The 57,671-nt window shown below is 38.6% G+C and carries 64 protein-coding genes (2 of these 64 cut by a window edge); 48 read left to right on the top strand and 16 right to left on the bottom strand.

From position 1 onward, the window contains the following. From ACFSX4_RS13195 to ACFSX4_RS13185, 3 genes are all read left to right on the top strand, one after another. On the top strand, positions 1-131 hold the final stretch of the coding sequence (locus ACFSX4_RS13195) for a UvrD-helicase domain-containing protein (protein ID WP_377775674.1). It extends 349 nt beyond the left edge of the window; only the last 131 of its 480 coding nucleotides appear in the window; its start codon lies off the left edge, out of view; its stop codon occupies positions 129-131. An 8-nt stretch (positions 132-139) separates the two neighbouring features. Continuing rightward, complete coding sequence (locus tag ACFSX4_RS13190) at positions 140-1,564, top strand: UvrD-helicase domain-containing protein (protein ID WP_377775672.1); 1,425 nt, start codon at positions 140-142, stop codon at positions 1,562-1,564. Positions 1,565-1,734: 170 nt separating this feature from the next. Next, the gene (locus ACFSX4_RS13185; RefSeq protein WP_377775670.1) at positions 1,735-2,574 is read left to right on the top strand and encodes a TIR domain-containing protein; all 840 of its coding nucleotides are present in this window, start codon (positions 1,735-1,737) and stop codon (positions 2,572-2,574) included. Between the two features lie 398 nt (positions 2,575-2,972). Here ACFSX4_RS13185 and ACFSX4_RS13180 read toward each other — a convergent pair whose 3' ends face one another. Beyond that, positions 2,973-3,260, bottom strand: a complete 288-nt coding sequence (locus ACFSX4_RS13180) for a hypothetical protein (RefSeq protein ID WP_377775668.1) — start codon at positions 3,258-3,260, stop codon at positions 2,973-2,975. A gap of 378 nt (positions 3,261-3,638) precedes the next feature. Between ACFSX4_RS13180 and ACFSX4_RS13175 the strand changes: the two genes are divergently transcribed. The 7 genes from ACFSX4_RS13175 to ACFSX4_RS13145 all read left to right on the top strand — a co-directional run bounded on the left by ACFSX4_RS13175 (position 3,639) and on the right by ACFSX4_RS13145 (position 8,871). Then, positions 3,639-4,883 carry an amidohydrolase gene (locus tag ACFSX4_RS13175; protein ID WP_377775666.1) on the top strand — a complete coding sequence of 415 codons (1,245 nt, stop codon included), beginning with the start codon at positions 3,639-3,641 and terminating at the stop codon, positions 4,881-4,883. Continuing rightward, the gene (locus ACFSX4_RS13170) at positions 4,880-6,097 is read left to right on the top strand and encodes an amidohydrolase (protein WP_377775664.1); all 1,218 of its coding nucleotides are present in this window, start codon (positions 4,880-4,882) and stop codon (positions 6,095-6,097) included. Before ACFSX4_RS13175 ends, ACFSX4_RS13170 begins: the two co-directional genes overlap by 4 nt. A gap of 22 nt (positions 6,098-6,119) precedes the next feature. After that, positions 6,120-6,635 carry a cupin domain-containing protein gene (locus ACFSX4_RS13165; RefSeq protein ID WP_377775662.1) on the top strand — a complete coding sequence of 172 codons (516 nt, stop codon included), beginning with the start codon at positions 6,120-6,122 and terminating at the stop codon, positions 6,633-6,635. A gap of 72 nt (positions 6,636-6,707) precedes the next feature. Next, on the top strand, positions 6,708-7,538 hold the full coding sequence (locus ACFSX4_RS13160) for an exodeoxyribonuclease III (RefSeq protein WP_377775659.1): 831 nt from the start codon (positions 6,708-6,710) through the stop codon (positions 7,536-7,538). Between the two features lie 3 nt (positions 7,539-7,541). Beyond that, positions 7,542-7,997 (top strand): VOC family protein, encoded by a 456-nt coding sequence (locus tag ACFSX4_RS13155; RefSeq protein ID WP_377775657.1) that lies wholly within the window; start codon positions 7,542-7,544, stop codon positions 7,995-7,997. After that, the gene (locus ACFSX4_RS13150) at positions 7,998-8,285 is read left to right on the top strand and encodes a DUF1905 domain-containing protein (protein WP_377775655.1); all 288 of its coding nucleotides are present in this window, start codon (positions 7,998-8,000) and stop codon (positions 8,283-8,285) included. 4 nt (positions 8,286-8,289) lie between these two features. Further along, positions 8,290-8,871, top strand: coding sequence for a sugar O-acetyltransferase (locus tag ACFSX4_RS13145; protein ID WP_377775653.1), 582 nt, complete (start codon positions 8,290-8,292; stop codon positions 8,869-8,871). A 45-nt stretch (positions 8,872-8,916) separates the two neighbouring features. Here the strand turns inward: ACFSX4_RS13145 and ACFSX4_RS13140 are convergent, their stop codons facing one another. The 6 genes from ACFSX4_RS13140 to ACFSX4_RS13115 form a co-directional block, all read right to left on the bottom strand. After that, positions 8,917-9,339, bottom strand: a complete 423-nt coding sequence (locus ACFSX4_RS13140) for a hypothetical protein (protein WP_377775651.1) — start codon at positions 9,337-9,339, stop codon at positions 8,917-8,919. Between the two features lie 37 nt (positions 9,340-9,376). Beyond that, complete coding sequence (locus ACFSX4_RS13135) at positions 9,377-9,784, bottom strand: hypothetical protein (protein WP_377775649.1); 408 nt, start codon at positions 9,782-9,784, stop codon at positions 9,377-9,379. A gap of 32 nt (positions 9,785-9,816) precedes the next feature. Beyond that, positions 9,817-10,239: a hypothetical protein gene (locus tag ACFSX4_RS13130; protein ID WP_377775647.1), complete on the bottom strand. Its 423-nt coding sequence runs from the start codon at positions 10,237-10,239 to the stop codon at positions 9,817-9,819. A 12-nt stretch (positions 10,240-10,251) separates the two neighbouring features. Then, positions 10,252-10,692 (bottom strand): hypothetical protein, encoded by a 441-nt coding sequence (locus tag ACFSX4_RS13125; protein WP_377775645.1) that lies wholly within the window; start codon positions 10,690-10,692, stop codon positions 10,252-10,254. Between the two features lie 52 nt (positions 10,693-10,744). Beyond that, complete coding sequence (locus tag ACFSX4_RS13120; RefSeq protein ID WP_377775643.1) at positions 10,745-11,176, bottom strand: hypothetical protein; 432 nt, start codon at positions 11,174-11,176, stop codon at positions 10,745-10,747. Between the two features lie 93 nt (positions 11,177-11,269). Beyond that, positions 11,270-12,199: a zinc-dependent alcohol dehydrogenase gene (locus ACFSX4_RS13115; protein WP_377775641.1), complete on the bottom strand. Its 930-nt coding sequence runs from the start codon at positions 12,197-12,199 to the stop codon at positions 11,270-11,272. Between the two features lie 180 nt (positions 12,200-12,379). On the opposite strand from ACFSX4_RS13115, the gene ACFSX4_RS13110 reads away from it, so the two are divergent. The 4 genes from ACFSX4_RS13110 to ACFSX4_RS13095 all read left to right on the top strand — a co-directional run bounded on the left by ACFSX4_RS13110 (position 12,380) and on the right by ACFSX4_RS13095 (position 15,885). Beyond that, positions 12,380-13,039, top strand: a complete 660-nt coding sequence (locus tag ACFSX4_RS13110) for an SDR family oxidoreductase (RefSeq protein ID WP_377775639.1) — start codon at positions 12,380-12,382, stop codon at positions 13,037-13,039. 109 nt (positions 13,040-13,148) lie between these two features. Continuing rightward, positions 13,149-13,958, top strand: coding sequence for a hypothetical protein (locus ACFSX4_RS13105; RefSeq protein WP_377775637.1), 810 nt, complete (start codon positions 13,149-13,151; stop codon positions 13,956-13,958). A 27-nt stretch (positions 13,959-13,985) separates the two neighbouring features. Continuing rightward, positions 13,986-14,540, top strand: coding sequence for a DinB family protein (locus ACFSX4_RS13100; protein ID WP_377775635.1), 555 nt, complete (start codon positions 13,986-13,988; stop codon positions 14,538-14,540). Continuing rightward, positions 14,524-15,885, top strand: a complete 1,362-nt coding sequence (locus ACFSX4_RS13095) for a D-serine ammonia-lyase (RefSeq protein ID WP_377775633.1) — start codon at positions 14,524-14,526, stop codon at positions 15,883-15,885. Before ACFSX4_RS13100 ends, ACFSX4_RS13095 begins: the two co-directional genes overlap by 17 nt. A gap of 69 nt (positions 15,886-15,954) precedes the next feature. Here the strand turns inward: ACFSX4_RS13095 and ACFSX4_RS13090 are convergent, their stop codons facing one another. After that, positions 15,955-16,746 (bottom strand): MurR/RpiR family transcriptional regulator, encoded by a 792-nt coding sequence (locus tag ACFSX4_RS13090; RefSeq protein ID WP_377775631.1) that lies wholly within the window; start codon positions 16,744-16,746, stop codon positions 15,955-15,957. 121 nt (positions 16,747-16,867) lie between these two features. On the opposite strand from ACFSX4_RS13090, the gene pfkB reads away from it, so the two are divergent. Genes pfkB through ACFSX4_RS13075 form a run of 3 tightly spaced genes read left to right on the top strand, consistent with a single transcriptional unit; the run spans position 16,868 to position 20,618 of the window. Then, entirely contained in the window at positions 16,868-17,800 is a 933-nt protein-coding gene (gene pfkB / locus ACFSX4_RS13085; protein ID WP_377775629.1) for a 1-phosphofructokinase, read from the top strand. 2 nt (positions 17,801-17,802) lie between these two features. After that, on the top strand, positions 17,803-19,692 hold the full coding sequence (locus ACFSX4_RS13080) for a fructose-specific PTS transporter subunit EIIC (protein ID WP_377775627.1): 1,890 nt from the start codon (positions 17,803-17,805) through the stop codon (positions 19,690-19,692). Next, positions 19,689-20,618: a tagatose 1,6-diphosphate aldolase gene (locus ACFSX4_RS13075; protein ID WP_377775625.1), complete on the top strand. Its 930-nt coding sequence runs from the start codon at positions 19,689-19,691 to the stop codon at positions 20,616-20,618. The genes ACFSX4_RS13080 and ACFSX4_RS13075 overlap by 4 nt, the downstream gene beginning before the upstream one ends. Before the next feature lie 27 nt (positions 20,619-20,645). Here ACFSX4_RS13075 and ACFSX4_RS13070 read toward each other — a convergent pair whose 3' ends face one another. Beyond that, entirely contained in the window at positions 20,646-21,704 is a 1,059-nt protein-coding gene (locus ACFSX4_RS13070) for a nitric oxide synthase oxygenase (protein WP_377775623.1), read from the bottom strand. A 240-nt stretch (positions 21,705-21,944) separates the two neighbouring features. Between ACFSX4_RS13070 and ACFSX4_RS13065 the strand changes: the two genes are divergently transcribed. The 10 genes from ACFSX4_RS13065 to ACFSX4_RS13020 are packed head-to-tail and all read left to right on the top strand — an operon-like array spanning position 21,945 to position 30,670. Beyond that, entirely contained in the window at positions 21,945-23,924 is a 1,980-nt protein-coding gene (locus tag ACFSX4_RS13065; RefSeq protein ID WP_377775621.1) for a PRD domain-containing protein, read from the top strand. Continuing rightward, positions 23,914-24,375: a PTS sugar transporter subunit IIA gene (locus ACFSX4_RS13060; RefSeq protein WP_377775619.1), complete on the top strand. Its 462-nt coding sequence runs from the start codon at positions 23,914-23,916 to the stop codon at positions 24,373-24,375. The genes ACFSX4_RS13065 and ACFSX4_RS13060 overlap by 11 nt, the downstream gene beginning before the upstream one ends. Before the next feature lie 11 nt (positions 24,376-24,386). After that, a complete protein-coding gene (locus ACFSX4_RS13055) occupies positions 24,387-24,662 on the top strand; it encodes a PTS sugar transporter subunit IIB (RefSeq protein WP_377775617.1) in 276 nt (91 codons plus the stop codon). A 16-nt stretch (positions 24,663-24,678) separates the two neighbouring features. Beyond that, positions 24,679-26,037, top strand: coding sequence for a PTS galactitol transporter subunit IIC (locus ACFSX4_RS13050; protein ID WP_377775615.1), 1,359 nt, complete (start codon positions 24,679-24,681; stop codon positions 26,035-26,037). Between the two features lie 11 nt (positions 26,038-26,048). Continuing rightward, positions 26,049-26,267 carry a hypothetical protein gene (locus ACFSX4_RS13045; protein WP_377775613.1) on the top strand — a complete coding sequence of 73 codons (219 nt, stop codon included), beginning with the start codon at positions 26,049-26,051 and terminating at the stop codon, positions 26,265-26,267. A gap of 4 nt (positions 26,268-26,271) precedes the next feature. Beyond that, entirely contained in the window at positions 26,272-27,192 is a 921-nt protein-coding gene (locus tag ACFSX4_RS13040; protein ID WP_377775611.1) for a 1-phosphofructokinase family hexose kinase, read from the top strand. Next, complete coding sequence (locus ACFSX4_RS13035; RefSeq protein WP_377775609.1) at positions 27,192-27,836, top strand: class II aldolase/adducin family protein; 645 nt, start codon at positions 27,192-27,194, stop codon at positions 27,834-27,836. Before ACFSX4_RS13040 ends, ACFSX4_RS13035 begins: the two co-directional genes overlap by 1 nt. A gap of 42 nt (positions 27,837-27,878) precedes the next feature. Further along, positions 27,879-28,679, top strand: a complete 801-nt coding sequence (locus ACFSX4_RS13030) for a Cof-type HAD-IIB family hydrolase (RefSeq protein ID WP_377775607.1) — start codon at positions 27,879-27,881, stop codon at positions 28,677-28,679. Further along, on the top strand, positions 28,676-29,287 hold the full coding sequence (locus tag ACFSX4_RS13025; RefSeq protein ID WP_377775605.1) for a histidine phosphatase family protein: 612 nt from the start codon (positions 28,676-28,678) through the stop codon (positions 29,285-29,287). The genes ACFSX4_RS13030 and ACFSX4_RS13025 overlap by 4 nt, the downstream gene beginning before the upstream one ends. Beyond that, the gene (locus ACFSX4_RS13020) at positions 29,288-30,670 is read left to right on the top strand and encodes an FGGY-family carbohydrate kinase (RefSeq protein WP_377775603.1); all 1,383 of its coding nucleotides are present in this window, start codon (positions 29,288-29,290) and stop codon (positions 30,668-30,670) included. A gap of 45 nt (positions 30,671-30,715) precedes the next feature. On the opposite strand, the gene ACFSX4_RS13015 is transcribed toward ACFSX4_RS13020, so the two are convergent. Continuing rightward, the gene (locus ACFSX4_RS13015; RefSeq protein WP_377775924.1) at positions 30,716-31,381 is read right to left on the bottom strand and encodes an N-acetylmannosamine-6-phosphate 2-epimerase; all 666 of its coding nucleotides are present in this window, start codon (positions 31,379-31,381) and stop codon (positions 30,716-30,718) included. After that, positions 31,377-32,933, bottom strand: a complete 1,557-nt coding sequence (locus tag ACFSX4_RS13010; protein WP_377775601.1) for a PTS transporter subunit EIIC — start codon at positions 32,931-32,933, stop codon at positions 31,377-31,379. Before ACFSX4_RS13010 ends, ACFSX4_RS13015 begins: the two co-directional genes overlap by 5 nt. Positions 32,934-33,014: 81 nt before the next feature. Here ACFSX4_RS13010 and ACFSX4_RS13005 point away from each other — a divergent pair, with 81 nt between their 5' ends. Beyond that, entirely contained in the window at positions 33,015-33,803 is a 789-nt protein-coding gene (locus ACFSX4_RS13005; RefSeq protein WP_377775599.1) for a MurR/RpiR family transcriptional regulator, read from the top strand. 70 nt (positions 33,804-33,873) lie between these two features. Further along, positions 33,874-34,383, top strand: a complete 510-nt coding sequence (locus ACFSX4_RS13000; protein WP_377775597.1) for a DUF402 domain-containing protein — start codon at positions 33,874-33,876, stop codon at positions 34,381-34,383. Positions 34,384-34,438: 55 nt separating this feature from the next. On the opposite strand, the gene ACFSX4_RS12995 is transcribed toward ACFSX4_RS13000, so the two are convergent. After that, positions 34,439-35,941: an SLC13 family permease gene (locus ACFSX4_RS12995; RefSeq protein ID WP_377775595.1), complete on the bottom strand. Its 1,503-nt coding sequence runs from the start codon at positions 35,939-35,941 to the stop codon at positions 34,439-34,441. Between the two features lie 204 nt (positions 35,942-36,145). Between ACFSX4_RS12995 and ACFSX4_RS12990 the strand changes: the two genes are divergently transcribed. The 6 genes from ACFSX4_RS12990 (at position 36,146) to ACFSX4_RS12965 (ending at position 41,899) form a co-directional block, all read left to right on the top strand. Then, positions 36,146-36,469 (top strand): ArsR/SmtB family transcription factor, encoded by a 324-nt coding sequence (locus ACFSX4_RS12990; RefSeq protein ID WP_377775593.1) that lies wholly within the window; start codon positions 36,146-36,148, stop codon positions 36,467-36,469. A 21-nt stretch (positions 36,470-36,490) separates the two neighbouring features. Beyond that, positions 36,491-37,417 carry a cation diffusion facilitator family transporter gene (locus ACFSX4_RS12985; protein ID WP_377775591.1) on the top strand — a complete coding sequence of 309 codons (927 nt, stop codon included), beginning with the start codon at positions 36,491-36,493 and terminating at the stop codon, positions 37,415-37,417. A 197-nt stretch (positions 37,418-37,614) separates the two neighbouring features. Further along, a complete protein-coding gene (gene copZ / locus ACFSX4_RS12980; RefSeq protein WP_377775589.1) occupies positions 37,615-37,821 on the top strand; it encodes a copper chaperone CopZ in 207 nt (68 codons plus the stop codon). An 80-nt stretch (positions 37,822-37,901) separates the two neighbouring features. Then, positions 37,902-40,328 carry a heavy metal translocating P-type ATPase gene (locus ACFSX4_RS12975; protein WP_377775587.1) on the top strand — a complete coding sequence of 809 codons (2,427 nt, stop codon included), beginning with the start codon at positions 37,902-37,904 and terminating at the stop codon, positions 40,326-40,328. A 1-nt stretch (position 40,329) separates the two neighbouring features. Next, positions 40,330-40,941, top strand: a complete 612-nt coding sequence (locus tag ACFSX4_RS12970) for a YdhK family protein (protein ID WP_377775585.1) — start codon at positions 40,330-40,332, stop codon at positions 40,939-40,941. Between the two features lie 190 nt (positions 40,942-41,131). Next, positions 41,132-41,899, top strand: coding sequence for a MerR family transcriptional regulator (locus tag ACFSX4_RS12965; protein ID WP_377775583.1), 768 nt, complete (start codon positions 41,132-41,134; stop codon positions 41,897-41,899). Positions 41,900-41,939: 40 nt separating this feature from the next. Here ACFSX4_RS12965 and ACFSX4_RS12960 read toward each other — a convergent pair whose 3' ends face one another. Beyond that, on the bottom strand, positions 41,940-42,779 hold the full coding sequence (locus tag ACFSX4_RS12960) for an AraC family transcriptional regulator (protein ID WP_377775581.1): 840 nt from the start codon (positions 42,777-42,779) through the stop codon (positions 41,940-41,942). 201 nt (positions 42,780-42,980) lie between these two features. Between ACFSX4_RS12960 and ACFSX4_RS12955 the strand changes: the two genes are divergently transcribed. From ACFSX4_RS12955 to ACFSX4_RS12935, 5 genes are all read left to right on the top strand, one after another. After that, positions 42,981-43,358: a VOC family protein gene (locus tag ACFSX4_RS12955; RefSeq protein WP_377775579.1), complete on the top strand. Its 378-nt coding sequence runs from the start codon at positions 42,981-42,983 to the stop codon at positions 43,356-43,358. A 47-nt stretch (positions 43,359-43,405) separates the two neighbouring features. Beyond that, on the top strand, positions 43,406-44,191 hold the full coding sequence (locus tag ACFSX4_RS12950) for an SDR family NAD(P)-dependent oxidoreductase (protein WP_377775577.1): 786 nt from the start codon (positions 43,406-43,408) through the stop codon (positions 44,189-44,191). A gap of 89 nt (positions 44,192-44,280) precedes the next feature. Beyond that, positions 44,281-45,129, top strand: a complete 849-nt coding sequence (purU, locus tag ACFSX4_RS12945) for a formyltetrahydrofolate deformylase (protein ID WP_377775575.1) — start codon at positions 44,281-44,283, stop codon at positions 45,127-45,129. 141 nt (positions 45,130-45,270) lie between these two features. Continuing rightward, positions 45,271-46,656: an alanine/glycine:cation symporter family protein gene (locus tag ACFSX4_RS12940; protein WP_377775573.1), complete on the top strand. Its 1,386-nt coding sequence runs from the start codon at positions 45,271-45,273 to the stop codon at positions 46,654-46,656. Positions 46,657-46,800: 144 nt separating this feature from the next. After that, a complete protein-coding gene (locus ACFSX4_RS12935) occupies positions 46,801-47,328 on the top strand; it encodes an HdeD family acid-resistance protein (RefSeq protein WP_377775571.1) in 528 nt (175 codons plus the stop codon). A gap of 49 nt (positions 47,329-47,377) precedes the next feature. On the opposite strand, the gene ACFSX4_RS12930 is transcribed toward ACFSX4_RS12935, so the two are convergent. Continuing rightward, complete coding sequence (locus ACFSX4_RS12930) at positions 47,378-48,673, bottom strand: aspartate aminotransferase family protein (protein WP_377775569.1); 1,296 nt, start codon at positions 48,671-48,673, stop codon at positions 47,378-47,380. Between the two features lie 30 nt (positions 48,674-48,703). Beyond that, positions 48,704-50,083, bottom strand: coding sequence for a YjiH family protein (locus ACFSX4_RS12925; RefSeq protein ID WP_377775567.1), 1,380 nt, complete (start codon positions 50,081-50,083; stop codon positions 48,704-48,706). Positions 50,084-50,285: 202 nt separating this feature from the next. On the opposite strand from ACFSX4_RS12925, the gene ACFSX4_RS12920 reads away from it, so the two are divergent. Next, positions 50,286-50,840, top strand: coding sequence for a maltose acetyltransferase domain-containing protein (locus ACFSX4_RS12920; protein ID WP_377775565.1), 555 nt, complete (start codon positions 50,286-50,288; stop codon positions 50,838-50,840). 54 nt (positions 50,841-50,894) lie between these two features. Here ACFSX4_RS12920 and ACFSX4_RS12915 read toward each other — a convergent pair whose 3' ends face one another. After that, the gene (locus ACFSX4_RS12915) at positions 50,895-51,911 is read right to left on the bottom strand and encodes a YkvI family membrane protein (protein ID WP_377775563.1); all 1,017 of its coding nucleotides are present in this window, start codon (positions 51,909-51,911) and stop codon (positions 50,895-50,897) included. Between the two features lie 316 nt (positions 51,912-52,227). On the opposite strand from ACFSX4_RS12915, the gene dapA reads away from it, so the two are divergent. The 7 genes from dapA to ACFSX4_RS12880 all read left to right on the top strand — a co-directional run. After that, positions 52,228-53,109 carry a 4-hydroxy-tetrahydrodipicolinate synthase gene (dapA, locus tag ACFSX4_RS12910; RefSeq protein WP_377775561.1) on the top strand — a complete coding sequence of 294 codons (882 nt, stop codon included), beginning with the start codon at positions 52,228-52,230 and terminating at the stop codon, positions 53,107-53,109. Between the two features lie 24 nt (positions 53,110-53,133). Then, the gene (locus tag ACFSX4_RS12905; RefSeq protein ID WP_377775559.1) at positions 53,134-54,477 is read left to right on the top strand and encodes an NAD(P)/FAD-dependent oxidoreductase; all 1,344 of its coding nucleotides are present in this window, start codon (positions 53,134-53,136) and stop codon (positions 54,475-54,477) included. Between the two features lie 92 nt (positions 54,478-54,569). After that, positions 54,570-55,433, top strand: coding sequence for a MurR/RpiR family transcriptional regulator (locus ACFSX4_RS12900; RefSeq protein WP_377775557.1), 864 nt, complete (start codon positions 54,570-54,572; stop codon positions 55,431-55,433). A gap of 74 nt (positions 55,434-55,507) precedes the next feature. After that, positions 55,508-56,017, top strand: a complete 510-nt coding sequence (locus tag ACFSX4_RS12895; protein WP_377775555.1) for a GNAT family N-acetyltransferase — start codon at positions 55,508-55,510, stop codon at positions 56,015-56,017. Between the two features lie 42 nt (positions 56,018-56,059). Then, positions 56,060-56,710, top strand: coding sequence for a pyridoxine/pyridoxamine 5'-phosphate oxidase (locus ACFSX4_RS12890; protein ID WP_377775553.1), 651 nt, complete (start codon positions 56,060-56,062; stop codon positions 56,708-56,710). Between the two features lie 12 nt (positions 56,711-56,722). Beyond that, positions 56,723-57,208, top strand: coding sequence for an SRPBCC family protein (locus ACFSX4_RS12885; RefSeq protein ID WP_377775551.1), 486 nt, complete (start codon positions 56,723-56,725; stop codon positions 57,206-57,208). 110 nt (positions 57,209-57,318) lie between these two features. Continuing rightward, positions 57,319-57,671: the 5' portion of a hypothetical protein gene (locus tag ACFSX4_RS12880; protein WP_377775549.1), read on the top strand. It continues 25 nt past the right edge of the window; the window shows 353 of its 378 coding nt (coding positions 1-353); its start codon is at positions 57,319-57,321; its stop codon lies off the right edge, out of view.

Below are 57,671 nucleotides of genomic sequence, written 5' to 3'. Positions count from 1 at the left end.
ATATAAATATACTCGGGAAAAGACCGAACAGAATTGATGATGAAATTTATAATGAAACTATTCGAAAAGAATATTATCAAATGGTACCCCAAAGATACCGTTATGGAATAGAAAAAAAGATTCAAACTTAATTTATAAAATGAGATTTACCTATGATAATGAAGAGATTAATATAACTAACGGAATGTATGGTAATCTGATTTATAAAGATAAAGATACGGCTTCTTATCGATATCTAAAAAAATTAAAGTTGAAAATGTTGAAACTTGGAATTTTATGCTACGATGATGCTTATTTTTTAGCAAATTATTATGTTACAAAATATCCGCAAATAAAAGGAGTTTTTTCGAGAAGGTTTTCATATGTTTTTATAGATGAAATGCAAGATACTATGAAACATCAAAATAATCTTTTTAATAGTTTATTTGATAACTCAGTTATATTGCAAAGGATAGGGGATCAGAATCAATCAATTTATGATCTTGATCAAGCTATAGGGAATTGGAATGTATTAGAACCGTCTTTATCAATATCAGATAGTAAACGTTTTTCACCGGCGATAGCCAATGTTGTAAAGAATATTTGTGTTAGTCCACAAAATTTGACAGGGAATTTGAGTATTCCTGATATTTCACCTACTATTATTGTATTTAATAAAGAAACGATAGATAAAGTACTTCCTCATTTTGGCGATATGATATTAAAATATGAATTAAATAAAGTGCAAAATACTACTTTTAAAGCAATCGCATGGGTAGCAGGGGAAAATACGAAACAAGATACTCTTTTAGATTATTGGAAGAGATTTAGTAAAGAACTTAAACAAAGAAATGACTTTGATTATTTATATTCATATGTAACACAATTTCCTAACGAGAAAACGAATGATATAAGTGTTCCTCTATATAGGAAATCAATCTTGTGTGGGATATTAAAATCTTTAAAAATAATGAATGAAAAAGATGAGAATAATAATTTTTTTACGGAAAAATCTTTATTAAATTTTCTAAAAGAGAAAGACGAGGAAACTTATCAAGGTTTGTTGTTAAATCTGGCAGATTGGTGCTTGTCCATCTCAAACGACAAAAATATATATGAGGATGTAAAAGAGTTTATTAAAATTAGACTTAAAGATCTCTTTAACTGGCAAGATATTGACCAATTATCTACTTTTTTTATAGAAGAAAAAGAGGAGAGAGAAATAACCACGCCCTTAAAGTCTAATATTTTCACACACGAAAAATCGGAAAATGATATTGAAATTGAATTTGATACTATACATGGAGTTAAAGGAGAAACGCATACCGCAACACTTTATCTTGAAACATTTTATTATGAATACGATGTTCATAGAATCTTAGATTATTTTAAAGGGAAACATAAACCTACGAAGAAGAAACGTACATTACAAAATCTAAAAATGACTTATGTTGGGCTTACAAGACCTTCCCATTTGCTCTGTGTTGCAGTACATGAAGAAACAATTGTGGATCATGAAGAAGATTTAAAGGACGCTGGATGGAATATTGAATATGTAACTATGGCCGATGAAAAACATGATTAAAATAATACCCTTATAAAATTTTAGTTTCTAATTCTGATATGTAGCATTTTGTACTACAAGAAATAATAATAAATTTACATCCGCATAGAAATTTTTATTTGAAAGCTTTTTTTAAATTTAGGTGTATAGTACGAAGGAATATCTGCTATTTTTTCGAAGGAGGATATAAATTGTATTATCAAATTTTAATAGAAACTAAAGAAAAAATAGGAAAGTCTAAGACAAATAAGGTTGTGGCAAATATTGATGAAACGGATAAAGATGAAATAATAAAAGATGTTTTAATACCTTATCAAAATAGTGAGGAATTTATTGTTAATGGATATGTATTAAGAAAAGAAGAAATTAACAGGTTAAAAATTGTTACAACTGAAAAGTCTGCCCGGGAATTATCTGAATATGAAAATGATAATATGCCTACAGGTTTGATAATGTATATATCTCCAGAAGATATATTGCACTATGATAAATATACAACTGATATAACTAAGCAATTAATGGCTGAAGCAAAAGAAATCAAAGAAAATGTGGAGGTTATTGAAAGAAAGAAAAAAGTAGTTATTGATAAAGCGAAAGTTTTTATTGTTCATGGACAAGATAATGAGCTTAAACTTGAAATAGCTCGTTTTATTGAAAGAATGGGATTTGAGCCAATTATTTTACATGAGCAAGCTAGCAACGGAATGACAATAATTGAAAAAATTGAACAATATTCTAATGTGAGTTTTGGTATTATTTTATATACTCCATGTGACATTGGATATCAGAAGAATAATGAAGATAAAAAGTTATACAGAGCTAGACAAAATGTAGTGTTTGAGCATGGATATTTAATAGCAAAGCTTGGAAGAAATAACGTGTGTGCTTTAGTAAAACAAGAAGTTGAAACACCTAATGATATTTCAGGTGTAGTCTACATTCCTTTTGATAAAAATGGTGGGTGGCAGATCCCCTTAGCAAAAGAAATGAAAGGTTCAGGATATAATATAGACTTCAATCTAATTATGTAATTTAATGTAATATTGGATATTTTAATCAAATTAACAATTATATAACTCTAATTATTTTCAGAAATATAAAACGTATATCTCTATATTTATTATGCATAATTAGACTCAGAAATTAATAATAAGATATGGAGGAACTGTATTACTCAGTATCAGCTATTACTATTAAAGCTTTTGCATCGATGTCATTGGATGGGTATACATCGACAAATGACATTTTAATATCATCTAAAATGTGAAGTAATCAAAACGAAATATAATATTATTTTTGTATATCCACCTTGACGATATAAACAAAGTAAAAGATAAAGTGTTGCAGATAACCATTATTGAATCAGGAATTTAAATGGTATGTGCAACTTACCTATTAACACTATCTCAAACAAAGATAGTGTTTTATTTTAGTGGCCATTTTTCCCATTATTGTAAAGAAGCTTTAGAAATTTTAGATGTTTGGGATAGGCGCTTAAAATCGGACATGTCTCTAAAATATGTTTAAGCATTTCTTTCGATAAGAAATCATTGGAAATTAGATAGCCAAAAGTTGAATAAATAAGATCATCCCTCAATTCGCTGTCTATATCTCCAATGTTTTCCTGCATTTGTTTTATGAGATGCTCAATATTTATGTCTTCAGATAATTTATAATCATTTTCTCTTAAGTTTTTAAGTTCTTCTTTTAATAACAATTTTCCACCTAATTTCTAAAATGTTTGTTTATCAAAAATATCATGCTAAAAACCACCCTGCATATTAATTTATGAAGGCGGTTTTTACTTATAACAATGTTCATTGCTAATTATAGAATATATGACACAATCAGCGTAATTAATTGCAAAATATTATTTACAAATTATACATTATAAGTGATTAAGTGTATACGAGGCTTTCAGTAGTGATGATGTAGTTAAAAAAGAAACGGCAGATATAAGTTACCGTTACCTCTAAAATTGATATCAGACGTCCAAGCGGGCGTCTTTTGTATTTACTGATATTTCATACTTCATGATAAAATGGAATCAGCAGTCTATTTAAAGTAAATGACATAAACTAAGGGGCGGTTCTTTTTGAAAACTTTGTTAAAGAATGTGCGTTTGGAAACGGGTTACCGTTATGATGGATCATTTGTCACAGCGGCAGAAACAGAGATTTTTGATGTTTTAATGGAAGACGGTGTATTTAAAAAGATTGCACCTGAAATAACTGAGGATATAGAGACGATAGATGCAGAGGAACAGCTGATGGTTCCATCGTTCAGAGAAATGCATGCGCATATCGATAAAACTTATTTCGGCGGGGAATGGAAAGCACCTTCACCGGCATCAGAAGGAATATTTACACGTTTTAAAGAAGAGGAGGTGTTACTGCCGGTACAGTTGAAAACAGCGGAAGAACGGGCGCATAAAGTCATCAAACATTATATCCGGCACGGACACACCCATATCCGGACGCATGTGAATGTGGATCCACACATAAAAACAAAACATATGGAGATAGTGAGGCGTGTTCTCGAGAGCTACAAGGGGCAGATTACATACGAAATTGTAGCATTCCCTCAGCACGGACTGCTGCGTAACGGTGAAGCATTTATGAGTATATTTGAAGATGCTTTACAGATGGGTGCCACACATGTCGGCGGGGTGGACCCTGCAGCGGTGGATAGAAGAAGCAGTGAGGTGATTCAAACGACTTTTAATCTGGCTGAAAAATATCATCTCGGTATCGACTTTCATCTGCATGAACCGAATACGCTCGGGGCATTTGATATTCAGCAGATTTTAAAAGAAATAGAAGTGCGGTCTTTTCAGAATGAAGTAACGTTGAGCCATGCATTTGCACTGGCTGATTTAGATGAGCAGCTGCTCGATGAATTAACCCGAAAGATGTCACAGCACAACGTCAATATTACGACATCTGTACCGATCGGTGCCGGTCCTGTTACGATTCCTGTAAAGTATTTATTTGATAACGGAGTGGGTGTTTCAACCGGACATGACAGTCTGGTCGATCACTGGTCGCCGTTTGGCAGCGGCAATACGGTTCGAAAGTTAAATCAGTTGGTACAGCGTTTCAGCTATATTGATGAATTAAACATCGGTCAGTCATTGAAATATGCGACAGGCGGTATTACGGCACTCGATGAGTCCGGAAATATGAAGTGGCCGAAAGTCGGAGATCCTGCGGACGTGCTGCTTGCAGATGCAGTGAGTTCCGCGCATTTAATCGCCAGACAGTGCCCGGTCACTGCCGTTATTTCTAAAGGCAGTGTGATTCACAGGGAAGCGTATGATTTAAAGGGGGAATTGCGATGAGCCGCTGGCTGAAAAATGTGCGTCTCGAAACCGGTGAATCGAGACATTCAGACGGTACTGTTAAAACAGAAACAGAGTTGTTTAATATAGAGATTTCAGAGGATGGTGTAATTCAGACACTCGTTCCGTCACTTGAGCACACAGAAACAGACGGAATGGATATGGGTGGAAGACTCGCACTGCCGCCGTTTAAAGAGATGCATAATCATCTTGATAAAACATATTTGTCACTCGGTTTTAGGGCATGCCGGCCGGTGAAAAATTTATCCGAGAGATTAAAACTTGAAGCAGCGGAACTGGAAACACTCGCAGAGACGGTTGAACAAAGAGCATCCGCAATGATTGAGCTGCATTTAAAAAATGGTGTCAATCATATTCGGACGCATGTAAATATCGATCCTTTTATTAAATTAAAAAATTTAGAAGGGGTGAAGCGGGCTCTGGAATCTTATAAAGAGTATTTAACATATGAAATTGTAGCTTTCCCTCAGCACGGACTGCTTCTTCATGAAGAAATGCCCGATCTTCTTAGAGAAGCACTTCAGTCCGGAGCAGGGATTTTAGGAGGTCTTGATCCCGCGGGAATAGACGGAAATGTTGAGAAATCACTTGAAATGACGATGGAAATCGCAAAAGAATACGGTGTGGATGTGGACATGCATTTTCATGACAGAGGCCATATCGGATACTATACAATGGATCGATGGCTCGACATGGTGAGTGCGGAAGATTATCAGGGGAAAACGACATTCAGTCATGCATTCGGTCTGAGTCAACTACAGCCCGGCGTGCAGCAGAATTTTGCACGGAAATTAAAGCAATATGATGTATCGATTATGTCCACCATACCGATTTCTGTGAATCATAAAGTGATACCGATTGATATTTTAAAAGAGAATGGTGTCGCTGTCGGTCTGGGATGTGACGGTTTTTATGATTCCTGGAGTCCGTTTGTTTCAGGAGATATTATGGAGAAGGTGAATCACTTTTGTGATTATACGGGAAAATCAACTGAACGTGTATTACGGAACAGCCTGGGACTGATTACTGGCGGGATTACACCATTAGATGATAAAGGGAATCAGCAGTGGCCGAAACCTGGTGATGAAGCGAGCTTTGTATTTACAGATGTGAGCTGCAGCGCAGAAGCGGTGGCAAGACTGCCGGAAGACAGACAGTTAATGCATAGAGGGATTTTATTTAATAAGGATTAATTTCGTGAACGGGGGTGTTTCTATGAGAAAAATGGACAATGTAGAAATCAAGACACTGAAATGTAAAGATGACGGATCCATACCCAATCATCCTGAGCTTGAATTGTTGATATACAAACATGCTGTGGATCCTGAAGATGATATAAAAAGTATTTTGAGTGAAAACCGCTGGCTCGGTATTTGGGAGAATGGTATTGCACCGTTTCATCACTATCACAGTAATTCTCATGAAGTTCTGATTGTCACCGGAGGGAGTGCAGAGGTCCAGTTCGGCGGTGAACACGGCGAGAAAATCCAGCTTGAAAAAGGGGATGTAGCGATACTGCCGGCGGGATTCGGACATAAGAAACTGAATGCGGATGATGACTTTACTGTAATCGGTGCATATCCGGAGGGTAAAGAATATGATTTTTGTTATGGAAGACCGGCGGAGCGTCCTGAAAATCTCAAAAATATTAAAAATGTGCCGCTCCCTGAGAATGACCCATTATACGGCAGGGAAGGACTATTGTTTTTATACTGGAAGTATAATCGGTGACAGGCGGGAAAGAATATTATAGACTTAAATTCACTATAGTATTTAAATTAACGACAGATGAGGAGAATAACATTGAAACTAATCTCATGGAATATAGACTCACTGAATGCAGCATTAACAAGTGATTCTGCAAGGGCGGAATTATCAAGAGATGCATTAAACACTGTGGCAGGGGAAAATCCTGATATCATTGCGATTCAGGAAACAAAACTGTCTGCAAAAGGTCCGACAAAGAAACATGTAGAAATACTCGCGGCACAGTTCCCCGACTATGAAATTGTGTGGAGAAGCTCCAATGAACCTGCAAGAAAAGGCTATGCAGGGACAATGTTTCTGTATAAAAACCATTTGACACCTAAAGCATCATTTCCTGAAATCGGCGGTCCGGCAACGATGGATTTTGAGGGCAGAATGATTACACTTGAGTTCGATGATTTTTATTTGACGCAGGTTTATACACCGAATTCCGGATCGGAACTCGTCCGTCTTTCAGAAAGACAGATTTGGGATGAAAAATATAAAGAATATTTAGCTTCGCTGGACCAGGAGAAAGTAGTGCTTGCGACAGGTGATTTTAATGTTGCACACAAGGAGATTGATATTGCCCATCCGGACAGAAACCGGCGTTCTGCAGGCTTCACTGATGAAGAGAGGAAAGGATTTACAAATCTGCTGTCAGCAGGTTTTACAGATACATTCCGTCATGTAAATGGTGATGTTACTGGTGTGTATTCATGGTGGAACCAGCGTGCCAAGACAAGTAAGATCAATAATTCCGGTTGGAGAATTGATTACTGGCTCATCAGCGACCGTGCCAAAGATAAAGTTGTGAAATCCGAAATGCTTTCTTCAGGTACAAGACAGGATCACACGCCGATTTTGCTTGAAGTGGATTTTAATTAAAATATGAAGTCTGGAGATGATGCGATGATTAAGGGTGTTGAATTTGATTTTGTAGTTAAAGATGTAAAAGCAGCTTTGGAGCAGTACAGAGCAATATTTGATGTTGAAGTCATTGAAGAAACGAATTTTAAAAGAGGCAATAATGAAATAGTATTTTCTACAGGCGGTACACGTTTTCACATGCTGGATGAAAATCCGCCGTATCAGTTGTTTGCGCCTAAAGAAGGAGATAACCAGTCATTTTGGTTTAATGTGCTTGTTTCAGATATCCAAAACACGTTCGACAAAGCGATAGCTTCAGGTGCAAAGGAGGTTCAGCCGGTGACATATATGGAAGCAATGGGTGTGACAAACGCAATGTTTTCCGATAATAACGGTTATGTATGGATGCTCCATGAAATCCACCGTGAAGTTTCATTTGAAGAACGTATAGATTTTTTAAGTAAGGAATTCGAATAAATGACAGCTAAAGTGTTTGAATATGAAGCTGAAATACAAAAAGTTCCGGATATTGATGGTGCATATGTTGAGTTCCCTTATGATATAAAAGAAGAGTTTGGAAAGGGACGGGTTAAAGTCAGCGCAACATTTGATGAAGTCCCGTATGACGGCAGTATTGTTAATATGGGTGTTAAACGTCATGACGGTTCAATATGTTATATTATCGGTGTCCGGAAAGATATACGGGAAACAATCGGTAAAAGACCTGGAGATGTGATTAGGGTTACTGTTGTTGAGAGGAGTTAATAGTATGGAGCTTACAGAATTGTTATCAAGAATGAACGATGAGAAACTGCTGCCTGCCGGTTCAGAAATCAATCAGGAGATGAATAAGGTCTCGATGCAGACCAGGCAGTTATGTGCCGCGATGAACAACGGTGTATTCACTGACGAAGAGGTTAGAGTGGAGATGTCGAAAATCATCGGGCAGGTACTTGATGAAGGGTTTAAGATGTTCTTACCATTCACCTCTGACTTCGGAAAAAATACATCTATAGGAAAGAATGTATTCATCAACTCAGGATGCAGATTTCAGGATCAAGGCAGAATTTCGATTGGTGACGGCAGTTTAATTGGTCATAATGTTGTGATTGCAACTATCAATCATGATTTTGCACCGGATAACAGGGGCACGATGTATTTAAAGCCTGTGACCCTCGAAAGGAATTCCTGGATTGGTTCAAATGCAACCATTCTGCCGGGAGTGACAATCGGAGAAAATTCCGTCGTTGCTGCAGGGGCAGTGGTGACAAAAGATGTGCCTGAAAATACCATAGTCGGCGGTAATCCGGCAAAAATTTTATCCAGTCTTGAAGATAAGATTAACAGATAAAACAGCGTGATATAAAATGAGCAGCCTTTTGAGGACTGCTCATTTTTATTGTGATCCGGAATCATCAGACTGACCGCTGCGCCATACTCTGTAAGACATCATTATACTTAATATAATGAAAGGTATCCAGAAGTCCATACTTCCGGTATCATAGACTGAACTTACAGGAGGACCGAATATGAGCTTCAATATTGAAGCGAGGAGAATAACATAAATCAGGAAAAGAGATGTTTTTACGACATAACCAAAGTCTGCAGGCGGCTCTTCAGTTGTTTCATCCTCGGAATCTTTGTCATCTTTCTGAAAAAAATGTTCGTATCCAGCCATAATAATAACAACCACGATAAAAGTTATCATTGGACCATACTGCAGGTAGCCATTCATAAATGCGTAATCATATAAAAATGAGCCCGTTATTATTGCTGTTAAACCTATAGTTAGACCGATTCTGATTATTAAATCTTTCATGTATTATTACCACGTAAAATGTTTAGAGTTCAAAATTCTATCCGGAAAATTCCTGTGTATCTTTAGCTGAAACTTCCAGCTTCAGCATACAAATTCCTACAAAAAACACTGCTAGAAGAAAAGGCAGCATAATCAATAGACGCGTCACTCCCTCAATTGAAAATAAGAGTGGTATCAGTATCATCATTACCATGAGGACAGGCCCGATAATCATATTAAACTTCCTGAAGCTGATTTGTACATGATCACCGTCCGAGACAGTGACTTTATTACTGATTATAAGAAATTGACTGACACTGAGTTCTGCTTCACGTTCAGGCAGGTCAACATCCATTTCTTCTTCATACGAAAGTGCACCGATCTTTTCACCGTTCAGCTTTACTTTTATATTTGAGGCGATTCCGTTTAAGGATGAATCGGGTATTCTTTTAATTTTTACCGGCATATCTATTCTCCTTATCTCAAAGTATCAGTTAATCATGAGTCATTATTTTCAGGGACTTCTTCACGTTTTATTTCAAATTTGTACATTCTCCTCGCCGACAGAAAGCCGATAATTATAAAAGGCAGCATATAGACCAGTCCATTGGGGAAAACGACTGGCTGCCCGGACAAAGAACTGAAAAGTGTCGGCGATAACCCAATCATCAAGAGTGAGATCCAGCATAATATTATATTCACTCGTTTATTCTTCAAAATGATAAAGTCACCGTCAGATACGGTCTTTCTATCACTTGTAATTCCTGATTGCGATGCCCTGATTTCCATTGAAGGTTCAGAAAGGCTGATCTTTTTTTCTTCGCCAAGTGAAATCTTTCCGGCTGTTTCTCCGTTCAATTGAATTTTGGTTTTTATCATGGCCCCAATAAACCCTGTTTCTCTCTTAATTGTAATATGCATCTTACCTCCACCTTACTTAGTACTGTCGTACGTGGATTTTGATACGACTTCTACTTTATTGGGCTTCATGCCAACTATCAACGTAAACAATATCAATGGAATTAAAATGAGATAGGGAATAAAGAAATTTTCCTGCCCTAACATATATGAACGATGATAATTCGTCATGTACAGAAATATCGAGGAGGCAATCATAAGGATGGAGAGCCCCAGTAAGTGTGCGAATGTCATGATTCTTCTACTGGTAATCAGTACGTGGTCACCGTCAGACACACTTATTTTATTACTTAAAGTCGCAAATTGATCGGTTTCCAATTCCATATTGTCTTCCGGCATATTAATTTCTACTTCTTTGTGGTCTTCAAGCTCTGAGACTTTTTCACCATTGAGCTTTATTTTTATATTATAAAAAACATTGTACCACCGGGTTCTTCTTTTAATTTTAAGTGTCATAATCAATCCTCCTGATTGAATTTTCTGGAGCAGATCATAGTTACAACAAGAATTACGAAACGTTACGGCCGGATGTGACAATATCAAGTCTGTACATATGGATACCTGAAAGTGATAATGTAATCAAAAATACTGCTACAGCTGAAATATAAGTGTTGAAAGGAACGACATCATATAACAAGGCTTGATTCAGTTGTGAAACACCAAATAATACAGGCGTGACAATGAGCATAAAAATAGATAAGAAGTAGATTAATTTATTTATTTTCCGGCTGGTCAACTTTACTTCATCCCCGTCTGAAACAGAGATTTTATTACTGTTTGATGCAAAGTGTGAAGCGCTGACTGCAGCCTTTTCCTTCACCGAACTCATTTCCAGCACCTGATGGTTTTCAATTTCTGAGATCTTTTTATTATCGATTTGTATATTCATCTTCTTCTGAGGAGAGGGGAATCTGCTGTCCCTTCTAATCATTACTTTCATTAAAATCACCACAATATACTTTTACCATATATTTCTATAGTTAAACATTCATTGGTTTTTTAGAATATTATTCATTAAGATAATTTTTATCATTTATTCCGAATAGTGAACAAGAACTTTAATCGGCTGTACGGTCTGATTGTCGAGATGCTCAAACAGAGTGATTAAATCTGTTTGATGTACTTCCATATCAAAAATATTATTAAGTTGTTTTAATTTATTTTGTTCAATTGAAAATAACCAATCGGCATGGGCATGATAATTATATCCGTCATTTGATTTTACGATGCTCAGCTCCTTATCAAAGAAGTCTTGAGATAAGTTGAATGAACCATTGTTTCCGTCTGATAAGACACAGATTGCAGCGTTAGGTTTTACTAATTTTTGAAGATGTCTAAAAGCTGAATCATTATCAGAGCACTCAAATCCTGTATCATATGTGTTTTCCAATCCATTGGGGCTGTATGTATAAACTTCATCAGCATCTAATAATTCTGCAGCGGTTAGTCTTTTTACATCCGGATCAATTATATCCACTCTTTTTATGTGATATTTATTTTTTAAATAGAATAAAGTAAGCAGTCCCATCGTTCCAGCTCCGGTAATGATCACATGGTCATCTGTTTGAGGATTTATTTTTACGGCACCTTTTGCTGAATCGCAGGAAAGAATGGCAAGGAGGGCAGTTTTAGTTGAAATATCATCCGGAATTTTAATGATTTGATTTTCATTTAAAACTGAAAATGTCTGGTGTCCATAGAATGAAAGTACACGGTCGCCAATCTTAAATAAGCTGATATCAGTTCCAACATCTACAATGATTCCAACACTCTCATAGCCGGATTGAACAGGTATTGATGTATTATGATTGTTGTAAACAGCGAGTTCCGAAGCAGTACTTACAGCAGTGGCGGTGGTTTTTATCAGTATCTCATCAGCCTTTAAAGGCGGTATGTTTTCTTTTTGCCAGGCCATCTCCTTTTTATTTATTACTTTAAGACTTTCATTTATGTATGAAATCATAGTCAGAGCTCCTTTATCATTTTAAATTTATTAATCAGAGTATGAGTAGTGTGCAGGCATAATCCATGAGAAACATTACCATGAATGATAGCATAGTATTTAAATTCATTGGAAGCGGTTAGAAATAAGAATGATTTATTTCCAATTGAAGTTATCGAAGACATTATGGAGGTATGGGAAATGAAAGTATTGGTCATAGGTGCAAACGGTCAGATTGGAAGTCATCTGGTTAAGAAATTGAGCGATTCCAATCAACATACACCAATCGCAATGGTCAGAGAAGACAGTCAAAAGGAGACATTCGAATCAGAGGGTGTTGAATCAGTAAAAGCTGATTTGGAAGATTCCATTGAAACACTTGCTGAAGTGTTTCAAGGAGTGGATGCTGTTGTTTTTGCAGCAGGTTCCGGCGGACACACAGGTGCAGATAAAACAATGCTGATTGATCTTGACGGGGCAATTAAGTCAATGGAAGCTGCGAAGAAAAAAGATGTCAAACGTTATATTATGGTGAGTGCACTGGGCGCACATAAATGGCACAAAGATCCTGATGCATTAAAAAGTAAAGGGTATTACAGGGCTGCTAAATTTTATGCAGATGACTGGCTTGAAAAGAGCGGGCTCGAGCTGGACTACACAATCGTCCGTCCGGGCAGACTCTTGAATGATGCGGGGACAGGGCAGGTAACAATATCCGAAAACCTGGAACATGACACGATTCCAAGAGAAGATGTTGCATCAGTCATTGTGTCAGCTCTCAATAACACAAACACAATCGGCAAATCATTTGATGTGCTGTCAGGCAGTACATATATTGATGAGGCAGTAAAACAAGTGTAATTAAAGAGACGGACTGAGGGTCCGTTTTTTTAATGGAATAAATTACGGCTAATATATATTAAAAGAGGGTATGTATGAAAGAAATCAATATAGTCAGGCGGGATTTCTATTGTATGAGAATACACACCAAACATTTTTTAAGGAAGAGCTTGAGAAGATATACAGAACAAAGTTTTTATATTTTATGATTCCTTTAATTCTATTGTCGATTGCGGGTGTTATAGACAGCTTTTATGATACTGCGGGCAGTCGTATACTGGGAGCTCTGCCGATACTGATACCTGCTTTTTTATCTTTATGTTATACTGCGTCCATCATGTGGGATAAGGATCTTAATTTTCCGCATATTATACAGCGTATATTTTTCGGCGGGTTTTTAATTGCACTGCCTTTGATTACACTAAACTTAATGGTTATTCTTGGGACCTGGCTGTTTCCGGGGCCGCGTGCAGCAGTGACAGATACATTGAACCACTATTGGTGGCAGGAAACACTGCTGTCACATTTCTTGTTAACCGGCCTGGTCAGCTTTTTTGCCCAGGCAGTTACGGCAGTGATTTGTTTCTTTATTATTGTGCTGCCTGTACTGGCAGTCAGACGGTTTCATGTTTCATCAAATAATCACTATTTACGGAAAGTGAATCGGCTGGCACCAGTACTGTTTTTCTTAGGCCTCAGTTGTTTTCTGACAGGACAGGCTGTAAATACGTACGTATTCAGAACGTTGGAGACAGGTCATCTGTTTGACATTGTCAGAGGGACACTTTCGAATATTGTATCCGGGAATATATCACAGCTGCCGGAATTAACAGGTTCTGTACTTTTTTCAGCAGGAATTATTTTATTTATTATATCGTTGATACAGGTGGTTACGCCGAAAGTTCAGGAAATTAGAAATTCCCGCAGTGAACAGCCGTGACTGTAATGCCTTAGAGGAGATGATGATGTGAATAAAGATATTGATGAGATGTTCAAAGAGCTGGATGCGGTAAGGAATCAATACTTCAGCTCTGAAATATTCAACGGAGATATTTATAAAAGAGCAGAAGCGGATAAGTGGAGTGTTGGTGAAGTGGTGTACCACTGTTATCTTCTGTTAAAATTAACGCGGATCGTCTCTGAAATCTATCTGCCGGTTTCGAAAATGATTAGGAGGATTGGCGGGTTTAAGGTTAAAGCAATTCATGATACCATGGATAATATTTATGCGGGGCAAACGATGAACGCACCACGAATACTTAATCCTTCGATGAAAAGAGAATACTCAAAAGGCGAGCTGCGTCTGATGCTCGAATCGGAAACAGAAAAAATACTTAATATTATCAGGCGTTTAGATAATGATGACAGACTCTGGATCCGGTATCCTGACCCCGTACCTGGATATCCGAATGTGATTCAGACCATCATGTTATTGAAAATACATGAAATGCATCATTACAGGATAGTTACAGAAAGAGAAAAAAGTCAGGAAAGGAAGCGTAATAATGGAACCGTCAAGTAACAACTTTGAAATTAAAGAATTGAAAGTGAAATACCCTCTGTTAAATGATATTTCACTTCTGCAGGAAGTATTTTGGATTAATCCAAATATTAAACCGATGGAAGAGGCCCTCAGGAATCTATATTTCGGTAAAGCTGAAATTGCTGACGCAGAGAGAAGACTCGAACGTTTTTCACCTTATGTCATGAAGGTATTTCCAGAAACACAGGAGAATAACGGAATCATTGAATCTCCTTTAGTGGAGATTAAAGACATGAAAAAACGTCTCAATCAATCATTTAAACATCCGGTGCAGGGCAGACTGCTTTTAAAAGAAGACAACTTACTCCCTGTTTCAGGATCAATCAAGGCACGCGGCGGTATATATGAAGTGTTTTATATTGCCGAAGAAATTGCTGTAAATGAAGGACTTTTATCCTTGGATGATGATTATGCAAAGCTTCAGGATGAAAGATTTAAGCAGTTGTTTTCACAATATACAATTGTTGTCGGATCAACAGGAAATCTCGGCTTGAGTATTGGGATTATCAGTTCTGAACTTGGATTTAACGTTACTGTACATATGTCTGAAGATGCGAAAGCATGGAAGAAAGACCTTCTTAAAGAAAAAGGCGTAAAAGTCGTTCAGCATGAGAGTGATTACAGTGAAGCGGTTTCCGGCGGCAGGGAGGCAGCACTCGATGATGAGTATACGTATTTCATTGATGATGAAAATTCCAAAAATCTGTTTCTTGGTTATGCAGTGGCAGCATCAAGACTGAAACAGCAGCTTAAAGATATGAAAGTGAAAGTAGACAGCAGTCATCCGCTGTTTGTTTATCTGCCCTGCGGAGTCGGCGGTGGCCCGGGTGGTGTGGCATTTGGTCTCAAAATGGCGTTTGGTGATAATGTACACTGCTTTTTTGCAGAACCGACACACTCCCCATGCATGCTTACAGGACTGTTAACAGGACTGCATGATGGAGTATCAGTGCAGGATTTCGGAATTGATAATAAGACAGAGGCAGACGGCCTTGCTGTCGGCAGACCGTCAAGATTTGTCGGTAAAGTCATGGAGAATATGATCAGCGGATCATACACAGTCACAGATGAAAATATGTTTAAACTATTGGCACAATTAGCAGACACCGAAGGTGTGTATATGGAACCATCTGCTTTGGCAGCACTTAAAGGTCCTTCTGCCTTGTTCAATTCGAAAGCAGGGAAGCGGTATTTAGAAAGTAATGACATTACGTTTGAAAAATTAAAAGGTGCAGCACATATTTCATGGGGAACAGGCGGAAGTATGGTACCTGATGATTTGATGAACGAGTATTATGAAAGAGGAAAAGGATATATTGAATAGTAATCAAATAATATCATTATAAGAAGTGTAAAAACGGGGCTGTTTTCAGTCCCGTTTTTTAATGGCGAATTAAATATGCTGATTCTTTTTATAACGTATTACATATGAATCAAGGAGTATTCTGCTCAATACTTGAAGCGGCAGACGTGAGCGTACTTCATATTCCGGAAAATAGCTCTGCTCTGATTTATAGCCGAGAAGAATAATATCTGTCAGAGAATACAGATGCCCGTTTTTGTTTGTAGTCAACAGTATTGTTTTAATATTGTGTCTGTGGCATATTTCTGCTGACTCGACAAGTTCTCCGGTGTTGCCACTGAGAGATATAAAAATCACCAGGTCATCTTTTCCAAAATAATTAGATTTCAAACGAATAATATTCGGGTCACTGTGCATTTCACAGTGTTTATCCAACAGCTGTAATTTTGTTGTCATCTCTTCTGCAATCATTTCTGAGAAGCCCCGTGCAAAAATAGTAATTTTCCTGCTGTAGTTAATCGCTTCAAGCGCATCCTCAATAATCACCGGACTGATGAAACTCAGTGTATTTTCTACTTCCTCCTTATTCTTTAATATTGCGGTCTCTATCTGTTTATCAATATTTTTAAAATTTAATATGTCATCTTTTCCTGCATCGGAATTCTCTAAAGTAATTTTAAATTTAAAATCCGTGAATCCTTTGTACCCCAGCTTTTTCATGCATCTGACAATTGTAGATGTTGAAACATTGGACTGTTCACTCAGTTTTACAATGGAAAGACTGTTTATACTGCGTATATTCTTCTCAATAAAATCCACTAAAAATTTTTCGCTGTCGCTTAGATAATCATGTTTTTGGAGTACTCTTTGATTAAAGTTCATATATTCCTCCTGATATTGTAAAAGTTTTTCATGTTTTTAAGGTAATTCTATAGATTATTGAAAACATTTTCATAGTTCTCTGACTCATAATATAAGTATAGAGGATATGAGGTGAATAATCATGATATATACGTGTACGATGAATCCTGCGATTGATCTTTTTGTTGAAATGGATACATTTGTCGCAGATGAAGTGAATAGAAGTAAATACGAAGAATACCAGCCGAACGGCAAGGGTGTGAATGTATCCCTGATTTTAAAGCAGTTGAACATTGAATCCACGGCACTCGGATTTTTAGGCGGTTTCTCGGGTGATTTTATAAAGAATGAACTTGATAAAATCGGTGTGAATAATGCGTTTGTCGAGGTGGACGGTATTACACGTATTAATACATTTGTTCAGTCTGAAAATGGAGAATTTAAAATTGTAAATCAGGGTCCGGTGATTGATGGAGATGCACAGGATATGTTAATCAGCACGCTCCAAACACTCACTGATGAAGATGTCCTGTTTGTCAGCGGCAGTCTGCCGCGCGGAGTGGACCATTCGATATTAATTCAGATTGCCCAATTATCGAAAGCACAGGGATTTAAACTGATATGGGATATCAGCGATCCGGTTTTAAAAGACCTGGTGAAGTATCGGCCGTATTTGATTAAACCGAATATCGATGAGTTCCGGGAGATTTTCTTGGAAGGCAGAAAAACCGGTGAAGGTGAAATGGTTGAAGCGGCTGAATCGCTGATAGATGAGGGTGTCGAAAATATTATTATTTCAAACGGCGGCAGCGGTGCATGGCTGATTAATGAAAATATAGTGATTGAAGCAGATGCGCCGGAAGGGACAGTCGTCAATACAGCCTGCTCAGGAGATACTTTACTCGCAACATATTATGCAGTGTTTAAGCGGACCGGTGATGAGAAAGCTGCTTTGAAAGAAGCGGTCGCAGCGGGTTCATCTACAGCATTCAGGTCAGGTCTCACTGATTTTTCAGATGTCAAAGCGTTAATGTCAGAGATTAATGTAATAGATCATAAAAGAACAGAGGTGTAGATATGAAGTATAAAATATTAGGGGTTACCGGCTGTCCTACGGGTATTGCACACACGTTTATGGCTGAAGAAGCATTAAAGAAATCTGCAGAAAAATACGGAGTGTCGATAAAAGTAGAAACACACGGTCAGCAGGGTGTACAAAATAGTTTTACACGCCAGGAAATAGAAGATGCGGAAGTCATTATTGTCGCAGCAGATAAAAATGTAAATATTGAAAGATTTAACGGTAAAAAAGTGATTAATGTACCGGTCGCAAGAGGAATGAAAAAATCAGATGAGCTCATCGAGCAGGCATTAAACGGTGATGTTTCTGTATATCGTACAGATAAATCAAGTGTGGATGAGGAAACTTCTTATGGTTTAAAACAAAGCATCTGGCGGCAGATATATGTTCATTTAATGAATGGTGTATCCCATATGATACCGTTTGTTGTTGCGGGCGGTGTCATGATTGCAGTGTCATTAATGTTTGGTATTTACTCTGCAGATCCAAGTTCGGATCAATATAATGCATTCGCTGCACAGCTGAATACAATCGGTGGTGTCGCGATGGGACTGATGGTACCGATACTGAGTGCCTATATTGCACAGTCGATGGCAAACCGGCCGGGTCTTATAATTGGTTTTATTACAGGTATGATTGCATTCCAGAATGAAACAGGATTTTTAGGCGGGATTGTCAGTGGTTTCCTATCCGGACTAGTACTGATTGCCCTCGGTAGAGTATTTCAAAAACTGCCGAAGCAGCTGGACGGCTTAAAATCTATTTTCTTGTTTCCTGTACTGGGGATTTTTATTGCGGGACTGATTATCTGGTGGCTGTCTGTACCGATGGAAGCAATCAACCAGACAATGATGGACTTTATCGCTGGTTTCCAAGGATCGAATCCGATTATTCTCGGTCTTTTAATCGGTTCAATGAGTGCGTTTGATATGGGCGGCCCTGTCAATAAGGCGGCTTATGTTACAGGTACGGTTCTTCTCGCACAGGGAAATTACGCGTTCATGGCCGGAGTATCAGCGGCATGTATTGCACCACCCCTTGCGACAGGTTTCGCAGTATTATTCGGCAGAAAGTATTATCCGCAGAATGAAAGAAGTGCAGGGCTTGTGAACTTCCTTCTCGGGTCCACACATATTACAGAAGGTGCTATTCCATTCGCAGCGAAAAGACCGTTGACCATCATTCCAATTCTGATGCTCGGTTCATCTATTGCGGCGATATTAACTTATTTATTCGGTGTTGAAGTACCGGCACCGCACGGCGGATTTATTGTACTGCCGGTTGTTACTGGTGCATTGCAGTGGATTCTTGCTATTCTAATCGGTTCGGTAGTTGCGGGTTATTTGATGAGTCTTGATCAGAGACGTTCTGTAAGAAAGATGGAGAATAGTGATTTAAAAACTGATTCCGAAAACGTACCGGAAGGTCACGTGAATAATGATTCTCTCATTACACCGTCCCGGATTTTCCTGGATCAAAATTTAGAAGATAAAGAAGCTGTACTAACTTTTATATCAGATATGGCTGTAGAACAAGGCATTGCTGCTGACAGCAGGGCTGTACTTGACGGCTTTAATCAAAGAGAGGAACAGGGCAGTACCGGCATGGAGAACGGAATAGCTATCCCGCATGTTTCAAATGAATCAATCAACAAACCGGCAGTGATTGTAGCACGTTTAAATAATGGTGTAGAGTGGCCTGCAATGGACGGTAATGCAACGACATTTGTTATTTCAATACTTGTTCCTGAAAACAGTGGCAGTGAGCACCTTAATATTCTTGCGGATATCTCAAGAAAACTAATGGATGAATCACTCGTTGAAAGATTAAAACAATCGAATTCTGAAGAAGAAATTAAAAATATTTTACTTGGAGTGGAATCATGAAAAATTTAGACAGATTAACTGATAATCATATTATTTCAGCATTGGCAATTGATCAGAGAGGTGCGTTAAAACGTATGCTCGGAGATGTTAGCGAAACTGACATCAGCCGGTTCAAAGTTTTAATTTCAAAATATTTAACACCTTATGCAAGCTCAATATTACTTGATCCGGAGTACGGACAGGATGCTGCCGGTGACAGAGATTCTGAATGCGGCTTATTAATGGCATATGAAAAAACAGGATATGATAAAACGGAGCCGGGCAGACTGCCTGATTTACTGGACGAATGGTCTGTCCGTGAATTAAAGGATAAAGGCACTGAAGCAATCAAACTTCTTGTGTATATTGATCCGGATGAAGAAAGAGAAATTAATATACAGAAAGAGAGTTTTATTCAGAGAGTAGGTTCTGAGTGCCGGGGTGAAGATATACCGTTTTTCCTTGAAATCATCACATACGACAAAGATATTGAAGATGCGAAATCCAGAGAATTTGCAGAGAAGAAGCCTGGAAAGATACTGAAAGTGATTGAAGAGTACGGCAAAGAGAAATACGGAGTGGACGTGTTTAAAGTTGAAGTCCCTGTGAATATGAATTATGTTGAGGGGTACTGTGAAGACCCGGTATATACAAAAATAGAGGCTCTTGCACACTTTAAAGAACAGTCGGATGCTTCAGGCGTTCCATTCATATTCCTGAGTGCCGGCGTGACTTCGGAAATGTTCAATGAGACATTAAGATTTGCGAAAGAAGCAGGCTCTCAGTTTAACGGTGTACTCTGCGGCAGAGCTACATGGGCAGGCGCGGCAGATGCCTATCATGAAGGCGGATTTGAAGCGGTTGAGGAATGGATGAAAACGACAGGTACAAAAAATATTCAGACATTAAGAGAAGTAGTGCAGGAATGTGCGTCACCTATTAAATAGAAAAAATCCCGGATTTCCGGGATTTTTTTAATGGAACGGACATTTATTTTCGTTTTTTCTGTATAAAAAGTTTGGTGAACGCATTGTATTATCGTAGCCCTGATGGTAGTTGTGAACTAAAGAGGGTGACAGAGGCGGTGCGAGCCAGCTCCACTTGCCGGTTACTTTCCGGTCTTCACGTAATTCCTGCCGCTCAAACTGTTTAAATTGTTTGGATGCCGTAATATGGTCAACGATTGAAACACCTTCATTTTTGAATGAGTGATATACGGCATAGTTAAACTCCACCAGTGCCCGGTCCCGCCAGTAAGTGGTTGTGGAAGAGGTATCAAGATTAAAAGATTCAGCAATCTCACGAAGCTTGTTGTAGCGGTACTCATCCGTGAAATTCCGTACACCGATTTCAGTCTCCATATACCACCCATTGAAGGGGGAAGTATGATAATACAAACCACCGATTTCTAAATCCATATTGGAAATAATCGGTACAGCATACCATTTTAAATTCAGTGATTCCAAACACGGATAATCATCGTGTCTGATAGGTACTTCTTTAATGATATTTTTGTTCAGTTCATGATAAGTTACAGGTGAATGAGGAAACTTATAAATTAACGGAAGTATATTAAAATCATCCGGTGAACTCTGCCAGCCGATATGACGGGCAAGGTTGGTTGTTTCTACAGACTGCGGATCACCCGCTTCACTGTATCCTGCGTAGCGGATCAGCTGTTCGTTGTATATTTTAATATCATTTGAAAAAATTGAAATCATCGGCTTAATCTTACCGTTGTTTGTAGTATCATCTATATGTTTTTCAATTGATTGAATAAATGACGCTTCATCATCAATATGTCTAAGGTCTCTGACCTCTAAGTTATTCCAGAATAATCTCCCGATGCACCGGTTGGAATGCCGCCAGGCAGTTTTCGCACCGAAAATCAGTTCTTCTGTTGTGTGAGTGTAAGTTCCGTTTTCTCTAATTTCATCTTTAATCTCTTTTATCCTCTCATGTGCAGCTGAGGGATCAAATTCAAGCTCCTGATGCATGTGATTAATAAAACTTTCCGCTTTTTCAAATAGCATAAATACACCTCTTTAATATAAGTATAAATCCCCTGTATATGATAACAATATGATATTCGAAAAAATTTATGAACTTTATCGGTATATAGAATCTAGTTACCTCTCTAAATTTTTAGATTACATTAATAAGGTACGTCCATCACAATATAAAAAGTATCATAATATGAGTTGTGATGAATGGTAAGTTTGGTCGGAATATTCTGATTTATAATATAAGTGTGCACAAATGGGGGGAGCGGAATGAATAAAAAATTGGAAAAAATAATTGGGAATCTTATTATGGAAGATTATATGATTATTGGCGACTTATCAGAAAAATTTAATTTGGATACCACCAGTATGATTCACTCCATTGATGAGGTGAACAGTAATTTCAAATCGGAAAAAGTGATTATTTCCAATAAAATAATATACATTCCGTATGAGTATAAAGTAGATGTAGCGCAGTTATTTCATATTCCCATTTATGAAGTGACGCCTATATACAAGCCGCAGGTCAGAAGGGATATTTGTTATTTAAAGATAGCTTTGTCAAATGATTATTTGTCTCTGGATGAGCTGGCTGAACACTGTTTAGCAAGTAAGAATACATTGACAAATGATATTAAAGAAATTAATAAAAGCTTAAAATTTAAAAATGTTTCAGTTGAATACTCCAGAAAAAACGGATTTGTGATTGATGGTGAAGAATTAAGTATACGTGCAGAAATAATCAACATCGTTGACCGTATGTTTATTTATCAGAACGGGCGTAATTTACTCGAAGAAAAAGCCATAAAAGTTAAAGATGACTATTTTCTTCTTACAGAAAGAATTAGAAGTATGGAAGAAAAGACGAACATTACTTTTAGTGATGAGTACCTTTCGAAACTGCCGTATTTAATTTTAATAATGATTAAGCGTTCTGAAGTCATCAGCAGTACTTGGGATTTATCTATAAAATATCAGGATCTAAGTAATACAACTGAATTTAAAGAGATTGAGAATATTCTCTGGGGATACCCGGATTTATCCAGACAGGACATCACTTATCTGGTCATGGTTTTCCTGGGAGCAAATCAGCTGAATTTGAAATCAGAACTTTTTCCTGAAAGTGAAGTCAAAAATTTCGTAGATTTTATCATTCTCAAACTGGAAGATAAGCTGGTATTGAATTTTAAAAATAGTGAATTTGAAAGAAAACTGCTGGCACATTTAAATCCGGCACTCATCCGAAAAAGGCTGGGGCTGACATTAGAAAATCCTTTAAAAACAGATTTTATTAACAGATATTATCCGGTCTATGAAATCGTGAGAGAAATTGTCTGTCAATATGAAAAGAACAGTTTGAGTGAAGATGAAATTGTCTATCTTTCAATGATTGTTCTTGGACATATGTACTATGTAAACAATGATGAGTATCGTAATAATGCTGAAGTCAGTGCAGCAGTAGTTTGTCACAGTGGAACTTCAATTTCAGAACTGATGAATGTCCAGCTCAAAGGTATGTTTCCAACGATTAAATTTCTCGGAACATACAGTGAGAGAAGATTTTACAGTGAGGTACCCAATGCAGATATTATTTTTAGTACAAAACCATTAAAAACAACAAAGCCGATATTTATACTGAAAAATTTGTTCGATGAAAATTCCCGGGATGTATTTAAAAAGAGAGTACAGAAATTTATATTATCTGATCCTCAAATTAAAACAAATCAGCTTATGAATTTTTTATATGATGTGATTCCAAAAGAAAAGTTTGAACAGATTAAAGAAAAAACACATATTTTCTTCGAAGAAAATGAAGAAAAATCTGATCAGCTTGAAAAACTAATCCAGGATTATCAAGTGAATTACACAGAGTCTTTAAATATATTTCAAATGACGGAACAAGGTCTCAATCAGCTGATAGAAAGGAAGTCAGCAACGGAGAACTATAAACAGGAAACGATGTCAGTATTCAGAGAACGGTATGAAGTGATGGTCATAGGTCCAAATGTATATCTGCCTCATGCACATTATGATGACGGGGTATTAAAGGAAGATTTTCAATTATTAATTGATAAGACAGAGGCATTGTGTGTGCTTGTGCTTTCTCCTTCAAAGGACAACAAACATGTAAAAAAACTACTTCATTTAAATTCTTTATTTACAAATGAAAATTTTATGAAAAAACTTTTCAACTCAAATATAGAGAATGTAGTAGAACTTATTGAAGGGAGTTATAGAAATGACTCATGAAAAGTTATTTGATAAAGAATTGATGATGCTGGATGCAAATTTTGAAAATCAACGTATCTTATTCAAAGAGGTGTCTAAAGATTTACTGAAAAAAGGGTTTGTAACAGAAACTTATGCAGATGCATTAAATTTAAGAGAAAAAGAATTTCCAACCGGATTAGAGACAGCACATTGTAAAATTGCAATTCCACATACTGATGTTAAACATGTAAAAAAACCGTTTATCTATCTGGTAAAGCTGGACGAAGAAATTGTATTTAACAATATGGGGGATATGAGTCAAAGCTTTGGGGTTAAGGCTGTACTCTTTTTAGGTATTAAAGAACCGGCAGAACAGATTAAACTGCTTTCAAAACTAATGGAAAATTTCATTGAGAAAAGTTTTTCAGACTTAATATTTGAAGAAAAAAACAAGAATGAATTGGAAATAAAACTAAATAATTTTATCTAGGGGTGTAGATTATGAAAAATGTAATAGTAGCATGCGGCAGTGGAGTCGCAACAAGCCAGACGGTAGCTTCGAAGATTCAGAGAATACTTGAAGAAAATAATGTAAGAGCAAATGTTGAAGCGGTGGACATCAAATCAATTGAAAGCTATGTGAAGACTGCGGATGTATATGTATCAATCACAAAAAGTAAAAAAGATTACGGTATCCCGACTATTGACGGTATTCCATTCTTAACAGGTATGAAACTGGAAGAAGAGAAAGAAAAATTGATTAATATATTGAAATAATAAAGTGGGTGAAACGATGGAGTTTTTACAAAATTCTGTTCAATTTATATTGGATATGGGTGCACCGGTATTTGTGCCTTTGATTATGTTGGTAATTGGTTTAATAGCAAGAATGAGATTTAAAAATGCATTAAGTGCAGCAATTATTTTTGGTGTCGCATTCTCAGGAATGAGTTTAGTTGTTGATTTCATGCTTTCATCAATCAGTCCGGCAGCCCAGTCATTCTCGGAGAATACGGGAATTAATCTTAATGCGGTCGATGGGGGATGGACATCAGCTGCGGCAATTACCTGGTCATGGGCCTGGGCGTTTCTGATGTTTCCAATAACGGTATTGATTAACCTCGTTATGCTGGCATTCAAATGGACCAAAACATTGAATGTTGATATGTGGAACGTATGGGGGAAGGTTTTTACTGCTATTTTAGTAACATTCATTTCAGGGAATTTGGTTCTTGGATTTATAGTGGCGAGTATACAAGTCATTATTGAACTGAAAATTGGAGATATATGGGGAGAAGAAATTGAAGATCTAACGGGTATCCCGGGAGTTACTGTTCCCCATCATATGACGATTATTGCTTCGCTGCTCTATCCAATAGATAAATTAATGGATAAAGTACCTTTCTTGAACAAAAAAATGGATGCCGAGGCACTGAGAGATAAAATCGGTGTATTTGCAGAAAATCACATCATGGGTGCAATTATTGGTTTTCTTCTGGGCCTTGCGGCGGGTTATGGTGTACAGGATGCTTTAGTTCTCGCTATACAGGCAGCAACAGCGCTAACTTTGTTTCCAATGGTGTCAAAACTATTTATGCAGGCATTATCACCAATTTCAGATGCAATATCAGAGTTTATGAAGAAACGTTTTGAAGACAGAGAAATATTTATTGGTTTGGATTGGCCGATACTCGCCGGAAGAAATGAAATATGGGTATCAGCAATTATATTGATCCCAGTATTACTGGTATTTGCTATTGTACTTCCTGGTAATCAGGTTCTGCCTTTTGGGGGAATCATTAACCTTTCAATAGTAGTCGGTGCCTTACTTCTAACACGCGGCAACCTGGTCAGAATGGTCATCTATGGAATTATTACAGCACCGGTATTCCTGTATATATCGACATATTTTGCGCCGCATATTACAAGACTCGCGGATAGTACAGGAGCAGTAAATATTGAAGAAGGCAGTCTTTTGACATGGAGTACGATAGAGAACGGTGAATTTAAACTTGTATTTGCTAATGCTATGGCTGGTGAATGGTGGGGTATAGCAGGTGCTGTAGTGTGGATCGGTTTATTCGTAATATTCTATTTCGGCAGAAAGCGGGATAATGTGCGTTATTTTAAAGAGAAGGCAGAAAATAATTAAGGAGTGGAAAAATGGATAACATTTTAAAATCAAAGACTCTTTGGATATTCATGGTAGTACTTGCAGCATTACTAATGATTATTGGATTTTTCACTAGAGATTTAACTATGTGGGGAATTGCTTTCATCATCAGCATAATGATTCGGTTATATGCCTATGATCTTTTATTCGGGAATTATAAAAATCGCCTTGAGAGTCTCAGAGGCAGGCATGGATCAGTAAAGGGGTGATGATGTGATATATACCATTACATTAAATCCTGCAATTGATCGAATTATTCGTTTGAAAGAAAATCTGCAGCTTGAACACAATAATAAAACGAAACAGAAGTATATTGATCTTGGTGGCAAGGCAACACATGTATCAGCAATATTAACACAGCTCGGAACTGATAATTTAGCCATGGGTTTTTACGGACAAAATAATAGAGATGAACTTGAAGTGATATTTGATCAGTATAATATGGACCATGATTTTCACGAGATTTCAGATCAATCTACCAGAGAGTCGACAGTTGTTATAAATAACAGCGGAGGCAGTTATATGATTACAGAAGAAGGACTGAATGTCAGTGAAAATGATATTGAAAAACTGTACAGTAAAATTCGGGAGAAAGTTAAAGCAGATGACATTGTAGTAATAGCAGGAACACCTCCGAAAGGTTTTTCGCCCCGAAATTTGGTGGAGCTGATTCAAATTTTGAAGTCCAGACAAGCATATATTGCTGTTGATTTATCAAAAGAATATCTAGAAGAGGCAATTAAAGCAAAAGTGAATTTTATTAAACCGAATGAACATGAATTAAATGAAGTCTACACAGGCAGCTCATCGGTTGTAAATAAATTCAAAAATATTTCTAATGAAATCGAGGATGTGCTCTGCACACTCGGTGAAAAAGGTGTTCTTTTCGAAGAAGGCGGGAAAGTTTATCAAGCAATCCCGCCAAGTGTTGAATTGAAGAGTGATACAGGTGCAGGTGACGCTTTTGTTGCCGGTTATATTGATGCCCTCAGCCGGGGGCTTGATAAATTTGAAAGAATCAGGTTTGGTATACAGGTTTCTGCCAGCAAAGTACAGCAGTACAGCAGTTGTTTGATTAACATAGAAGATTTTGAAGAGATTAATAAAAATATTCAAATCATAGAGGTGAGTTAATGTTATATCTTGAAGAAAGAAGAAAAATGTGTGAAACAGTAAAGACGATGTTCGACCGGTTTGAGACTAACGCGGCTGGAGGGAATCTAAGCTTAAAAGTGAATGATGAGCATTTTATTATGACACCTACATTGATGTCTCAAAACTATTTATGTGATTTAAGCCCATTTCAAATTCTTGTCGTTGATTCAGATTTGAACATTATAGAAGGTGAAGGCAGACTGACGAGAGAAATTAATATGCATATGGCTGTTTACAAACAAAATCCTGAGATTAAAAGTGTCATACATGCTCATGCTAAAGAGTCGATGTTTTGGGCATCATTAGGAAGGGATATGCCTAATATTACTGAGGCGACTCAGAAACTCGGTGAGATTAAATGCCTGGATTATGAGCCTGCTACAACTCCGGAACTTGCTGAATCCGTCAGAAAATATGTAGAGCACAGAAAAGGAGATATTCCACTCGCTGTTCTTCTTGAAAGGCACGGTTTAATCGTGGCTGATAAATCATTGGAAAAGGCATATGACATGGTTGAAAGGCTCGAGTATAATGCTGATGTTGCATATAAAATGTGGGTTCTTTCAAAATTAGGGGAAGAAGTTGGCTTTACTAAAGATTACGCTTATAATACGGAGGAGTAAATAAAGAAGCGGTGGAACTGCTGATTAATATTGGAGGACACAATGAAAGAATGGTTAATTGCTTTTGACATTGATGATACGTTAATAACAGATGAGGGTAAAACTAGTACCCGGTTAAATAAACTGCTTTTGGAGCTTCAGGAAAATAATACGTTATTATTTTCTTCCGGCAGACCATATGAATCGATAAAATCTATTGTTGAAACCATTGGACTGGACTTTGAAAAAGTTTATATTTGTGCTTTTAATGGATCATTATTGATGAAAGGGAACGATGAAATTTATTCTCACAGTATAGACGGGGATGATATTAATAAAATTGCCTGTTTTTACCGTGATAATCATTTGTACGTGCAGAGCTATGATGACGGCTTAATACTGTTTGAAGAACCGAATGAGTATACAGAGCTTGAAAAAGAAATTACTCAGCAGGATACAAAACGTGTGGAGGATATTCCTTCATATAAAACAACAGTCCCTAAAATGATGGGGGTGGGCCATGAAACGAAGGTCAAAAAAGCATTTGAAATCATACCTGCAGATTTAAGGAGTACATTTCATTTTACAATTACTAAGCCCTTCTTTCTGGAAACGATGGCCAAAGGTATATCAAAGGGCGAAGCGATTGAGTATTTTATAAAAAATGAGTTAGTGGGTTATGAAAGGACAATGGCATTCGGCGACAGTTACAATGATATTGAAATGCTTCAGCAGGTTAAATATTCAGTGTCAGTTGATAATGCAGTGGATAAAGTAAAGGAAGTCGCAGAGCATACAACGAAATCCAACAACGATGACGGTGTGTACTGCTATTTAAATCATTTTATAAGGGGGATGTCATGACGTTATTTTATTTTGTGAGACACGGAGAGACTGATTTTAATGCGAATGATAACGCGTACTGCGGCAGGAGTGATGTGTCTCTGAACGACCTCGGTATTAAACAGAGCAGGGCGATGGCAGCACAGTTAGAAGATATCCGTTTTGACCATGTATATGTCTCACCACTTGAGCGCGCAGTCCAGACAGCATCTTTTGTATCCGATGATTTTGAAGTGGATGAAAGGCTGCTGGAAATTGATTTCGGTAATTGGGAAGGTCTGAACAAGCAGCAGATATCAAAAAAATACAGTGAAAACTGGAATGACTGGCAGACAACAACGACAGGTGATGTGGCTGCGGGTGAGACCGGTGAGACAATGATTGAGACTTTTGAAAGAATTAATGACTTGATTAAAGCGTTAAATAACCAGCATCCTGACGGTAAAATACTTGTGGTTGCACATAATACTATTATCCGTCTCCTGTTTACAGGACTGATTCAGGGCAGATGGTCGTCATACAGAAGTTTTAAATGCGGCAACACTTCAATTTCAGTATTGAAATATACTAAAGATGATTTCGAATTTATTACTTTAAATGATAATCATCATTTGAAAGGGGTCCTGTAGTTGCCTGTTTTTATTGGACTCGATTTAGGAACACAGGGAGTAAGAGCGACTGCAGTTGATGAGAACGGTGCACTGGTATTTGAAAGTGATATGAAGTTTGATTCGGACATGATTCAAAATGAAATCCAGGATATAAAAATCTGGGAAGAATATATTATAGTATGTTTAAAACGTTTGAGTGATGGAATTGGCAGAAGGAATGATGAAATTCTTTCGATCAGTGTGACTTCAACCTCCGGGACCGTTTTTGCGGTGGATTATCAGTTTAATCCGGTATTTAATGCAGTCATGTATCATGACCGTAATCATAGAATACAAAAAAACAGCTTATTGAATGAAAACTATCCTGCACTTGAAAAGATGCTTTGGATTAAAGAGAATAATGAATCCGGAAGCATATATAAATTTTTGCATGCGAATGATTTTTTAATTCATATATTAACCGGCGAATATGTGACGGATTATTCGAGTGCTTTAAAAAGCGGCTATGATGCAATCAATGAAAAGTGGGCTGGTGCAGTGACGGATCATCTTTCTTTGAGTGAACTGCCTGAAGTTAAGTCTCCCGGTGAAATCGTGGGCATAATTTCTAAAGACATGTCGAGCGTGACCGGGTTACCGGGGAATATCAAAGTGGTGCTCGGCATGACAGACGGATGTACAGGACTTTTGTCCACAGGCTGCAGTTCCCCGGGAGAATGGTGTACCACCATTGGTTCTACATTGGTAATCAAAGGAATTTCCGAGTCGCATATCAGTGATGATATATTTTACAGCCACAAACACCCGGAAGGATACTGGATGCCGGGCGGCGCCTCAAATACCGGGGCAAAATGGGTATCGGTATATGGCTTTGAAGACAGTCTGCAGGAGCTGACTGACTATGCAGGCAAAAATATGCCTTCTGAAACTTTTCATTATCCGCTGACAGGCACCGGCGAAAGATTTCCTTTCGAGAGTGACACTATTCAACGAATCGACTGTTCGACAAATAAATACGATAGTTTTCTTGCGGGCATGGAGGGCGTGGCATTTATTGAGAGAATGGCATATGAAAAGCTCCAGGAAACATTCGGTGTCCGGATTGATAAAATTTATACATCAGGAAGTGCCGGTAAAAATAAGGTGTGGAACACAATCAGAAGTAATATTTTAAATCGTCCGATCGTGCCGTCGAATAACAGAGGCAGCAGTTTCGGTGCGGCTGTGATTGCGGCCGGTGCCGTATATTATAAAGACATCCAGGAAGCGAGTATAAATATGGCATCAAATGACCGGGAAGCGCTAATCAGTCATTTTGAGTACTCAAATATTTATAATGAGAAATATGAAAACTTTAAAGCGCTGCTTGAACAACATTACGGCCAGGGTTTTAAAAAATAAAAAGATGCAGGGACCTTTCATTAGTTAAAAGTTCCTGCATCTTTTTTATTTCAGAACATCTGAAAATGAACGTGTAATCAGCTGCGGCCGTGTAATTGCACTGCCGACGACATAGGCATGACAGCCGATTTCAGAGACACGTTTCAACATTTCCGGTGTTTGGATATTGCCTTCTGCAATCACCGGTGTATTAATTTTTTGATTGATATCCTTTAAAAACTGGAAGTCGTTATGGAATAATTTTTTATCACTTGTATATTCAGTATAACCGTGAAGTGTGGTACCGATATAATCAAAACCGATAGATTCAGCATATAGTGCCTCGTCGACAGTTGAAATATCCGCCATAAGTTCAACGCCCGGATATTTGGTGCGGACATACGTGACGATTTCATCGAGAGTCTCTGCCGGACGCTTTCTGAAGGTGGCATCGAGTGCAATGATTGTGCAGCCGGCTTTTAATAGTTCATCTACTTCTGTTGATGTAGCTGTAATGAATACATCCGAATCATCATAAACACGTTTAACAATACCGATGATCGGTACATCTGTGTATTTTTTTATTTCTTCAATATCTGCACCGCTGTTTGCGCGTATGCCTTCTGCACCGCCTTCAATGACTGCCAAAGCCATTTTCCCCATAATATATGAGGAGTGGAGGGGTTCTTCCTCCAAAGCCTGACAGGAGACGATAAACGTATTCTTTTTAATCTGTGTCATTTTCTTCATCCTTTTGTTGAGATAAATATTCTTCCAGATCATTTTTAATATTGCTGACCTGAGGACCGTAAACAATCTGTACACCATTTCCTTTTTTAATAATACCATTTGGTCCTGTGGATTGAATCAGTGATTCATCCATTTTCTGAACGTCATTCAAAGTGACTCTTAGGCGTGTTGCACAGTTATCAAGTTCTGAAATGTTTTCTTTGCCGCCGAGTCCTTTCGCAAGTGTGAGGGTTTTTTCATCGGCGTCTACAAGAACCGTCTGTTCTTTATCTTCTCTTCCCGGTGTTTTTAAGTTCATCTTTTTAATCAGGAATTTAAAGATAAAGTAATAGATGAAGAACCATAAAATGCCGATAGGTATAACATAGATAAAGTTTGTCTTGTCATTTCCCTGGAGTACACCGAATAATATATAATCAATAAAACCACCGCTGAATGTCTGGCCGATAGTGATATTGAAAATGTCTGCCATCATAAAAGCAAGACCGTCAAAGAAGGCATGAATGACGTATAGAAGCGGTGCAACAAACAGAAACGAGAATTCAATCGGTTCAGTAATGCCGGTGAAGAATGAAGTTAATCCGGCTGACAGCATTAAACCGCCCACAATCTTTTTATTCTGTGGTTTTGCGGTATGATAAATAGCAAGACAGGCACCGAGAAGGCCGAACATCATAGTGATAAATCTTCCGGACATAAATCTTGAAGTGCCTTCGTAAAATTGCTGGACATCAGGATCTGCAAGCTGTGCGAAAAATATATTCTGAGTCCCTTGTATAATCTGCCCGCCGATTTCCAAAGTACCGCCGAGTCCTGTCTGCCAGAACGGCAGGTAGAAAATATGATGCAGGCCGAATGGACCGAGCAGTCTCAATATAAAGCCGAAGAAAAATGTGCCGATGACACCTGTTCCTGTTACTAAATCACCTGCGCTGAAGATGAGTGACTGTATCGGAGGCCAGATGAAGTACATAATAATTCCAAGCCCGATAGAAAATAATGAAGTAATAATCGGTACAAAACGTGAGCCGCCGAAAAAGCCGAGAAATTGAGGCAGGTTAATTTTATAATATTTATTGTGCAGTATCGACGCTAAAATTCCGACCAGTATCCCGCCGAATACACCGGTCTCAAGCGACTGGATACCAACAGTCATTCCCTGACCAACAGTAGCGAGATTTTCTTCTTCAAGACTGCCTGTAATAATGAGCATCGCATTGATGGTTGCATGCATGATGAAGAAACCGATGACTGCCGCAAGTCCGGCAGTTCCTTTATCATTTCTTGCGAGACCGACGGCAACACCAACCGCAAAAAGTATAGGTAGGTTGGCAAACACAATGTTTCCGGCGGAAGCCATTATACTGAACATATTCTGAAGCCAGCCGATATCAAGGAACGGATACGCGCTGATTGTGTTAGGATTGGATAAAGCACCCCCAATACCAAGTAAAAGACCGGCTGCAGGAAGGATTGCGATTGGCAGCATAAATGATTTGCCGAAAGACTGCGCCTTAGAGAAAATATTTTTCATTAAATTCACCTCTTGGAAATTATTTTATTTTAATGGAATATACCATACATAATAATTTTAGTAAATAAGGAGTAATGAGATATGAATTTAACGAATCGAGTTCAGGTTCATCAAAACAATTTATCTAAAAATGAGAAAAGAATTCTGTCGGAGATGAATGAGAAAGAAGTTTTAAGCGACAACATTAAAGGATTCTCCGAGTCATTCGGTGCATCACCGTCATCCATCAGTAAATTATCAAAGAAACTGGGGTATAAAAATTTTCAGGACTTTATTCTCTCTGTAGATGCCGAAAGAAGTACTGTAAAACACAGAAGCAGTTCCAGTAAAGCGATTCATGAATACTATAATCGTCTGATAGACAACACGAATGAAATGATTCATGAAGAGATGATTCATTCGCTGATTTCAAAAATTATGAACAGTGGTCTGGTCGTTATTATCGGAATTGGAAATTCCGGTTTCAGTGCGATTGAATTTGCATCAAGACTTGAACGCATGGGTATTAAAGTGAAAGCAATGACTGATCCTCACCAGATGAAAATGCAGTCGGGTATTTTAAATCATGAAGATTTGATTATCGGCATTTCAAACAGTGGTGAGACAAAAGAAATTGTAGATTCCATCACACTGGCAAAGAAAAACAACGTTTCAAATTTTGTTTTCACCCATCATAATGAATCCAGTTTGAGTGATACAGCTGATAATGTCATTATCGTCAGCAGCAATACGCAGGTGAATGATGAGAAATTTATTAATTCCCAGATATCCAATTTATACTTAATCGATGTCATCAGTTATGAAATGCTTGAACACGATGAGCTGCTGGAGTATAGAGAGAAGACGCTTGATGTTTTGAAGAAATTTTAAAACGGATACTGGATGAACAGCAGGTATATCTACCGGGGAGGTTTGTCCGTCAGGGAAAAGAGGGTGAGTAATGAAAAGTATTGATGTTCTTGTATATAAATATAACGGTCAGAAACATTATCAATGGGAAACTACATTGTTAGAGCATCACAATGATTATGTACTGGTAAAGGGTGATGTGGGAAGAGAATTAATACACCATACAAAGGGAAAGACTTTTATCTGCGGTACGAAGTCACTGGAGTTTTTTTCAACAAAAGAAGGATTTACAGTCAATATCGATATTCATGACTCCGGAGAAATGGAATATTACTGTAATATTTCTTTACCGGCTGAATGTAATATGGAGCAGAATATTATTTCATTTGTCGACTTAGACTTGGATTTAATCAGGGATAAAACTGGCCGGTGGAAATTAGTAGATAAAGAAGAATTTATAGAAAATGCTGAGAGGATGAATTATTCGAAAGATACTGTTGAATTTGCAGAGAATAGTTTAAAGGAGCTTCGCCGGAAAATTACAGAAGAATACTTTCCTTTTGATGATTTTTTTGAAAAATATGCTGATAGAATGCTGTGAACAATAAAAAGAGCAGGAAGTCTTTAACTCCCTGCTCATTATTCTTTTCATCATCTTACAGACTGAATACAACAGGCATCCAGAAGTATATAGCTGCAGTGATAATAATGACAGAAACGATATTCAGCCATACACCAGCTTTGGCCATATCTCCGACTTCCAGATAACCGGCGCTGAACACGGCGGTGTTCGGCGGTGTGGCAACCGGCAGCATGTAGCAGGATCCCGCAGATAAAGCTGCTGCTGCCATGAGCGGCAGCGGATCAATACCAATTGCGATTCCGAGTCCGACTGTAAGCGGAAGAATCAGATTTGAAACTGCAGTATTTGAAAGGATTTCTGTAATACTTAGGACAAATACTACCAGTAGAAGCAGAACGAATATATACTGCATACCTTGAAGCATTTGAAGAACTTCACCAATAGAATCATTCAGACCCGACTCTCCGAAAGCTGCAGCAATTGACATACCGCCTCCGAAAAGAATAAGAATACCCCACGGCAGTTCTTTCATATCCTCCCACTCAAGAATGCGTTCTCCTTTATTAGAGCTCGGGAGGAAAAAGAGTAACACAGCTCCGAATACGGAAATAGTTGCATCATCCAAATCATCAAAAAAACCGCCGATGCTTTCCGGTATAAAACCGATTGAAGAGATGAACGGAGAGACAATCCATAGAAAAACAGTAATTGAAAATACTGCAGCCACTTTTTTCTCATCTGATGTAAAGTCACCGAGCTTCTGTATCTCTTCTTTAATAAAATTCATTGTTCCTTCAGAATCTTCATCATCAGAGTCTACTTTAAACTGTATTTTAGTAAGGTAGAAGTATACAACAATTAATAAGACAAGGGCAACGGGTCCGGCAAAGAAGAGCCATTCTGCAAAAGTCACTGTCCGGTCAAGTTGTGATGATGCTATACCGGCAAGGAGTGCATTTGGTACTGCCGCTACAAGTGTTGCGAGCCCTCCGATTGTTGCAGCATATGCTACAGCAAGCAGAATTCCTTTTGAAAAGTAATCGAAATTCTGTCCCTTGAGTATTTCTTTATTTTTAACCTCATCAATTAATGCAATAGCGACCGGCAGCATCATTAAGGCGGTTGCTGCATTGGAAACAAACATGGAGATTGCTGCTGTAGCTATTAAAATTCCAAGTATCATCCGATTGCTTTTTGTACCGATCATTTTGATGATATTTAATGCGATTCGTCTATGTAAATCCCATTTTTGTATAGCCAGAGCAATCACGAATCCACCGCCGTACATAAAGATTACGGAGCTTCCGTAAGCAGGTGCAACTGTTCCAATGTCGACGCCGTTGAATGCTGGAAACAGTACAAGAGGAAGCAGTGATGTCGCAGCCATTGGTATAGGTTCTGTAACCCAGAAAGTAGCAACTAACAGGGTAACACCAAGAACCACTTTGGGTTCGTGGGATAAAACGCTTTCAGGTATAAAAAAATAAATACAAGCAAATAATAATGGTCCTAATATTAATCCGACCCAGTTCCTGGTCGTGTAATGCTTGTTATTGTTCTTTTCTTTGGAAACCATGACAAGCCCTCCGATTATTAAGTAGGTTTAGTGAATATAATATATGGCATATTTGTGACACACTTAGTATTTTACCTTATTTTAGATAAAAGATTAAGCGATGTAAGTATTCGGGAGTTCTTTTTACTTTTAGAGAATATAGATGACATAAAAACTTATATATGATAATATAATCATATATTGAAAGTGTGGAGTGATTATAATATGGAAGAAAAAAGGGATGCAGGCCATACAGTAAGAGAAATTGATGAGGAAACACTATTTATCGTTACTCAGACGTTTAAAGCACTGGGGGATCCGACACGGGTCAGAATTCTTCATTTATTATTTGAAAAAGAATATTCGGTGAATGAAATTGCGGAAACATTAAATATGGGACAGTCAACTGTTTCCCATCAATTGAGATTCCTGAAAAATCTGCGGCTGGTCAAGTTCAGACGTCAGGGGACGACATTGTATTATTCTCATGATGATGAACATGTGATGAATACACTGGAAGAAATGATTAATCATGCATGCCACAACTAAGCTTAATCAGGAGGTGTCATTATGGCACATACCCACGGGGCAAATAAAAGAATACTTCTAATCAGTTTTATTATTATTACGGTATTTATGATTGTAGAGGTCATCGGAGGATTGTTGACCAACAGTCTGGCACTGCTCGCAGATGCAGGGCATATGCTGAGTGATGCCGTGTCACTTTTCATCGCTTTAATCGCATTTAAACTGGGAGAGCGGTCCGCCAATTATGGTAAAACATACGGATATAAGCGTTTTGAAATTTTAGCGGCTGTAATTAACGGCGCAACACTTTTGGCAGTCGCAATTTTTATCTTTTACGAAGCGGTGGAAAGAATATTCAATCCACCTGAAGTGGCATCCTACGGCATGCTGATTATTGCGGTCATCGGCTTAATTGTGAATATTATTGTGGCATACATCATGCACCGGGGCGGTGATACAGAAAATAACTTAAATATGCGTGCTGCTTTCCTTCATGTTATCGGGGATCTGCTTGGTTCAGTAGGTGCCATCATCGCAGCACTGCTCATGATATTTTTTGATTTTACATGGGCGGACACAGTAGCGAGTGTGCTGGTTGCAGTGTTAATTTTAATCAGCGGTTTCAGAGTGACTAAAGCTTCACTGCATGTGTTAATGGAAGGCACACCCGCGAATGTTAATCTGGAAAAAGTCATTGAGAAGATTAAGACGCTTCCTGAAGTGGAGTCACTGCATGATTTACACGTCTGGAGTGTAACGAGCGGACAGAATGTACTATCGTGTCACATAACTGTAGACGAAAAAATGACAGTCGGAGAAAGTGAGGGCCTGCTGCGTGAACTTGAACACGCACTTGAACATGAAAATATTAAGCATGTAACAATTCAGGTAGAGACCGGCAGTCATCCTCATGAGTCATCAATTTTGTGCCGGCATAACTACGAAACTGAAGAACACCATCATCATTAAACTATGATAAAGATGTCCGCTGTGCGGGCGTCTTTTTATTTAGAAAAATATAAAGATTAATGTTGATGGGGAAGTGGTCGGTAATAGTTGTTGGACGTATTCAGAAACGATTATTTTATTAAAGTGATAATATCCCTTGACAATACCCTTTGGGGGTATGTTAATATAGACTTAAGATTACTAAGGAGGCATTACAAATGGAAAATATCACATTAAATGTTGAAGGTATGTCATGCGGTCATTGTGTCAGTGCGATTGAAAACAATGTCGGTGAATTAAACGGCGTGGATTCTGTAAAGGTCAGCCTGGAAGACGGCAAAGTGGATATCGCTTATGATATCAGTAAAGTTGAATTAACTGAAATTAAGGATGTCATTGAAGATCAAGGATATGACATTGCATAGATAAAGTGAATCGTGCCGTAACGGCGCGATTTCCTTTTAGATTATTACATACCCCAAGGGTGTATAGAGAGGTGAAAATAATGAGTTCAGAAAAAGAGGTTAGTCTGCAGATTCAGGGAATGACGTGTGCAGCCTGCGCCAACAGAATAGAAAAAGGATTAAATAAAATTGACGGTGTGTCCAGTGCAAATGTGAATTATGCTGTTGAGAAGGCGAACGTTGTTTTCAATGCAGAAGAAACCAGTGTTAAAGCATTTGAAGAAAAAGTAGAAAAGCTTGGTTACAGTGTTGCACATGATAAAGAAACATTTGAGATTTCAGGCATGACATGCGCGGCCTGTGCGAATAGAATCGAAAAAAAGTTGAATAAGATGGATGGTGTGTCCAGTGCAACGGTGAATTTCGCACTCGAGAATGCGAGTGTGCAGTACGATAAAAATCAAGTGACTGTAAATGAAATGATTCAGGCCGTGGACAAAATCGGATACAAACTAAAAGTGCCTGTATCAAAAGAAGCGTCTGCAGGCAGTAAAGAGGAGGAAATTCGTCATCAGACCGGGAAATTCATTTTTTCTGCGATTTTAACATTTCCGTTATTGTGGACGATGGTGACGCATTTTGAATTTACATCATGGATTTATTCTCCGGATATGCTTATGAATCCGTGGGTACAGCTGGCTCTTGCTGCTCCGGTGCAGTTTATAGTGGGTGCACAGTTTTATAAATCTGCATATAAATCATTAAGGAACGGCAGTGCCAATATGGATGTTCTTGTGGCACTCGGGACTTCTGTCGCATTTTTCTACAGTATTTTCTTAGGGTATGAATGGCAGATCAGCGGACAGATTGGTATGCCGGAACTGTATTTTGAAGCTGCGGCAGTCATTATCACTTTAATCCTGCTCGGTAAGTTGTTTGAAGTACGTGCCAAAGGCAGAACCGGTCAGGCCATTCAGAAGCTTCTCGGCATGCAGGCGAAAACAGCACGTGTAAAAAGAGATGGTGAAGAAATAGAAATTGCGGTTGAAGAAGTAACTACAGGTGATATTGTCTTAGTTCGACCGGGTGAGAAAATACCGGTGGATGGTGAAATTATTAAAGGTGAGTCCGCAGTGGATGAGTCGATGATTACAGGAGAAAGTATCCCTGTCGATAAAAAAGAAGGGGATACTGCTATTGGATCAACAATTAATAAAAACGGACTATTGACGATTAAGGCAACAAAAGTTGGGAAAGACACGGCACTTTCCCAGATTGTTAAAGTCGTTGAAGAAGCACAGGGCAGTAAGGCGGATATTCAGCGTGTGGCTGACCGTGTATCCAGCGTATTTGTTCCGGTTGTTGTCGGAATTGCATTATTAACAGGTCTTGTATGGTATTTCTTTGTCGCACCGGGAGACCTTCGCTCTGCACTGGTTCCCGCGATTACAGTACTTGTGATTGCCTGCCCGTGTGCACTCGGCCTTGCGACACCGACTTCAGTGATGGCAGGCTCCGGAAGAGCAGCGGAACTGGGTGTTTTATTCAAAGGCGGAGAGTATCTGGAACATACACGTGATTTGGATACGATTGTTCTGGATAAAACAGGTACAGTTACAAAAGGCGAACCTGAACTGACAGATGTTTTCCCGGAATCCGGGTTCTCCAAAGAAGAAGTGCTGAAACTTGTAGCTTCTGCTGAAAACAGTTCGGAACACCCGCTTGCTGAAGCGATTGTTAAAGGTGCAAAGGCATCCGGGATTGAAATAAAAGAACCCGAAACTTTTGAAGCAGTACCCGGATACGGTATTAAAGCAGTTGTTGACGGTACTTCGATATATGTTGGTACAAGAAAGTTGATGGCGCAGCAGGATATTGAAACAGAATCAATTGAAGAGACGATGGCCGGATTGGAGTCGGACGGTAAAACCGCGATGCTGATCGGCGTCGATCAACAGCTTGCCGGTCTGGTGGCTGTGGCGGATACAGTAAAAGAAACATCCAAAGCAGCGATTGAAAGAATGCATGAGCAGGGACTCGAAGTTATTATGCTGACTGGTGATAATAAAAGAACAGCAAATGCAATCGGCAGAGAAGTCGGCATTGACCGTGTGATTGCAGAGGTGGTCCCGGAAGAAAAAGCAGATCAGATTAAAGCACTTCAAAAAGAAGGCAGGAAAGTCGCAATGGTCGGGGATGGTGTGAATGATGCACCGGCACTGGCAGTGGCGGATATCGGTATGGCAATCGGCACGGGAACAGATGTCGCGATTGAAGCAGCGGATATCACATTGATGCGCGGTGATTTGAACAGTGTGGCGGATAGTGTATTAATCAGCGGTAAGACGATGCGCAACATTAAACAGAACTTATTCTTCACCTTTTTCTACAACAGTGCATCAATTCCAATCGCAGCAGCAGGCTTTCTTGCACCGTGGGTGGCAGGTGCCGCAATGGCGTTCAGTTCGGTTTCTGTTGTACTTAATGCATTAAGGCTGCAGCGTTTGAAACTTAAAGGAGGCGAATAAAATGTCTATCAAAAAGTGGGTGATAATGGGTGTTGTGTATGTCGCAGCAGTGTTCATCGTATTTACTTTAGTGACCGGACAGAATCCTTTTTCAAGCGGTGGTATGGAACATGATGAAGAACACAGCGAAATGGACCATGGGGGTAATGATGATCATGGAGATATGGAACACTCTGCAGAAGAAATGTCCAGTACAGGAGATGTGCCGGACGGCCTGACTGAAGCTGATAATCCGGAATTTCAAGTAGGCAGTAAAGCTGTAATCAACGTAGATCATATGCCGGGTATGGATGGTGCTGAGGCAGAAATTTCAGGTGCATTTGATACAACGGTTTACACTGTTTCCTACACGGCGGAAGACGGAACTGAAATCACAGATCACAAGTGGGTAATCCACGAGGAACTTGAAAATCCCGGTGATACACCGCTTGACCCCGGATCAGAAGTTGTTTTAAATGCGGGACATATGGACGGCATGGAAGGTTCAGAGGCAGTCATTGACTCTGCACAGAATACAAGAGTGTATATGGTTGATTTTGAAACGACTGATACAGGAGAATCTGTAAAGTATCATAAATGGGTAACAGAAGAAGAACTGTCGCCGGCTGACTGAACAGCTTATAATCATTCATTTTCACAGGTCGGGAAAACAGTACACTTTAAAGCATTGTAATGAAATATATTTTAAGAAATCAGGCATATGCAGATATGTCTGTTTTTTTTTATTATAAAATATTAAATAAAGTGGTTGACCTTTACGCTGCGTCAATCTGTATAGTCATATTTGAAAGGAGGAATGACAGGTGAAATACTCTGTTAAGCATCTGGCTGAATTGTCTGGTGTCAGTACACGGACACTCAGGTATTATGATCAGGTTGATTTATTAAAACCTGCAGGATACACAGAGGCCGGCTACCGTGTTTACGGTGAAAGTGAAATTGACAGGCTGCAGCAGATTCTTTTGTACCGGGAACTCGGGATGAAACTCGATGACATTAAAAAGATAGTAGACAAGCCGGATTTTGATACGTTACATGCGCTTCAAAATCATTATAAAGCGCTGCAGGAAGAGCAGAAGAAAATAAATCAGATGATCGCGACTGTCGAAAAGACGATTCAACATCAAAAAGGAGAGATTGAGATGACGGCAAATGAAAAATTTGAAGGTTTTAAAAAGAAACGACTGGAAGAGAATGAAGAAATGTACGGTGAAGAAATACGGGAGAAATATGGTGAAACAACTGTAGATGAATCCAACCGGAAGTTCATGAATTTGAGCGAGGCGGATTTTAACCAAATGCAGGAGATTGAAGCGCGTTTATTTGATGAGTTGGATGTATTATCAAATTCCAGGGATTTAACATCACAGGAAGCAGAGAATGTTTATCTGCTCCATAAAGAGTGGCTGATGTATTCGTGGCCGGAGTATTCAACTGAAGCACACCGGGGGCTTGTTCAAATGTACATGGCAGATGAGCGGTTCCAGAAATACTATAACGACCGTGCAGGAAAAGAAGCAGTATCATTACTGCATGATGCTGTGATGAAATATACAGAAGCCGATGAATAATATGAAGTCCCGCTTTGGATATTCCAAAACGGGACATTTTTTATTTTACTGGAACCCAGATTTCGACGGTGTAGTCATCTGCTGTCACATCACCGGGATGGTACAGCTCAAACTCCGGAGCATCCCGCAGTTCATATTCTGAAGACGGCATCACGTTTTGAAAAATTTCATTAGTGACACGCTGCAGTTCCGAGGGTACAGGTCCGACAGCATCAAATACCAGATATCTGCCGCCTGTGACTGTAAACGTTTTGAATGAAGAACTGTCATCACCCGTGACCCCGATGACATACTCCATGCCGCCGTCTTCATCCGGAAAACACAGCCCGAGCATTCCAGGAAGCGTATTATTTTTAATGTTAATCAGTTCATCACTTTTACCTGACTGGTTGACTTCTGCCCAGAATGCAGGAATCTCATTTTGAGCTTCTGTCATTGTGGAATATGTTCTGCTTACACCGGTGATTTGAAAGGAATCCATAGTTTCTACACGATAGTTCATTTGATATCCTCCTCTAATCTCAACTGAGATTGTTAATTTTGGAAAGGTCGGCAGTATGACCGGATGCTTTCTGAAATAGCCGGGTGTATAACCGTAAAGTTTTTTGAAACTTGAACTGAAAGAATCGCTTGATTCATATCCAATGTGATATGCAATATCGATGATTTTCATGTCAGTCTCCTTAAGCAGATACACGGAATGGGACAGACGTCTGTTTCGTACATATTCACCAAAAGGAATGCCGGCTAAAATACTGAATACTTTTTGGAAGTTGTATCTTGAAAGGCATGAAATCTGTTCAATTTTCACGAAATCAATATTCTCTGTAATATGTGCCTCAACATATTCCAGTGCGTCGTTTAAACGCTTCACATCCATGTCATCACCCCTTTCCTTATTGATATCATATAATGTTCAACGAATGAGAACCCGTTCTATTGTGGCAGGAAATCACTGCCAATCACTTTAAATTATATCATGCATTATAATTTTTCTTTCTAAAGAGAAAGAGTGATATATTTGAAAGCATCATTCGGTTAAAGTAAAATTACTTTAAAGATATTAAGGAGACCGAAAGAAATGAATATTTCAAGGTTGGATCATTTAGTTTTAACAGTGAAAAATATTGAAGAGACATGCAGGTTCTATAGTAATGTTTTAGGAATGAAAGAAATTACTTTTAAGCAGAATAGGAAAGCATTACAGTTTGGTGAACAGAAAATCAATCTGCATGAGGCAGGGAGAGAGTTTGAGCCTAAGGCATTGAAACCAATGCCTGGAAGTGCAGATTTATGTTTTATCACAGAAACAAAAATACCGGATGTATTTATACACTTAAAAACTTTAAACATACCAATTGAAGAGGGACCTGTAGATAGAACAGGGGCACAAGGAGTAATTTCATCTGTATATGTCAGAGATCCTGACAATAATTTAATTGAAATTTCTAATTATTGAACTTATAAAGGATATATAAATTAAAAAATGAAGTTGGAGCTGGTATTTTGAGACTGAAAGATAAAGTTGCCGTTGTGACCGGCGGCAGTAATGGAATAGGTAAAGGCATTGCGAAACTGTTTTCAGAAGAAGGTGCAGTGGTTGTAATTGCTGATGTCGACCAGGATGAAGGGTTGAACACAGTCAGAACACTCAATCCCGAGGGGGATAAAGTTTATTTCTTCAAAACAGATGTCGGGAATGAAGAAAGCGTGAAACAGTTAATGAATTATACTGCTGAGACTTTCGGACGTCTGGATGTTCTTGTGAATAATGCAGCGGTTAATTACAGAAAGGCGGTTCATGAAACATCATTGGAAGAATGGAATCAATTGATGGGAGTGAATCTGACCGGGCCGTTTCTATGTAGTAAGTATGCAATACCCGAGATGCAGAAGCGGGAGGCATCTTCTATTATTAATATGGTATCCTGGCATGCGGAAACGACAATCACAAGGCTTGCAGCCTATGCAAGTGCGAAAGGCGGACTCACAGCACTGACCAGGCAGATGGCGCTGGACTATGGTAAATATCAAATTCGTGTTAACGCAGTCGGCCCGTCAACGGTTGAAACACCAATGCTTGAAAAGACATTCGCAAGTCTTGAAAATCCGGAAGAAGCTTTTCAGCAGTCATTGGAATTTAATCCAATGGGTCGCTTCGGTACAGTTGAAGATATAGCGAAAACATGCCTCTTCCTTGCTTCTGATGACTCAAAATATATCAGCGGACAGACAATAATGGTGGACGGCGGTCAGATTAATAAAGTTTCAAGACCGATATCATTTGATTAAGAAAAATAAGGCTTCAGATTTTAGTTACACTTGATTTTGTTGTATAATATTTCGATAATATACTTCAAAGAAAACAGAAGGAGAACACAATGGATAAATATATATTACTCGCACAATGCAAGGACCAGCTGAATGTTACAGCTTACATCTCTTCAATCATTTCAAATCATCAATCTAATATACTTCATATTGATCATTTTACAGAATACGAAAAAGATTCTTCGGACGAGGGTGAACTGTACCTCAGATTCGAATTTGATAAGGCTCCGGATGTAAAAGAAGCACTTGAAGCAGGCCTTCACGAAAGAGGAATTACATACAGACTGTATGATTCAGCAGAAAAAATGAAAATTGCTTTGTTTGTATCAAAGGAAGATCATGCATTTAATGAACTGCTTCTAAGAGTGGAACGCGGTGAGATGCCGGCTGAGATTGTTTGTGTGGTCAGCAATCATGAAACCAATAAACACTTTGCAGATAATTTAGGTATTCCGTTCTATCATGTCCCAAGCGGACGGGATAAAGATATTGTGGAAACAGAAATTATTGAAATCTGTGAGAAGTATGAAGTGGACTTAATCGTTCTTGCGAAATATATGCAGATTTTAACCAGCCGTTTAGTAACACGTTACAAAAATCAAATTATTAATATACACCATTCATTCCTGCCTTCATTTATCGGTGCAAACCCATATAAAAAAGCTTGGGAGAGAGGCGTGAAGCTCGTAGGTGCAACCAGTCATTATGTGACGGAAGATTTGGATGAGGGTCCGATTATTGAACAGGACGTAATCAGAATTAACCACCGTTATAATGTAAAAGATCTGCGTAAAATCGGCAGGCATATTGAGTCGACTGTACTTGCGCAGGCAGTGGAGTATCATACAGAGCATAAGGTGATTATCACCGAAGGAAATAAAACAATTGTATTTAACTAAGCAAAATGCCGGAATAATATTCCGGCATTTTTGTATACTGCTGAAAATAGATATCAGAAAAGTCTTTTAAATAATTTTTATGTATGATATTATCTATTATATTCATATTTTTGCATAATTATTTATTTAAGGAGAGGTTATATGGATACAATTGTGTCAGTTGCAGATTTCTTGTGGGGGTATCCCCTGATTATCCTGCTGTTCGTAGTGAGTATTTACTTGACTGTGAGACTGAAACTATTTCAGTTTAGACATCCCGTATACATATTTCAACAGACTTTAGGGAGAGTTGGAAAGAAAACAAAAGGTGATGGAACAGTTACACCCTTTCAGACACTGACAATGGCACTATCTTCGACAATCGGTGCTGCTAATATCGTTGGTGTACCTGTAGCAATTATGCTTGGTGGTCCCGGAGCGGTGTTTTGGATGTGGATTATCGCTCTGTTGTGTATGGCACTTAAATTTGGAGAAACAACACTTGGTGTCCATTATCGTGAAAAAAATGAAGCAGGAGAATATGTCGGGGGACCGATGTATTATATGAAAAAGGGAATCAAATGGAAGACTTTAGGTACATTTCTCGCAGTGTGGTATGCAGCCGTATTAATGCTTGAGCTCATTCCAAGTATTATGGTGCAGAGTAATTCTGTCGCAAGTACGGTAAGTGATTCATTTGAAATCAATCCGCTTTGGACAGGTCTGTTTATCGCAGCTGCAACGGCAGTTGTTGTATTCGGCGGTGTTAAACGAATAGGTACTGTTACATCATGTCTGGTGCCGTTCATGGCTTTATTTTATATTATTGCGGGTTCAATTATTATATTTATGCATGTAGATTTAATTCCCGAAACATTTGCATTAATCTTTACTGAGGCGTTTAATCCGAGTGCTGCTTTAGGCGGCGGTGCGGGGGCAGTACTTGCAGAGACAATCCGCTGGGGATTTGCGAGAGGAATATACAGTAATGAAGCGGGGCTTGGTACATCACCAATTGCCCATGCAGCAGCGAAAACAGATCACCCAATCAGACAGGGGTTATGGGCAGTCATTCAAATTATTGTGGATACGTTGGTTATTTGTACGATTACGGCTTTAGTTGTGTTGATGACAGGTGTATGGCAGCATGATGATGCACATCTTGACAGCTCAAGAGAAGCACTTACAGCGAGGGCATTCACACAGTCATTTGGTGATATAGGAAGCTATATTGTTACAATTGCACTTTTCCTGTTTGTATTTTCGACGATTACAGTTGTAGTATTTTACGGTGCAAGACAGGCAGAATTTCTTTTCGGATTGTGGGCAGGAAAAGTGATGAAAGTGGTGTATGTAGTATCGATTGTAATCGGAGCAGTCGGCGGTGCAACGTTCTTATGGTCACTTCTTGATTTAATGCTGTTCTTTGTTATTCTTCCTAATATTATAGCTGTACTGATTATGTCACCGAAAATTATTGAACTATTTAAGGAGTTCTTTAATACAAAAGGAAAATATTATTTAAAGGATATTGAAAAGAAAAACTGATTATTCTTCATATAAAACTCCATTCTCTAAGAGGGTGGAGTTTTATATGACTATAAGAATTTTTATGGGGTGTATTAATATGTTTCATATTATAAATAAATGGGAATAGGGGTTTGTTTATAACTACAGAAAGAGATGATTGAAATGCCAGGTGAAGGAAAAAGATTTGACTGGGGCTCATTAATACTCGGTGTGATTTTTATTATTGTTGCACTGTTGTCATTCAGTAATCCGGGTTCAAGTGTAATGGCAGTCGTGATTATATTTGGTATCGTAGCGATACTTAAAGGAATATTTGAGCTGACAGTAAGACGCAGATTGAAGCCGTATACGGGGCAGGGCAGCACAATGCTGATTATTACCGGGGTACTTGATATCCTAATTGGTATCTTTATGTTGTTTAATGTCCAGTTCGGTATGATAGCTGTAGCTGTGCTATTTGCTTTTTGGATTATTTTAGATTCCGTATTTATGCTGATTACTTCCAGTTATATCAAAGAATTTAACAGAAACCGTTTCTGGTTTACAGTAATTCTTGGAGTTATTGGACTGCTTATCGGTATTGTATTACTGTTTAATCCATTAAGCGGTGTTGTAAGTATTGCATTTATCATTGGAATCTTCTTTATGATTGCCGGTATCGGCCATATCCTTGAAGCCTTTGATTCATAGAAAATAAGCGCCGGTCCTTTTAGGACAGGTGCTTATTTTTTGATAGTTTTTATTGTAAAAATCCTTCATTTTTTAAACGAATCAATGCACGTTTCAACATTTCGATACCGTCATCAATCTGTGATTTAGACACAGTTAATGGAGGTATCATACGGATTACTTCTCCTTCATTACCGCAAAAGTAAAACAGTACACCTTCTTCCAGTGCGTAATCCAAAATTTTTGAAGCAAGTGTTCCGTCTGCTTCACCAGTATCAGGATTAACAATTTCGATACCAATCATTAGTCCGAGTGCACGGATATCTCCGAGCACTGGAAATTCTTCTTGAAGTACTGATAGTTTTTCCCTGGCGTAGCTCCCAATCTCACGGGTATTTTCTAATAATTTTTCTTCTTTGATTACTTCAATTGTTGCAAGTCCGGCACAGCATGCAATAGGGTTGCCGCCATACGTTGTGGCATGGCTTCCAAGCGGCCATTTCTGCATTAATTCATGATGTGCGACTGTTGCACTGATTGGCTGTCCGGAAGCCATAGCTTTCGCAATTGCCATAATATCAGGAACAACATCAAATACATCGGCGGCAAACCATTCTCCTGTGCGTCCGAAGCCGGTTTGCACTTCATCAAATATCAGCAGCAGATCATTTTCATTACATATTTTACGAATTTCATGAATCCATTCTTTTGGTGGGACAATATAGCCCCCTTCACCGAGTACAGGTTCTAAAATGACGGCAGCCACCTCATCTGAACTCACTTGATGCCTGAATAATTCATTGAAATCATGATTGAGTTTTCCAACAGCCTCTTCCGGAGTATCTTTTGGGTCAAAATATCTGACTTGATAACTTGAATTGACCGGCTGCCATTTTCTATACTTACTTTTTGAAGTGCTGATACTCATTGATCCGACAGTACGGCCGTGAAAGCAGCCGGTAAAAGAAATTACATACGGTCTCTGCTTCACATGTCTTGCAAGTTTCAAAGCACCTTCAACAGCTTCAGTCCCGCTGTTACCGAAAAAGAAACAATCCAAATTTCCAGGCATCACTTTTCCAAGTTCATCAGCATACTTTAGTATAGATTCATACTGAATCACACCGATTGGACCGTGAGTCAGCTGATCTGCACCATCTTTAATTGCCTGTACTACTTTAGGATGCCGGTGTCCGACATTCGTAACAGCAATCCCTGAGGTATAATCAAGATACTTTTTACCATCGATTCCATAGTAATAAAGTCCTTCTTCTTTAACGACTGGAAGGTTTGGATGATCTTTTGCCATACTCGGAGCCAGAAGCTCCGGTATTCTGTTAATTAGTTGATTCCATTCTGCGGACATAATAATGTCTCCTTTCAAATAAGTAAGATTCTAGAATATGATAAAGTGGGCAATTGCCGCTACTATTGGTAAGGTGATAATGGTTCGAATAAGGAAAATCATTAACAGGTGCCAGAAATTCACTGGTATCTTTGAACGGATGAGCATTACACCAATTTCAGAAAGATAAATCAGTTGAGTTAATGACACTGCTCCGACTACAAACCGGGTAAGTTCACTTTCAATACCACTGGCAAGAAGAGCAGGCAAAAACATATCAGCAAAACCGACCAGTAACGCAGGTGCAGCTTGAGCAGCTTCAGGTATTCTCATCCATTCCAAAACAGGAATCAGAGGATAGGAGATAATATCAAAGAAAATGGTGAATTCTGCGATTATCAAGGCAATGGTTCCAATCCCCATAATTACCGGCAGCATACCGAGCCATATATCTGCTGCACTGTAGAAGCTTTTCCCGATTAATTCTTTAGGGGAAGCAGCTGATTCTGATTTTTTAACCGCTTTTGTATATGCCCATCCTAATGTATTATGTCCCTCAGGAACATCTTCTTCTATTTTCCTCTCGGCTTCTTCATAATAATCATTTGAAATCCTTGATAGTGGAGGAATCCTGGGGCAGATGACTCCTGCGATAAATACGCCCACTAAAACTGTAGTATAAAATGGAAGGAATAGATGTCCGAGATCCAGTATTGTTGCAATAATGAGTGCAAATGCAACAGATGTAATTGTAAAGTTAGTAACAATTACTGCCGATTCCCTCTTTGAATAGTAACCGTTCTCATATTGGTTAATAGTGATTAAAATGCTGACCATATTATTTCCCATCCAGGAAGCAAGACCGTCAACCGCAGAACGCCCGGGAAGTTTAAATAAAGGACGCATTACTTTTTTAGCCATTGTTCCAAGCCATTCCATAAGGCCGAATTCAATAAGTAATGGCAGCAGCATCCCCATAACGAGTGTCCAAATCGCAAGTATAGGCAGTAACCCTGTCAGTACTTCACCCCCGGTTGCATCACTCGTAATCCAGCCGGGACCAACTTGGAAATAAACCATTACAGCAAAAACACCGCCAATGACTCTAATAGAAAGCCAGAATGGATGCACAATAAATAATTCTTTCAGCTTACTTTTATTCAGAAGCCATTGAGGTTTGGTAAGTGTTGCCAGGGTAGACAATAGTGCAGATAATACGAGTACAATTAAAATCATTTCAACCAGAATCGGTGAAAGTGACTCTTGTACAAATTCCGATATAATTCCAATGCCGACAAGCCATTCATCTCCAACAGGTACTGGGATTAGAAAAAGAATTACACCAATTATCGATGGGATAATGAATTTCCAGGGTGTGCCTGAAGGTTTTTCAGAACGACTATTGCTGTCTTTCAAAATATCTGATGTCATATTTTACCTCCTTATACAGTAATGAGTATATATTGAATATACTAAAGTAGAAAATCAGAGTCAAATAAATATCAGATTATTCACTCTTTTTGAAAGGTGAATAATTTTAGGATCTATATGTTGCTGCAGTGAATATAATTCATTGCAAAAACCTGTATATACAAGTATATTTACAATATAAATATGATTCGGAGGGATAAAGATGTCCGAGAAAGAGAAAATGATTAACGGGGAAATATATGATCCGGGTGATACTGAGCTGGTCAACGATAGAAGAAATGCGCGGAAAATGACCAGAATGTATAATCAGACGACTGAAGATGAAAAGGAAAGAAGAATATTGATGTTGAAGTCGCTGCTTGGTACGACAGGGCAGAATCTTTCCATGGAGCCGAATATCCGGTTTGATTATGGATATAATACGCATGTAGGGGAGAATTTTTATGCTAATTTTGACTGTACAATTTTAGATGTATCAGAGGTTCATATTGGCGATAACTGTATGCTGGCACCAGGAGTCCAGATATATACTGCGGCCCACCCGATTGATCCAGAAGAACGTGTCAGCGGGGTAGAGTTTGCCAAAAAAGTAACGATTGGAGACAATGTCTGGATTGGCGGCAGTGCGGTGATTAATCCGGGTGTAACGATTGGAGATAATGTTGTAGTGGCATCAGGGGCAGTGGTTGTTAAAGATGTTCCTGATAATGTGATTGTAGGCGGAAATCCTGCCAGAATTATAAGAAAGATAGATTAACAGAGATTGTTCATTTAAATATAATAAACCCATCCGGCCGGATGGGTTTTGTTGTTACAGTAATTTTTTATTTGTTGTCTTGTTGTAGATCCATCTTATAAATAATGCAATAGTGATAAACATTCCGATATACCCAAAGATTGGATAGAAGAAGTTTACTAAGTCAACAAAGCCGATGAAACTTACAAGATACGCAACAACCAGAGAAATAAGAAGTAATATTTTATATTTTGGTGAGTATTCAGCTGTAAATCGTTTTAGAAAAGGGAATAAAACCCCGATAACGCTGTTGAATATAACACCGACCATAACAACAGCCATTAATATTCTTACTCCCGGATGGATTTGGTCTGCTAGAAGCAGTGTAGGCAGTTCTGCAGCATTGGCAACTTCAAGATTGGCAACAAGTCCAGCAGTCATTAGTACAACAAGCCCGGTGAAAATCAATCCGCCGATTAAAGCTGTACGCTGAGAAATAAAATGATTTCTGCTTTGACCGCCGATAATTACCATAAAGCTGAAGCTGTTGGCGACGACCAACCCTGCGTATGTTATGGCGTCCCAGATCCATACACCTGATGGTGTTCTTGAGATATCAGTGTACTGATCGACTTCGCTCAAGGGAATTGTAGGACTGATTACATTATATCCTGCAATAATTAATACCGCGATAATTAAAAATGGAGTGATAATTCCAAGAACTTTTACAATGTTTGTAAAGTCAAGCTGCATGACGAAAAACAGAACGATAACAGTAATGAGTGTACCAAGCCATGTCGGGACACCAAATCCGTCATATAACCCGGAACCTGTACCTGCAATCATGATTACAGATAAACCATAAAGAAAGAAGATAAGTATATAGTCAAAGATTTTTGCCATGAATTTACCGAATATATTTTCCAGAGCCACTTCATAGGACTCGGTTTGAAGAACATACCCTAATTTAGCTGTCTGTCTAGTAATGAACGTAATAATCAGTCCGGCAACCAGTGCGGCAAAATAACTCCAGATACCATAGTTTGCAAAGAACTGAAGCAGTTCCTGACCGGTAGCAAAGCCGGCCCCCATAATAAAACTGATATAACCAAAGGCAAGAATAATCGCAGTACGATTTGTTTTATTAAAGATAATATCATCTCCCAGTATTTTATTTTTTAATAACCTTTAGGAAAAAATTACCCTTGGCACGTTATATAGAGTAGCACTCAATTGGAAGTAAGTAAACCCTTATTAGCGATAAGGAATATATAAGCTCATAAACACCTCTGTCTTTTTGATATTTATTAATCCTTTTATAATAAAATGATTTACTTCATTCCTTTTTAGTGATATTTTGACAATATATCATTTGTAAACGTTTTCAAAAATGTTGGGAGGAATTAAAATGTTAAAACCTTATGGAATGATTCCGGCACTGCCGACGCCTTTAAATGATGATTATTCAATTAACTTTGAAGGTGTTACAGAAGTCGTTAATCACGCAGTAGATAATGGAATGGACGGTGTCCTTGTCGGTGGAAGCACCGGCGAATACTCTCTGATGAGTGTCGAGGAACGTAAATCTGTCATTCAGCATGTATGTGAAACAGCTGGAAACAGAGTGCCTGTAATGGCAGGGACCGGCTGCCACAGAACTGAAGATACGATTGAGCTTACACAGTTCGCTGAAAAAGCAGGAGCATCATTTGCACTTGTCATTAATCCGTATTATATGCCGACAAGTGATGAGGGGATTATTGAGCATTACAGACAGGTTGCAGAGAGTGTTGAAATCGGCATTGTTATCTATCATTATCCGGATGCGACCGGTGTGACCATGCCACCGGAATTATTGAAGAAAATTAGTGAAATTGAGGGTGTAGTTGGTATTAAAAACACAGCCGACGGTCAGCACACTTCAGAATTGATTGGATTGACAAAGGACGATGAGAACTTTTCGGTATTGACAGGTTTTGAGCATTTAATACTTGCCACGTTTGCCATGGGTGGTCACGGTGCAATCGGTGTAGTGCATAATTTAGTTCCTAAAGAACTTTCGGAATTATATCAAAGTGTGAAAGATAATGATTTAAATAATGCAACCCGTATTAATCAAAAGCTGCTCCAGGTATATTCCGCAATGGAGGCTGAGCCGGTGCCGGGTACTGTTAAGGCAGGACTTGAAGCAATCGGACTGCCGGGCGGGCCGAGCCGAAGACCACTGGTATCAGCATCAAATCATTTTAACGAAAATATATCAAAAATTCTTTCCGAACTGAACAATTAATATATAAGTAAAAGAGGGATTCGTATGAGGGATGTTGTGGTTGTTGGTGCAGGACTTGCCGGCCTTTCAGCAGCATGGAAGCTTCAGGAATATGATATAGAAGTAATTGAGTATGCTGACCGTACCGGCGGCAGAATACACTCGGAAAAGCGGGGCGATTACTGGTTGAACTGGGGAGGGCATGTATATGCCGGTGAAGGATCCGCAACGGATAATCTTTTTAAATCTGTCGGTGTCAGCGCTGAACCAGTGCCGGGGACTTTATCAGCAATGTCCCTGAATGGCAAATTACTGTTGAACGGCAGGGTCGAATTTTATCCTTTCAGAGTACCGATGTCATGGAAATCAAGAATTTCCTTACTTTTTGCAGGTGCGAAAGTCAGGCTTGCAGTAATGAAGTACGGTAAAGCGGCTGAACATCGGAAAGGTGAAACATATTTTGAGTATCAGCAGAGAATACTTGAATTTATGAATGATAAAACATTCTCAGAATTTACGGGAGACCTCCCGGAGGATGCTGATGCCATATTCAGACCGACTGTAAGCCGTTCTACAGGGAATCCTGAAGAAATTTCCGCAGGTGCCGGAATTGGTTATTTTCATATGATATGGAACAAAAAAGAAGGATTATCCAGGAATATTATCGGCGGCCCTTCCGTACTGACTGAAAAAATATCTGGGGCATTAGGTGAGCGGTTGAAACTATCGGCGAAGGTGGAACGTGTTGTTCAATATGATAACTATGTCTCGGTCACTTATATTAAGGATGGTGAAAGAAGAACAATAGAGGCTGAATACGTTATTATGGCGACCCCTGCGCCGATTACAAAATTAATTGTAGAAAATTTTGAGAAAGATCTTTCTCAGGCTCTTGGAGAGATTAAGTATGGTCCGCATGTGAGCGCTGCTTTTTTAACTGATGAAACAGATGAACAGGTATGGGATGACGTATATGCTTTTGCAACGCCGAAACGTTCTTTTGATATATTTATTCACAGTTCAAATATTGTGCATTCAAAGAGTAGTGAAAGAAAACAGGGAAGTACGTTCATGACTTTTTCTCCGGCAGCAAGAGGCAGGCATTTACTTGATAAAACAGATGAAGAAATACTTGAGATGTATTTAAAAGACTTGAATGAAATACTCCCCGGATTCGAAGAAAAAGTAATTGAGGCGAAGGTGGAGAAGTTTCCGCTCGGCTCAGCATATGTATATCCCGGCCGTGCCGGTATTCAGGCGTGTTTAACAGAGAATAAAGGACGTATCTTTTTAGCGGGAGACTACCTCGGGACGCTTTATACGGAAACGGCTGTACAGACAGGATTTAAAGCATCAGACGAGATTGAACAATTGTTAGAAAGAAAATAACACTATAGACACTGCATCTCATGGAGGTGCAGTGTTTTAGTATTTCTCAATCTATGATAGATTAATAGAAAACAATAATGAGTGTGATAGAGATGTCCAAAGATGAAAATTCCAATTTAATCAATAGAATAATAGGGACTAAAGATACACTTCCTAAAAAGCAGAGGTACTTGTGTGATTATATTCTGAAGCATTACCAGTCCCTTGGACTTGTAACGGTTAAAGAGCTGTCAGATCAGGCAGGAGTGGGTGTGTCTACTGTTATGCGGGTGCTTGATGCACTGGGATATGATACATTTAATGATTTTAGAAAAGATATATACACCGAGTCAGTGCCTTCAAAATGGACATTAAAAAATTCCCTGATTCATTCAGGAGATACTTCTGAAGAATCGAATACATTAGCGGATGTTTTAGAGGAGAATATTGAACTGCTGAACAATACACTGGATCAGGAGCTGTCGGAGCAGTTTACTCTTGCGGTGGATATGATATTAGAATCAGATTTTATTAATATTATCGGTACACGTCCGTACCGGGCAACAGCTGTTTATTTAGAGCAGCTGCTGGGGGAGTTTTTTTCAAATATCCGTCAGTTAAGTCAGGATATCGATTTATTATATGATAAAGTACTTCAGTTTAAAAAAGGTGATATATTAATTGTCTTTGCTTTTGAGCCGTATACACAGCTGGTAGTAGACGCTGCAAAGATTGCTCATGGGCAGGGGAATAAAATTATTCTTGTTACAGATTATATTTCCTGCCCTGTAACACCGCTTGCTTCTGCGGTTCTCAGGCTGCCGGTCAGCACAGAACAGTTTTCAATTGTACCGATTATATCGTTGATTGATGCGGTTGTGATTGAAATTGGAAAACGGTCGTCGGAAGAATCGATTGAAAAATTGAAACGTCTTGAAACAGTACTTAGAGAACATAACATTATACACGATAAATAATGAAATTATTCCGCGGGAAGTATTAATTAATTTTCAAAATATTGTATACTTAGTAGTAAGAGGATGATACGTTGATGAACAAACATTTGAAAATCAGACAGGTGAAGGAAGATGATGCAGAACAGTTTGTGAATCTGCAGGAAGATTTGGAACAGTCGGGCTTCATGCTCCATGAACCGGGTGAAAAAAAGCGCACAGTTGAAAGTGAATGCGAGCGTTTGAAAAAAATAAACAGGCTTGAATTTACAAACGTCTGGGTGGCGGAAATGGATCAGCAGATTGTCGGACAGATTACAGCAGTAAGAGGCAGGGAGCTGAGAAACAGACATTCGGTATACATTGCACTTGGAGTTCACAGCAGATTCAGAGCGAATGGAATCGGCGGGTCACTCATTGATTATTTGTCGGACTGGGCTGAAGATTCAGGGGTGCTCAGGCTCGAATTGACAGTAATTAAGAAAAACGAAAATGCAGTAAAGTTATATCAGAAAAAAGGGTTTGAGATAGAGGGAGAAAAGGTGAATTCTTTATTGATTAATAATCAACTGGAGAATGAATATTATATGTATAAACTAATTAATTAGATTCAACGATTCACATTAATCATACTGAGGGGATGGTTATATATGGATATCAATCAATTTATTAAGAAAAGCCGTTCAATTACAGGGGATTTAAAAAATTTCAGGCTGGAGGATGCGCCGGACAGCCCGTTTGATTTATTTACAACATGGTATCAGTATGCCTACGATTATGGTGTTGAAGAACCGCACAGTATGACTTTATGTACGGTTGATGCAGACGGCTTTCCCGATTCGAGGGTGTTAATCTTAAAAAAGATCGACGAGCGCGGGTTTTATTTTGCATCAGGCAGTGAAAGTGTCAAAGGCAGACAACTTGATAATAACCCGAAAGTTGCACTGAACTTCTATTGGAAAGAGCTCGGGAAACAAATCCGTGTCCGCGGCACTGCAGTTGCGATGGACAGGGAAACAAATATCGGGGATTTCTTAAACTGCGGTCAGACCAAGCGGGCATTTGCGCTCACACATAAGCAGAGCCAGCCTGCCAATACACTTCAGGAAATTGATGAGAAACTTCATGAAAAGGAACAGTTTCTTTTGAAAAATCCCAACGCCATTAATGATAACTGGATTGTTTACAGAGTAGAGCCGTTTGAAATAGAATTTTTTCAGGCACGGATGGATTATAAACATGTCCGTATCAAATACTCTCTGCATGAATCAATATGGGAAAAGGTACTGCTCTGGCCATAAAGGAGGAATATAATGGATGAATTAACCGCTGAACAAAAAGGAAATTTACTGCGTTTAAGAAAAAAATTTAATACAGGAAAAAGAGAACTTTTCAAGGCATTCACTGATGAGACGCTGCTGTCAAAATGGTGGGCACCTGAAGGTTTTCTTACAGTCACCCACAGTATGAATTTTAAAACCGGCGGCAGCTGGGAGTACTCAATGGAAGATGAAGAAGATACTGATGAAATAATGTATTGTGCCATGGAATTTACAGCTGTCAATGCACCGGATTCATTCAGCTATAAAGATTATTACACAGATGATACTTTTAAGTTTGACGCAGATGACTATGTAAATCAGACGACAGTGGCGTTTGAAGAAATAGATGGTGTGACTGAAGCTGTGATGACTATTGAATTTAAGGATGAAGAAAGCCTTGAAGAAGAAATTGCGGCAGGAGTCATAGAGGGAACTGAAATGTGCTATAGAAACCTGGAACGTTTGATAGAAAAATAAATCATCCGGAATCAATAGTTTGCTTTTTATATCAATATCGAGTACGGTTGTTTACGTGATAAATCTGTATACATAACATCACGATTGTTATTATAAACGGAGGCACTGAAATGAAGAAGTTGATGTTACTCATCATATTGTCTGTTACGCTTGCAGCATGTTCAAATGAAGCGTCGCTGAATGAGGAAGAAGTCGGTGCATTATCTGAGGATGTGCAGCAGAACATTGAAGAGAACGTGACGCATAGAGGCGTTTATTTATATGAATTCAGTGAACGAACACCTCTTCTGGTGGCAAGGGTCAGTGAAGGGTCGAATGTCGAACTGACAGAAGTTGAAGAAGGTGTCATTGGTGTTGAGGTCGATGAAAACACTGAAACAGAAGAAGATGAACTGAGAGTTTTCCGTATTAATATGCCGAATGATGTCCATGAAGTGAAGTTGTTTATAGACGGACTTGAAAC

The sequence above is a fragment of the Corticicoccus populi genome, assembly GCF_042686195.1.
Classification (GTDB): Bacteria; Bacillota; Bacilli; order Staphylococcales; family Salinicoccaceae; genus Corticicoccus; species Corticicoccus populi.
This window is presented reverse-complemented; position numbering and strand designations above follow the sequence as displayed.

Coding starts and splice junctions, on each gene's coding strand:
- ACFSX4_RS13090 (WP_377775631.1), bottom strand. CDS start 16,746: ATGAACTTTAATCAAAGAGTACTCCAAAAACATGATTATCTAAGCGAC.
- ACFSX4_RS12930 (WP_377775569.1), bottom strand. CDS start 48,673: ATGTCCGCAGAATGGAATCAACTAATTAACAGAATACCGGAGCTTCTG.
- dapA (WP_377775561.1), top strand. CDS start 52,228: ATGTTAAAACCTTATGGAATGATTCCGGCACTGCCGACGCCTTTAAAT.
- ACFSX4_RS13150 (WP_377775655.1), top strand. CDS start 7,998: ATGACAGCTAAAGTGTTTGAATATGAAGCTGAAATACAAAAAGTTCCG.
- ACFSX4_RS13135 (WP_377775649.1), bottom strand. CDS start 9,784: ATGCCGGTAAAAATTAAAAGAATACCCGATTCATCCTTAAACGGAATC.
- ACFSX4_RS13060 (WP_377775619.1), top strand. CDS start 23,914: ATGACTCATGAAAAGTTATTTGATAAAGAATTGATGATGCTGGATGCA.
- ACFSX4_RS12900 (WP_377775557.1), top strand. CDS start 54,570: ATGTCCAAAGATGAAAATTCCAATTTAATCAATAGAATAATAGGGACT.
- ACFSX4_RS12890 (WP_377775553.1), top strand. CDS start 56,060: ATGGATATCAATCAATTTATTAAGAAAAGCCGTTCAATTACAGGGGAT.
- ACFSX4_RS12905 (WP_377775559.1), top strand. CDS start 53,134: ATGAGGGATGTTGTGGTTGTTGGTGCAGGACTTGCCGGCCTTTCAGCA.
- ACFSX4_RS12975 (WP_377775587.1), top strand. CDS start 37,902: ATGAGTTCAGAAAAAGAGGTTAGTCTGCAGATTCAGGGAATGACGTGT.
- ACFSX4_RS12895 (WP_377775555.1), top strand. CDS start 55,508: ATGAACAAACATTTGAAAATCAGACAGGTGAAGGAAGATGATGCAGAA.
- ACFSX4_RS13030 (WP_377775607.1), top strand. CDS start 27,879: ATGAAAGAATGGTTAATTGCTTTTGACATTGATGATACGTTAATAACA.
- ACFSX4_RS13070 (WP_377775623.1), bottom strand. CDS start 21,704: ATGCTATTTGAAAAAGCGGAAAGTTTTATTAATCACATGCATCAGGAG.
- ACFSX4_RS13165 (WP_377775662.1), top strand. CDS start 6,120: ATGAGAAAAATGGACAATGTAGAAATCAAGACACTGAAATGTAAAGAT.
- ACFSX4_RS13045 (WP_377775613.1), top strand. CDS start 26,049: ATGGATAACATTTTAAAATCAAAGACTCTTTGGATATTCATGGTAGTA.
- ACFSX4_RS13130 (WP_377775647.1), bottom strand. CDS start 10,239: ATGCATATTACAATTAAGAGAGAAACAGGGTTTATTGGGGCCATGATA.
- ACFSX4_RS12925 (WP_377775567.1), bottom strand. CDS start 50,083: ATGACATCAGATATTTTGAAAGACAGCAATAGTCGTTCTGAAAAACCT.
- ACFSX4_RS13170 (WP_377775664.1), top strand. CDS start 4,880: ATGAGCCGCTGGCTGAAAAATGTGCGTCTCGAAACCGGTGAATCGAGA.
- ACFSX4_RS13125 (WP_377775645.1), bottom strand. CDS start 10,692: ATGACACTTAAAATTAAAAGAAGAACCCGGTGGTACAATGTTTTTTAT.
- ACFSX4_RS13065 (WP_377775621.1), top strand. CDS start 21,945: ATGAATAAAAAATTGGAAAAAATAATTGGGAATCTTATTATGGAAGAT.
- ACFSX4_RS13025 (WP_377775605.1), top strand. CDS start 28,676: ATGACGTTATTTTATTTTGTGAGACACGGAGAGACTGATTTTAATGCG.
- ACFSX4_RS13145 (WP_377775653.1), top strand. CDS start 8,290: ATGGAGCTTACAGAATTGTTATCAAGAATGAACGATGAGAAACTGCTG.
- ACFSX4_RS13010 (WP_377775601.1), bottom strand. CDS start 32,933: ATGAAAAATATTTTCTCTAAGGCGCAGTCTTTCGGCAAATCATTTATG.
- pfkB (WP_377775629.1), top strand. CDS start 16,868: ATGATATATACGTGTACGATGAATCCTGCGATTGATCTTTTTGTTGAA.
- ACFSX4_RS13075 (WP_377775625.1), top strand. CDS start 19,689: ATGAAAAATTTAGACAGATTAACTGATAATCATATTATTTCAGCATTG.
- ACFSX4_RS13080 (WP_377775627.1), top strand. CDS start 17,803: ATGAAGTATAAAATATTAGGGGTTACCGGCTGTCCTACGGGTATTGCA.
- ACFSX4_RS12985 (WP_377775591.1), top strand. CDS start 36,491: ATGGCACATACCCACGGGGCAAATAAAAGAATACTTCTAATCAGTTTT.
- ACFSX4_RS13120 (WP_377775643.1), bottom strand. CDS start 11,176: ATGAAAGTAATGATTAGAAGGGACAGCAGATTCCCCTCTCCTCAGAAG.
- ACFSX4_RS12920 (WP_377775565.1), top strand. CDS start 50,286: ATGTCCGAGAAAGAGAAAATGATTAACGGGGAAATATATGATCCGGGT.
- ACFSX4_RS12935 (WP_377775571.1), top strand. CDS start 46,801: ATGCCAGGTGAAGGAAAAAGATTTGACTGGGGCTCATTAATACTCGGT.
- ACFSX4_RS13000 (WP_377775597.1), top strand. CDS start 33,874: ATGAAAAGTATTGATGTTCTTGTATATAAATATAACGGTCAGAAACAT.
- ACFSX4_RS12885 (WP_377775551.1), top strand. CDS start 56,723: ATGGATGAATTAACCGCTGAACAAAAAGGAAATTTACTGCGTTTAAGA.
- ACFSX4_RS13140 (WP_377775651.1), bottom strand. CDS start 9,339: ATGAAAGATTTAATAATCAGAATCGGTCTAACTATAGGTTTAACAGCA.
- ACFSX4_RS13155 (WP_377775657.1), top strand. CDS start 7,542: ATGAAGTCTGGAGATGATGCGATGATTAAGGGTGTTGAATTTGATTTT.
- ACFSX4_RS13050 (WP_377775615.1), top strand. CDS start 24,679: ATGGAGTTTTTACAAAATTCTGTTCAATTTATATTGGATATGGGTGCA.
- purU (WP_377775575.1), top strand. CDS start 44,281: ATGGATAAATATATATTACTCGCACAATGCAAGGACCAGCTGAATGTT.
- ACFSX4_RS12990 (WP_377775593.1), top strand. CDS start 36,146: ATGGAAGAAAAAAGGGATGCAGGCCATACAGTAAGAGAAATTGATGAG.
- ACFSX4_RS13035 (WP_377775609.1), top strand. CDS start 27,192: ATGTTATATCTTGAAGAAAGAAGAAAAATGTGTGAAACAGTAAAGACG.
- ACFSX4_RS13095 (WP_377775633.1), top strand. CDS start 14,524: ATGGAACCGTCAAGTAACAACTTTGAAATTAAAGAATTGAAAGTGAAA.
- copZ (WP_377775589.1), top strand. CDS start 37,615: ATGGAAAATATCACATTAAATGTTGAAGGTATGTCATGCGGTCATTGT.
- ACFSX4_RS13190 (WP_377775672.1), top strand. CDS start 140: ATGAGATTTACCTATGATAATGAAGAGATTAATATAACTAACGGAATG.
- ACFSX4_RS13110 (WP_377775639.1), top strand. CDS start 12,380: ATGAAAGTATTGGTCATAGGTGCAAACGGTCAGATTGGAAGTCATCTG.
- ACFSX4_RS12960 (WP_377775581.1), bottom strand. CDS start 42,779: ATGGATGTGAAGCGTTTAAACGACGCACTGGAATATGTTGAGGCACAT.
- ACFSX4_RS12915 (WP_377775563.1), bottom strand. CDS start 51,911: ATGGGGGCCGGCTTTGCTACCGGTCAGGAACTGCTTCAGTTCTTTGCA.
- ACFSX4_RS13005 (WP_377775599.1), top strand. CDS start 33,015: ATGAATTTAACGAATCGAGTTCAGGTTCATCAAAACAATTTATCTAAA.
- ACFSX4_RS12995 (WP_377775595.1), bottom strand. CDS start 35,941: ATGGTTTCCAAAGAAAAGAACAATAACAAGCATTACACGACCAGGAAC.
- ACFSX4_RS12970 (WP_377775585.1), top strand. CDS start 40,330: ATGTCTATCAAAAAGTGGGTGATAATGGGTGTTGTGTATGTCGCAGCA.
- ACFSX4_RS12940 (WP_377775573.1), top strand. CDS start 45,271: ATGGATACAATTGTGTCAGTTGCAGATTTCTTGTGGGGGTATCCCCTG.
- ACFSX4_RS13055 (WP_377775617.1), top strand. CDS start 24,387: ATGAAAAATGTAATAGTAGCATGCGGCAGTGGAGTCGCAACAAGCCAG.
- ACFSX4_RS12955 (WP_377775579.1), top strand. CDS start 42,981: ATGAATATTTCAAGGTTGGATCATTTAGTTTTAACAGTGAAAAATATT.
- ACFSX4_RS13115 (WP_377775641.1), bottom strand. CDS start 12,199: ATGATTTCATACATAAATGAAAGTCTTAAAGTAATAAATAAAAAGGAG.